Origin of the sequence: Curtobacterium sp. SGAir0471, from assembly GCF_005490985.1 — a bacterium.
Classification (GTDB): domain Bacteria; phylum Actinomycetota; class Actinomycetes; order Actinomycetales; family Microbacteriaceae; genus Curtobacterium.
In genome coordinates, this window is sequence record NZ_CP027869.1 from 56147 (window position 1) to 112231 (window position 56085).

A 56085-nucleotide genomic window follows, 5' to 3' on the forward strand; every position below is an offset into this window, starting at 1 on the left:
TCATGCGTGGTCGTTCGTTCAGGGGCGGCGGAGGGTCTCGCGGGGGTACTCCCCGTGCTGTTCGGCGTAGGCGGCGGCGAAGCGTCCGGCGTGGGCGAAGCCCCAGTGCCGGGCGACCTCGGCGATGTTCGTCGTCGCCGGCTCGCCCTGCAGCAGGGCGTCACGGACCCGGTCCAGGCGGACGCGGCGGAGGTAGGCGTTCGGGCTCATCGCGAAGACACGCTGGAACGCGTGCTGCAGTGCCCGCAGGCTGAGGTTCGCCACCTGGGCCAGGTCGCTCGTCGTGATCGGCAGGTGCGCGTGCTCGTGCACGTACTCGACGGCCAGGCGCACGTGCCCGTTCTTCGGCAGCAGCAGCTCGGGCGGCAGGGACGCGGACACCACCGGGTAGAGCTCGAGCAGTGCGAGCGCCCCGAGCCGTCCCATCTCGGCCTGGAGCAGCGGCGAAGCCCGTCCGTCCATGACGGTGTGCGAGATGAGCTGCACGCTGCTCCGCCACACCTGCAGCGCACGGTCGTCCGGTCGGACGGTGTGGTCGAGCCGCAGGCTCCCCGGCGCGATCCCGCGCTCCCCGGCGACGGTCTCCAGGGCGCTCCGGTTGACCTGCACGATCCGCTGGTCGTAGTCGTCGTACGAGAAGGCGGCGCCCTGCTGCGGCCAGAGCTGCGGCCGGCCCGTCTCCATGACGATCCGGTCCGTCCCGGAGCCGATCCAGGCCGTCCCCCGGTTGGTCCACTGCACGACGAAGTCCTCGGACGGTGTCATCACGCCCTCGAGGTGCCCGTCGAACCGGATCGTCCTGAGGGTCATCGCCTGGTCACCGACCGCGGTGTAGCGGAACGAGAAGGGCTGCCGAGTCTGGTCGGCGCTCCACTGCTGTCCCGCGTACGCCGAGGCCAGGAAGTCGCGGGCCTCGTCGAGGTCGGTGCTCTGCGTCGCTTCCTGGATGCGGGACGGCTGCTGGTCGCTCATGTGATCGACAGCAGTGTGCAGGAGGAGTTACACGTGGACCAGAGTTGTCCAGAACACGTCAGGACCTGACCTTGATTGCGCGTTCCGTGCTGACGGTGCCGTCCTGCGGCGGGGGGCTCGCGGTGCTGGTCCGACGGTCGTCCAGCGACAGGTCGCGGCCCCGGACGTCCGGAAATCGACGGAGGTGCGGTGACCGCTGGCGACACCGACCGGCCCGCTCGTACCGTCGGACCACCGCCCGGTACCTCCGATCGGTACCGAGCAGACGAGGACGACATCATGACCACCATCACCGCCGGCGACCTCCGCGTCGCCCCGAGCACCGCCCACGACGTCGTGGCGCTCCGTCGTCGCCGTCCTTCCCAGCGCAGCCCGTTCAGCGAGGTCGTCGAGGCCCGCCGGCAGCACACGCTGCAGGTCGCCGCGGTCAGCACGGGCATCCTGTCGGTCACCGTCGCCGCCTCGGCCGCGATCGTCCTGTCGCTCTCCGCATGAGCGCCGCACTCCTCGACCAGCTCCGCGGCGACCCGACCGAGTGGCACCGCCGGGGCATGAGCGCCCCCGCGGACATCGACCGGATCGTGGCCGACCGACTCGGTGCCCTGTACACGACCAGCGCCCGGGGGACCGAGCCCTCCTACGCCGACTTCTTCGTCGCTGCCTGACCCGGGCAGCGGTCTCGCAGAGCCGGTCACGACCCCGACCGGTAGCCTCGACACCGGAAAGCACATGACACTCCTCACCCTCACCCCCAGCACCCGGGAGACCACGACGCAGCGCGCCGCGACCGGCGCCGCCGACGCGCTCTTCACCGAGCACGGTGTCATCCCGGTCACGCTGCAGCAGGTCGCGGACCGTGCGGACCTGAGCCTCGAGGAGCTGACGGCGGCGTACCCGACGAAGCACGCACTGGTCGTCGCGGTGCTGCAGCGATGGCACGGCTCCTGGCGTCGCGCCCTGGACCGCATCACCGCGGTCTCCTCCGACCCCCGTGATGAGGTGCTCGGCGTCTTCGGGTACCTCGAGGAGTGCTTCGAGGACGAGGGCTGGCGTGGCTGTGCGTTCATCAACGGACACGCTGAGCTCGGGCGACAGGACCCCGACGTCGCGGCCCTCGCACGCGAGCACTTCCAGGACGTCGAGCGGCACCTCACCCTCGTCTGCGAACGCGGCGGGATGCCCGCGCACGTCGCACAGGGGCTCGCCCTGCTGGTCGAGGGGGCACGCGTCGAGTCGGCCGTCCAGCGGTCGTCGCAGCCGGCTCGCGCCGCGCGCCTGACGGCGGCGATGCTCATGTCCGTCTACGAGGCGCGTCCGGCGTTCTGACCGACGGCGGTCCGGCCGGGAGGCGCGGCACGTCCCCGCCGCGCTCGTCCGGGCACCGTGGGGTGCTGCTCCGTCCGCCGCGTCAGCCCACGCGTCGCGCCGCGAGCGTCCCCGCCACACCGAGCGTCAGCACCGCGACGAGCACGACGAGGAGCGGTGCCGTCCAGTCACCGGTCGCGCCGTGCAGGGACCCGGCGACCAGGGGCCCGGCGGAGCCGATCAGGTACCCGCCGCCCTGCACGAACGCGGACATCCGGCGGGCGTCGTCGTCGCTCGTGACGATCCGAACGACGATGATGAAGACCACCGTGATGCCGCCACCCTGGGCCGCCCCGCCGAGCACCGACCAGAGCAGCCAGAGCTGCGGCGCGAACAGCGGCCCGAGCGGCATCGCGAGCCAGAGGAACGCGACCAGAGCGATGATCGCGCGCGGTCGCCAGCGGGTCGCGAGCACCGGTACACCGAGCGCACCGACGACCGCCAGGATCTGGAACACCGACGAGCTCGCGCCCGAGGACTCCGCCGAGAAGCCGATCTCGTCGTGCAGCAGCGTCGGGATCCAGGCGGTGAGGGCGTAGTACGAGAACGCCTGACCGCCGAACGCCAGCGTCAGCCCCCAGGTGATGAGCCGACGCGCGGGTCGGACGGGCTCCGCCGTCGCCGAGACCGTCCGGACCGACCCGGTCTCGGTGAGGAGCTCGACCGGCCCGGTCGCCACCACGGGCTCCGACCGCACCGGCCGGAGCCATGCCGCCCGGGCCCCGACGGCGTACGTCCACGCGAGTCCGGCGACGACCGCGAACACCGCCCACACGGCGATCGTGACGGGCCACCCCCACGCTGCGGCGATCGGTGCGGTGCCGAGCGAGGTGATCATCGACCCGACGTTGAGCGCCGACGTGTACACGCCGGTGACCAGGCCGACGCGCTCGGGTGAGGTGTCCCGCCGGATGACCACCGGGATCACCACGTTGCCGATCGTGATGCCGATGCCGATCACCGCGGTGCCGACGAGCAGCCCCGCGGTCGAGGGGATCGAGCGGACGACGGTGCCCGCGAGCACGATCACGAGCGCCAGGGACACCGCACGCTCCGGGTCGGCCTTCGCGATCACCCAGCTCGCGAACGGCGTCGCGAGCGAGAAGCAGAGCACCGGGATCGTCGTCAGGAGCCCGGCGACCGTCGCGGTCAGCCCGAGGTCGACGCGTAGGTCACCGATCACCGGCGCGGGCGCCACGATCGGCCCGCGCAGGTTGAGTGCGATGAGGACGATCGCCGCCGGCAGCAGCCAGGCCGCCCCGCGGAGTCCGCGTCGGGCGACGGCGGTCACCGGTCCTCGCTCACGCGGCGTCCGGCAGCAGGATCGGCAGCAGGTCGAGCGGGGTGGCGGCACCGGCGACGGTGCCCTCGGCCTCGGCGGGGGAGCCGTAGCCCCACTCGGCAAAGACGACCGGCACACCGTGGACGCGGGCGCCCTCGACGTCGTGCAGCCGGTCACCGACGAGCACCGGGCGGCTGACGTCGTGGCCGGCGGCCTCGAGGCGGCGCAGGGCCTCGGCGACGACGTCGGCCTTGGCGCTCCGGACCTCGTCGTCGCTCGCGCCGGTGACGAAGTCGAAGTACCCGGTCAGGCCGTAGTGGTCCAGGATCACCGTGGCCGGGGTCTCGGGCTTGCTCGTCGCGGTCGACATCGGCAGTCCGGCCTCGTGCAGGGTGCGCAGCACGACGTCGATGCCGGGGAACATCGCCGAGTCGAGGGCGCCGTGCGACAGGTAGTGCTCGCGGTAGACGGCGAGGGTGCGCTCGGCGCCGGCGTCGTCCATCCCCATGGCGGTCTTGAAGGTGTCCATGATCGGCGGACCGACGAACGACATCAGCGTCGCGTGGTCCGGCACGGGCACGCCGACCGTGCGGAAGGTGTGCGTCATGCTCTCGAGGATCCCCGGAGCGGAGTCGCTGATGGTCCCGTCGAGGTCGAACAGGATGGCGGTGTAGGGGCGCGTCATGTCCTGACCAGCCTAGTCGGGGCGGTGGGACCGGCCACGGGGCGGGCCGGTCGGCGCACGGCGGGGGCGGGCGAGCCTCCAGGCCGGGTCCGGTGCCGCTGCCGGTGTCGGAGCGGGAGCCACGACGTGGCACGTGTCGATCGACGCGTTCGGTGTCGCAGAGCGCGCCGCTACCGCTCAGAACAGGCGGGTGTGCCCGCCCTCGATGCCGCGCATCGCGTCGTAGTCGAGCACGAGGACGCGGATGCCGCGGTCCTCCGCCAGCGTCCGGGCCTGCGGGGCGACCGTCTGCGCGGCGAGCACGCCCTGCACCGGCCGCAGGTGCGGATCGCGGTTCATCAGCTCGAGGTACCGGGTGAGCTGCTCGACCGCGTCGATGTTCGCGTTGCGCTTCATCTCGACGGCGACGCTCGCACCGGCGTCGTCCCGCGCCAGGATGTCCACCGGTCCGATCGCCGTCATGTACTCGCGGCGGACGAGGGTGTGCCCGTCGCCCAGGAGCTCGATCTGCTCGGCCAACAGCTGCTGCAGGTGCGCCTCGACGCCGTCCTTCACCAGGCCCGGGTCGACGCCGAGGTCGTGGACCTCGTCCGCGACCACCTCGTACAGGCTGACGATGAGCTTGTCCTGCGTCTTCTTCTGCGTCACCGTCCACACCTGGGTGATGCCGGCGCTCGCCTGCTCCTCGTCGGGCTCGGTCATCTCGATCGAGCACGGCGGGCTCATCCAGTTCAGCGGCTTGTAGGAGCCGCCGTCCGAGTGGACGAGCAGCGAGCCGTCCGCCTTGAGCATGAGCAGGCGGGTCGCGAGCGGCAGGTGGGCCGACAGGCGTCCGGCGTAGTCGACGGAGCAGCGGGCGATGACGAGACGCACCCGGCGATCCTAACGGTCGGTGCGCGTCCCGCCGGACGCGGCCGGGTCCGCCATCGTGTCGTCCGTCGGCTCGGCCTGGAGGCGCGGCTCGCCTCCGTCGGTCGCGTCGCGTCCCGGAGCGTGGCCGGTCCTCTCCGCATGCCGCCTCCGCAGCGTCTCCGCCGCTGCGCCGGTCTCCCGCGCCGCGCCCGACGCCAGACCGGCGGCGATGATGAACACGAACACCACGAGCAGCGCACCGAGCAGGCCGATGTGCTCGCCGAGGAACCCGATCAGCGGCGGGCCGGCGAGGAACGCGACGTAGCCGATCGTCGCGACCGCGCTGACCTTGAGCGCTGCCGAGCGGGGGTCGTCGGCCGCCGCGGACATGCCCATCGGGAAGCCGAGGCTCGCGCCGAGCCCCCAGAGCACCACACCGACGATCGCGATCGGGATCACGTCCACGAAGATGAGCAGCCCGAGGCCGACCACGGCGACGGCGGCGCTCACGCGGAGCACGGGCACGCGGCCGAACCGGTCGATGAGCGGGCTGCCGGCGATGCGTCCTGCGGTCATCGCGGCGAGGAACACCGTGAGCACGGCGGATCCGGCGGCGTTGTCGAGCCCGTGGCCGTCGATCATGGCGAGGGGCAGCCAGTCGTTCGCCGAGCCCTCGGCCAGCGCCATGCCGAGCACGATGACGCCGATGAGGAGTGTCGACGGCTGCGCCCACACCTGCCAGCGCGTGAGCTGCACCGGCGTCGGGCTGGTCGCGGTGGACTCGTGCTCCTCGTACCGGTGCTCGTCGCCGAAGCGCGATGCCGCGGCGAGCATGACGAGGCACACCACGACGCCGAGCACCGCGAAGTGCAGGACGACCGGGACCTCGAGTGCCTCGGTGAGTGCACCGAGCCCCGCACCGGCGAGGGTGCCGACACTGAACGCGGCGTGGAACAGGGGCATGATCGTGCGGCCGCCGGCCTTCTCGGCGGCGGCGCCGGAGACGTTCATCGACACGTCGACCAGGCCGTTGCCGAACCCGAACGCGATCAGGCCGATCCAGATCGCGACGAAGCCCCACCCGTAGGTGACGGCGAAGCCCGCGAAGACGAGGCCGACCGCCAGGCAGACCGAGGCCACCTGCACACCACGCCGTGCGCCGACCTTCGCGACGATGTGTCCGGCGAAGGTCAGGCCGCCGATCGAGCCGACCGCCATGCCGAGCACGAGCAGGCCCATCTCGAACGTGGTGGCACCGAGGGAGTCGCGCACGCTGGGGATGCGTCCGAGCCACGTGGCGATGGCGAGGCCGGACAGCGTGAAGGCCACGAAGACCGCGGTGATCCAGGTGCGGGTCGTCGTGGCGGATCGGGTGGACGTCGTCGTCATGCGGAGCTTCCGGTCTCGTGCGGGTGTGGCTTCGGCTGTCCGGTCGAATCGATTCGACCGCTTCGTGAGACTACGCTAACGGGCGATGGACCACCCGGCAACAGCACCCGGCGCGTACGGGGCGACGAACCCCCGCGACCACGCCGACGGTCCCGCGCGCCGCGGACCCCGACCGACCCTCGCCGCGGTCGCCCGAGCAGCCGGGGTCGCACCCTCGACCGCCTCCCTCGCCTTCAGCGGTGCCGGGCCGGTGTCCGACGACGCCAAGGCCCGCGTGCTGGCCGCCGCCGCCGAGCTCGGCTACGGGGGCCCGGACCCGCGGGCGCGTTCGCTCCGCCGAGGTCGCTCCGGGGTCATCGGCGTGGTGATGGACGAGCGCTTGAGCGACGCCTTCCGCGACCCGGTGAACGTCCTGACGCTCGACGGCATCGCCGAGGTCGCCGGCGAGGCGGGCGCCTCCCTGCTCCTCGTGCGCAGCCCCCTCGACGACGAGCAGGGCGCCGGGCCGATCGTCGACGCACCGATGGACGCCGTGGTCCTGGTCGGGTGCAACGTCCGGATCGACCCCGCGGTCGCCGTGCTCCGACGCCGGCAGATCCCCGTCGTGGCCATCGAGGCCGACGACATCGAGGGTGCGGTCCCCGTGCAGCTCGACAACCGCGAGGCCTCGGGCCGTGCCGCTGCGTACCTGCGTGACCTCGGCCACACCGCGGTCACGGTCGTCACGCTCCCGCTCGACGCCGAGCGTCGTCGCGGCCCGGTCGATGCCGCGCGCGAGGCCGAGGGTGTCGCGCACACCACGATCCAGCGGCTGCGCGGCGTCCGCGAGGAGTACCCGGATGCCGTCGCGGTCGAGGCCGCCGGCAGCTCGGTGGAGGAGGGCCGCATCGCGGGACAGACCCTCTTCGCCGGCGACGGACCGGTGCCGACCGCCGTCGTGGCGCAGAGCGACCTGCTCGCCGTCGGGGTGATCTCGGCCGCGCTGGACGCCGGACTCCGGGTGCCCGAGGACGTCAGCGTGATCGGGTTCGACGGCATCACCGTGGACGACAGCCTGCTCCACCGGTCGCCGATCCGGCAGCTCACGACCCTGGTGCAGCCGTTCGAGCAGAAGGGTCGGGCCGCCGCACGCGCCGCGCTCGCGATGCTCGAGGGTGCCGAGCCGCAGCCGGCGGCCTTCCGGTCGGAGCTGCGGGTGGGCGACACGACGGGCCCGGTGCGTCGGGCGCTCGGCGGCTGAGCGGCCGAGGTCGGACCCGCGCGACGGGTCCGCGACCGACGGTGGGCTAGGAGCCCGAGGGGCCGCTCGCGGCGCCGCACGGTAGCGGACCGCCCGAGCGCAGCGGGTCCGGACCTCGACGCCGTGGCCGGCTGGTCGACCGCTCCATCCTGGAGGCCGACTGGGGGATTCCTCAGCGCGACGTGCCCCCACGGCACCCTGCCGCGGAGCGGGCGCGCCTACGCTCCGTTGTCGTGCAGCAGGTTCGACGGTCCGGGGTGGTGACGTGGATCGTCGTCGTCCTCGTGGTGGCGGCGGTGTCGGCGGGGTCGACGCTGCTCGTCGAGCGGTCGTCCGGGTCGGCTGCTGCGACCTCGTCGGCCACCACGACCCCGGCCGCCGCACCCTCGGCGTCGGCTCCGGTCGAGCGGCACGCGACGACGAGCACCCTCGGCATCCCGCCGGGCGAGCGACCCAGCGCTCACGAGCCGTCGAGTGTCGACCTCGCGACGACCTGGACGCCACCCGCCGACCTGCCGCAGCAGGGGCGCCTGCTCCACGTCGCCGTCCCCGGTACCACGTCGCACTTCGTCGCACGGGACGCACTGCTCTGGCTCCCGCCGGCGGCACTGGTCGCCGACCCGCCGCCGCTGCCCGTAGCGGTGCTGATGGCGGGCCAGTCCCGCGGAGCAGGGCCGGACGACCTCGAGACCGCCGGGCACATCGCGCAGACGATGGACGCGATCGCGTCACTGCACCGCGGGCTCGCACCGATCGTCGTCGTCCCGGACCAGCTCGGGCCGCAGTCCGGCAACCCGATGTGCATCGACGGTCCGCTCGGGAACAGCAGCACGTACCTCGAGCAGGACGTCCCCGCCTGGATCACGAGCCACCTGCGTGTGCAGACGGGGGCGGCCGCGTGGACGATCGGCGGGTTCTCGCAGGGCGGCACCTGCGCGATCCAACTCGGCTCCGGTGACCCCGCGCGCTACGGCAACATCGTCGACGTCTCGGGGGAGCTCGGCCCCTCCCTCGGGAACGAAGCGCGGACGATCGCGCTCGGGTTCTCGGGGAACGCGGCGGCGTACCGGGCGGCGCAACCGCTGGCGATCTTGGCGCGCCACGGGCACTACCCCTCGACGTGCGCGTTCTTCACCGCGGCGGCGCTCGACCGCAAGTACGGCCCGGCGATGCCCGTCGTGGCCGCGCGGGCGGCTGCGGTCGGCATGCACGTCACGACGTGGGAGATGCCGGGGGCGCGGCACGACTGGACCATGGCGAGCGAAGCGATCGCGGCAGGGATGTCGTGGCTGGAGCCGCACGTGGGACTCGCCGTGTCCGACTGACGAGTAACGGCCTCCGATGATCTGTTGTGAGACACGTCTTTCATGACGGACTATCGCGCCCGGCGCAGCCCCAGCACCACCACCGCGACGAGGTTCACGGCGCTCCCCACCAGGAACCCCGTGCTGCCCCCGGCCACACCCCACGTCGGCGCGAGCACCGCCATGAGCACGACCCCGACGACGAACCCGGCGACCGACGCCAGCGCCACCTGCCGGGATCGCCCCGACGCGAGCAGCAGCGCCGCGGGGACGAGCCCGACCGTGAACACCCAGACGCCGACCATGAGGTACCGCAGGTCCGCCACGGCCTCGGCACCCTCTGCCGGGTAGACGAGCGGCAGGAACCACCCGGCGAGCCACGCCACGAGCCCGAACACCACGGCGGTCCCCGCGGTGAAGCCCCCGACGAGGAGGAGCACCCCGCGCGAGCGCAGCGATCCACCGTCCGACCGGTGCGCGAACGCCGGCACGAGCACCTGGCCGAGCGCCTGCCCCACCATCGAGGCCGGGGTCGCCAGGGTGAACGCGGCCGCGTAGACGCCGGCCTCACGAGCGGACACGGCGACCTGCGCCGCGATCATCGTGAGCTGCAGCAGCCCGTTCGAGGTGACGACCGCCAGGACGTTCCAAGCCGCGAACGCGAGCAGCCCGGCGGTCGGCTCGGCGGGCGTCCCGGGGTCGTCGATCCGGTTCCCCCGCGGCCAGCAGGCGATCGCGAACACGGTGTAGCCGACGGCCAACGGCAGCAGCACGAGCGGCTCGAGCCGGGCGACGCACGCCGCGACGAGCAACCCGAGGGCGAGCAGGCTCGTGACCGTGTCCCACAGCGCGACGCGGGGAGCCCGGTCGTACCCGAGCTGGGCGCCGCGGGCGTAGCAGTACAGGCCGTACCCGACGACGACCCCGACGCCTCCGACGACCATGCCCGGGCTGGCTCCCCAGGCCAGGGCGACGGGCACGGTCGCGGCGGCGAGCACGACGCTCGACACCGCCATCGAGGCCCCGAGCAACCGGTTGACAGCGGTGTCCGACCGGCGGCCGCGCAGTGCGATCGCGAGCACGCGTGACGCGGTGTTGCCGGCGGCGTTCGGCCACAGCAGCGCGGTGAAGACCGACAGCGACAGCAGCGCGGTGGTCTGTCCGAGGGTCTCGGTGCCGAAGACCCGGCCGACCACGACGGTGACGAGCAGCTTCGCGAGCCCCTGCACGCCGATGCCGATCGTGGCGGCCAGTGCCGACGACGCGACGCGCGAGCGCCCGCTCACCGCGCCAGCGCCTGTTCGACCCAGCCCCGCCGGTGCGCCCGCACCCCGAGGGTCACCGCCCGGGCGCCGATGTAGCCGAGGGCGAAGGCTGCCCAGAGCCCCGCGAGCGTCCCGCCGACCCAGAGCAGCAGCGGCAGGTACACGACCAGGTTCACCAGACCGGCCAGGGCCAGGTAGCGCGCGTCCCCGGCACCGATGAGCACGCCGTCGAGCACGAAGACGTACCCGGCGACCGGCATCCCGACGGCGATGAGCACGAGCACGAGCGGCAGGGCGCCACGCACCGCCGCCGAGTCCGAGAACACCGGGCCGAGCACACCGCTGACGAGCACCACGAGCACGCCGAGGACCACACCGCCGACGACGCCGAGCAGCACGAGCCGCCGCGTCACCAGCCGCACCCGGTCGGGGTCACGCGCGCCGAGGCCGTGTCCGACGAGCGCCTGTCCGGCGATCGCCAGGGCGTCGAGGGCGAAGGCGAGCGTGGAGAACACCGTGAGGCCGACCTGGGTCGTCGCCAGGCCGGTCGTCCCGAGGCCCGACGCGGTGGCGACGGTCGCGAGCATCGCGACGCGCAGCGACGCCGTGCGGAGGAACAGCCAGGCGCCCGACCGGAGCGCCCGCGCCACGCCGGAGGCTCCCGGTCGCAGCGGCGCACCCGACGTCCGGGCCGCCCGGACGGCGATGACGACGTAGACGACGGCCATCGCCCACTGCACGATCACGGTGCCGGCCGCGGATCCCTCGACGCCCCAGCCCGCGCCGTAGATGAGGGCGGCGTTGAGCAGCCCGTTCGCCACGAAGCCGATCGTCGCGACGACCAGCGGCGTCCTGGTGTCCTGCAGCCCGCGCAGCAGCCCGGTCGAGGCGGTCACGACGAGGATCCCGGGGAGTCCGACCAGCGACACGGTCAGGTACGCGGTCGCGGCGGCCGAGACCTCCGCCGAGGCGCCGAACAGGTCGACGAGCGGTCCGGCGAGCGGCCATCCGACGAGTGCGAGCACGATCCCGAGCCCGAGTGCGAGCCACATCCCGTCGATGCCGGCGTGCACCGCGCTCCGGCGGTCGCCCCCGCCCAGGGCGCGCGCCACCGCCGGCGTCGTCGAGTACGCCAGGAACACGAGCAGGCCCGTGACCGTCTGCAGGACGACGCTCGCCAGTCCCACGGCCGCCAGCGCCGCCGCGCCGAGGTGCCCGACGAGCGCGGTGTCGGTGAGCAGGAAGAGCGGCTCGACGACGAGCGCGCCGAGGGCCGGCAGTGCGAGCCGGACGATGTCCCGGTCGATCGATCGACGCTCGGTCGTCGCGGCGGGCGAGGTCGGTCGGGGCACCGGACCATCCTGCCGGAGACGGCGCAGTACCGGCTCGCCCGGTCCGGGGTGGAGCAGCACGGGCTCGTCCCGCCGTCGGTACGCTGCGGCCGTGGACCTCCTCGCCCTCGCGCCCGGTGCCGTCGGGATCGCGCTGAGTCCGCTCCCGGTCGCGTCCGTGGTCTTCCTGCTCGGGCACCGCCGCGGGTACGCGCCGGCGATCGCCTGCACCGCGGGCTGGGTGGTGGCCGTCGCCGCGGCCCTCGTCCTGGCGGTCGTGGTGGGGGAGCGCCTCCCCGTGCAGACGGCCGGCGGTTCGTCGGTGCAGGCGATCGTCGCCCTGGCCGCCGGAGCGGTGCTCGCCGCGCTCGCGGTCTGGCAGTGGCGGGTCCGCCGACTGCCGGACGGCTCCCCGTCGAGCACCCGCTGGGCGCACGCGGTCGAGCGGGTCGGTCCGGTGCACGGCTTCGGGCTCGGGGTGCTCCTGTTCTGCAACCCGAAGGCACTCGTCCTCGCCCTGACCGCGGGGCTCGCCTTCGGGGACGCCGGACCCGGCCTCGGCGAGGCACTGGCGGCCGGTACGGCGTTCGTCGTGGTCGCCGCCTCGACGACGGTGCTGCCCGTGGCCCTGGTGCTGGCTGCCGGTCCACGAGCCCGCCGACCCCTCGCCGCGATGCGTGCGGGGATCGCCCGGTGGGGCTCGGTCGGTCTGGTGGCGGTGCTCGCCGTCCTCGCGGTGGTCCAGCTCACCGTGGGCGTCGTCGGCCTCCGCTGACGCACGCCCGCAGACCGGGGCGAGCCCGCGCCGGATCCTGGGCGGGACGGACGGGAGGCCCGTGGCGGCGTCGCCACGGGCCTCCCGTCCGGTGGTCCCGCGTCTCAGTCCGCGCGCGGCTCCGCCGGGATCGCCCCGGTGGCAGCGCGTGCCTCGTCCGACGCCGACGGCGTCGCCGGGTCGGTCCCGCGCGCCCGGCCGACCAGGTCCATCAGGTGGTACACGACGATCGCGGCGACCGTCCCGACGATGATCCCGCCGAACGTCGCGCCCCCGGACGAGAACGTGAAGTCGGCGATGCCCATGATGAGCGCGATGCCGGCGGTGAGCTGGTTCTTCGGCTTGGCGAAGTCGACGCGGTTCTCGACCCAGATGCGGATGCCGATGACACCGATCAGGCCGTAGAGCGCGGTCGTCGCACCGCCGAGCACCCCGGCCGGCACCGAGGAGATGACCATCCCGACCTTCGGGGACAGGCCCAGCAGGATCGCGACGATGGCGGCGACCCAGTACGCGGCCGTCGAGAAGACGCGGGTGGCGGCCATCACGCCGATGTTCTCGCCGTAGGTGGTGGTCGCGGAGCCGCCGCCGGCGCCGGCGAGCACGGTCGAGACGCCGTCGGCGAAGAGCGCGCGGCCGGTCAGCGGGGTGAGGTCGCGGCCGGTGAGCTGTCCGACGCCCTTGACGTGTCCGACGTTCTCGGCGACCAGGGCGAGCACGACCGGCACGAAGCCGAGGTAGATCGCGAGCTGGCCCGGGTCGAAGGCCGGGGCGGTGAAGGTCGGCAGACCGATCCACGGGGCGGACGCGACCTTCGACAGGTCGACCTGACCTGCGATCAGCGCCGCGACGTAGCCGACGAGCACGCCGATGACGATCGACAGGCGACCGAGCAGCCCCTTGAACAGGACCGTGACCAGGATGATCGCCGCCAGTGTGATCAACGCGACGACGGGGGCCTTCGTGAAGTTGTCCCGGGCGGCCGGCGCCAGGTTGAAGCCGATCAGGGCGACGATCGCTCCCGAGACGACCGGGGGCATAAGGCGGTCGATCCACCCGGCGCCCGCGAGGTGCACGATCGCGCCGACGAGGGCGAGCAGGACGCCGACGACGATGATCCCGGACAGCGCGAGCGGGATGCCGCCGATCTTCGTCGCGGCACCGATCGGGGCGAGGAACGCGAACGACGAGCCGAGGTAGCTCGGCAGGCGGTTGCCGGTGATCAGCAGGAAGAGGATCGTGCCGATGCCGCTGAAGAGCAGGGTCGTCGAGGGTGGGAAGCCCGTGATGAGCGGGACGAGGAAGGTGGCGCCGAACATCGCCACGACGTGCTGGACGCCGAGCCCGATGGTGCGGCCCCAGGAGAGGCGCTCGTCCGGCGCCACGATGGTCGAGGATGAGACGGTCGCGCCGTCACCGTGCAGCTTCCAGCCGAGTCCCATGGCAGCACCGTAGCGGCTGCGGCGCTCCTGGTGCGGGCGCTCCGGTGCCCTGCTCGGGCCTAGCGCACGGTCGTGTCGGCGCCTCGGGCCCGTTCCCTGCGTCGTACGACCAGCGTGCCGATGCCCTGCACGACGAAGTACACGGCGCTTGCTGCGAGGACGACCGCCGTGGAGAACGCGCCGCCGGACGGACCCCTCGCGACGAGCTGCGCGACCCCGATCGCGAGGAAGACACCGCCGATCACGATGACGACCACCGGGTTCTGCGCGACGAAGAAGCGTCGTCCGCCGTTCGCGTCGGCGACTGCCTGGGAGCGTGCTCGTGCCACGGCGTCGGGAGCGCGGCCGTCGCGACGGTCCGCAGCCCGGCGGCGTGCACGCACGCCGAACCAGACGACGGCCCCGATCACGACCGCCGCAGCGTACGCGAGCGGTGTCGGGGCCTGCAGCAGACCGGCGACGAACAGCACCACGACGCCCGTGACGATGCCGGCGACCGCCGCGGTCGTCCAGGTGTCCGTGCGGCCGTCGACCCCGGTGACGTACCCGGGGCGCCGCGCGTACGGGTCGTGCGGCTGGTGCTGGCCGTCCTGTGACGGTGCGTCCGGTCCTGGTCGGGTGTCCACGGGGCAGAACCTACGCGCCGCGGCTGGTCAGCTCTGCCCGATGCGGTTCAGGCCTGCCGGATGAGGTTCGGTGCGAAGCGGCACCAGTAGTCGGTGATCGGGCCGTCGGACTCGCGGATGCCGACGCCGAACGACTCGCCGTCCACCACCCACGAGCCGAGCACCGGGTGGTTGTGCCCGTTCGACCCGGGGAAGTCCGGCAGCTCGTGGTACTGCTGCCACACCCGCTCCCCGGCGGTCCCGGCGCGACGGTACTCGGAGCCGTTCGACGTCACCGAGCCGTCCGCCCGGTGCACCGTGATGCCGTCGCCCTCGCGCCCGAACACCGGCTTCACGACGAAGTCCGCCATGCCGTTCGGGCCGTCGGCGTACGACGGCAGCAGGTTCTCGTGCCCGGGGAACAGCCGCCAGAGCGCCACGAGCAGGAGCTTGTTGGACAGGAACATCTTCCAGGCCGGTTCGTACCAGTGCCCGAGCCGACCCCGGTCGCTGACGAGGAACGCGCCGAACTCCTGGTCGCCGGTGGCCCGGTCGTCGCCGGAGACGAGGTCCTCCCACGGGTACAGCTTGAAGAGGTTCCGGATCACCGGCCACTGCGTCCCCGGCTCGTCGCCGGGCAGCGTGAAGACGCTGCGCGCCGAGCCCGCGGGCTCCTGGTTCCCGACGAACTGTCGTGCGACGCCGTGCCAGCCGATGTCCTTCATCTCGATGCCGGTGTGCTCCCACCCGGCCTCGCCCGCGAGGTCGCGCATGTACGCCACGGTGTCCCAGTCCTCGCCGGCGGTGTCGAGGTCCGAGTGCGCGACGAACAGGCGGCCACCGTCCTCGGACCGCAGCGACTCGTGCAGGAGGGTGCGCCACCGGGCGACGAGCGCCTCGTGGATGCCGTTCCACTGGTCGGTCTCGGCGGGCAGCTCGCCGGACTCGACGCGCTCGCGCATCCAGTGCCACTGCGTCACCGACGCCTCGATGAGCCCGGTCGGAGTGTCCCCGTTGTACTCCAGGAGCTTCGCCGGCGACCCGTCACCGGCGTACGCAAGGTCGAACCGGGCGTACACGTCGGGCTCGGCCTGCTCGAGCGACCAGGCGGCGAGCTCGAAGCCGTCACGTGTGAGCCCGAGGGTCCCGAGCGCGCCCGACGCCATGTACCGCGCGGCCTCGAGGCACATGCGGTGCAGCTCCTCGGTCTGCTGCTCGAGCGCCTCGACCTCGGGGAGCGTGAACACGTAGGCGGCGCCCTCGTTCCAGTACTCGACCTCGGTGCCGTCCTCGCGCACGGAGTGCGAGTAGACGAGTCCGGTCTGCTGGATCTTCCGCCGCCAGTCGCTCCGCGGGGTGAACTCGACCCGCTCCATCAGCCGCCGAACCCGCCGTGCTCGCCCGAGCCACCGAACCCGCCCTTCGACACCGAGCTGCCGCGTGACGAGATGCCGGACTCCGCGGTCTTCCCCGACGGCAGCGAGCTCGTGCCGCCCGAGACCTTCTCGCCCACCGCGGGGACCGTCGTGCTGCGGTTGCTGCTGACGGGCAGGTAGTACCAGCCCGCATGGCCGCCGTGGTTGTTGCAGTCGTCGTCCGGCAGGCGCTTCTGCGTCGCGTTGTCGCGGCAGATCTTCGCGTAGTCGGCGTCGACCCCGGACCCCTCACCACACCCGGTCAACGATGCGGCCAGGGCCGCGACCACCCCGATGGAGACCACGCGCGACGCGCGACGACGAACACTCACGGCACGACTGTAGTCATCAGCGCGGTCCTCGCTCGGCCATGTCGTCGATCCCGACCGCGCCGTCGATCTCGACCACACCGGCCGGCACCGTCCGTCCGGCGAAGAAGGACGGGGACCGGACGCGCCAGACGATCATCAGGACGATGCCGACCGCGATGGAGCCCATCCCCACGACGGCGACCGCACCGACCCCGAGGACGGTGACGTCGTGGCCGCCGGCGTCCTGCAGCCAGTCGGGTCGCGCGAACTGCGCGAGCCCGTACCCGAACGTGAGGGCCAGCGAAGCGCCACCGACCAGCGGCAGCACCCCGCGCACGAGGAGGTTCCGCGCACTGTCGAGCAGCGTCCTCCGGAAGACCCAGACGCACGCGAAGCCCGTGAGCGCGTAGTAGAAGGCGATCAGCAGGCCGACCGAGCCGATGAGTGCGCTGAGCAGGTCATCGGACACGATCGTGCAGAGCACGTAGCACCCTGCTGAGGCGATCCCCATCCCCCAGGTGGACCACGTCGGGGTGCGGAAACGGTCGTGCACCCGGGCGAAGCGTGCGGGGAGCGCGCCGTGGGCGGCCATCGAGAGCGCCGTCCGGGCGGTCGGCAGGATCGTCGTCTGTGTGCACGCCGCTGCCGAGGTGAGGATCGCGAACGCGAGCAACGCCGTGGCCGCGTGCCCCAGGACGGAGGGGCCGAAGAGCGTGGGCGCGATCGCCGCGAAGACGTCGTCGGCGTTGCCCGGCGCGCCGAGCCCGATGCCGTCCGTGCCCACCCCGGCGAAGGCGATCGTGGCGGTCGCGACGAGCACGTAGACCACCAGCAGGAGGAGGGTGCTCGAGACCGCTGCCCGACCCGGCGTCCGGCGCGGATCGGTCGTCTCCTCGTTGAGGGAGAGCGCGGTGTCCCACCCCCAGTAGATGAACAGCGCGGTGAGCATCGCCGGGGCCACGACGGACCCGAGGTCCAGTCCGCCCGGCCAGAGCCAGTCGAGCGAGGGCGTCGACGACGTCGGTGCCCCGGTCCCGGTGAGCACCCGGACCTCAGCGACGCCCGCGAGGACGAGCAGCGCCAGGACCTCGACGGCGAGCAGCCCGACCTGCAGCCGCGCCGAGACCTCCACGCCGAGGTGGCAGACGACGGTCATGACGCCGATCCACGCGACACCGGCCACGGTGGACCAGAGCACGTCGTGCCCGAGCGCCGCGATCGCCGGGTCGTCGGTGATCGTGCCGACGAAGGTGAACCCGTACGACCCGGCGACCTGCGCCAGGTTCGCCATCACGATGACGTCCGCGGCGATGATGCCCCAGCCGCCCATCCACCCGGCGACCGGTCCGAACGCGCGGGTCACCCACGTGAAGGTGGTCCCGCAGTCCGGGTCGAGGCGGTTCAGCTCCCTGCACGCGACCGCGATCATCCACATCGGGACGAACGCGAGCAGCAGGACGGCCGGCGCCTTGACCCCGGTGAGCAGCACGCCCCCGCTCGCCACGACCAGGCCGAGGCTCGCCGCCAGGCTGTACGCCGGCGCGGTCGACGACAGCCCGACGACGATGCTGCCGACCAGGCCGACGGCGCCGGGACGCAGGCCCTTCGCCGTGTCGGACGATCCGGTGGTCGTCATCGCGGCGTGCTCACGCCCTCGACGGTGGCGGTGACGGCGGTTCAGGTCTCTGAGACCGGGTCGTGGCACGGGTACCCGAGGTGCTCCGCGGCCGCCCGCATGCCGGCGTCGTGGGTGACGATCGTGGCGTCGAGACCGGCGGCGATGACCGAGCCGAGGTGGACCGCGTCCAGGGTCTTGACGTGGGGTTCGATGGACTCCGCGGCAGCGAGCACGCCGTCCGTGACCGGCAGGACGTCGACGACGTCGAGGAGCTCGTTCCGGAGTGCGACCGGGAGCCGCTCGCGTCGGAGCACACGGGTGAGTTCCGTCTGCAGCAGACGAGACGTCACCAGATCGTGGTCAGGGTCCGCCGAGACGCCGTCGATCCACTCGGCGGCGGACGGTGAGTGCCCGAGCAGTGCCCGGAGCGCGACCGACGTGTCGAGGTAGTAGACCGTCACCGGTCGCGCTCGTCCGCCAGGAGCTCGTCGATGTCCCGTGCGGTCTGCAGCTCGTGTCGGGGGAGCTGCGCGAGGCGCGAGCCCCCCGCACGCTTCCTCGGGACGACCGGGAGGCCGGGAGCCAACGGGACGACCCGCGCCACTTCGTGGTCGTGGCGGGTCACGCGGTAGGTCTCGCCCGCTTCGACCTCGGCGAGCATGCGCGTCGGGTTCTGCCGCAGCTGTCCCACGGTGATGGTCTTCATGACCGAAGGATACGCGGTTGTCTACCGATGTCTACGTGTGAGTACCCGCTGATCCCGCGCCCGCCGGGAGCCGGTGGCTATCGTGGAGCGCATGACCGACGTCGCACGCACCTCAGGGATCCACACCGACGAGCTCGACCCGGACGTCCGCCCGCAGGACGACCTCTACCGGTACGTGAACGGGACGTGGATCGCCGAGACGCCGATCCCCGACGACAAGGCCCGGTACGGCTCCTTCACGGTGCTCGCCGAGGACGCCGAGGTCGCCGTGCGCGAGATCGTCGAGCGCTCGCAGCAGGCCGAGCCCGGCACCGAGGAGCGCAAGGTCGGCGACCTCTACACGTCCTTCACCGACGAGGAACGGCTCGAGGCTCTCGGCACCGGCCCGATCGACCCGCTGCTCGGCGAGATCGACGCCGTCGAGACGACCGACGACGTCATCGCGATGGTCGGACGCTTCGAGCGTCTGGGCCTGCCCGGGTTCATCCAGCTCTTCGTCGACAACGACCCGGGTGACCCGGAGTCGTACGTCGTGTTCCTCGAGCAGTCCGGCCTGGGCCTGCCGGACGAGTCGTACTACCGCGAGGAGCGCTTCGCCGACATCCGGGCGAAGTACCGCGAGTTCGTCGCGTCGATGTTCCCGCTCGCGGGCTTCGCCGACGCAGGGCAGAGCACCGAGGCGGTCATCGCGCTGGAGACGGCGCTCGCCGCGGTGCACTGGGACAACGTGACGACCCGCGACAGCCAGAAGACCTACAACAAGATGACCTGGGACGAGGTCACGGCGCTGGCGAACGGCGCCGACCTGCACCTGTGGTGGCAGGCGATCGGTGCGCCGGCCGGTGCGTTCGAGACCGTCGTCGTGCGCGAGCCGTCCTTCGTCACCGGGCTCGCCGAGCTCCTCCGTTCGCAGCCGCTCGACGCGTGGAAGGACTGGCTGCGCTGGCAGGTCATCCGCGGTTCGGCGGCGTACCTGACGAGCGCGATGTCCGCGACGAACTTCTCGTTCTACGGCACGGCGCTCACCGGCGCCCCGAAGCAGCGCGAGCGCTGGAAGCGCGGCGTCTCGCTGGTCGAGGGTGCCATGGGCGAGGCCGTCGGCCGCATCTACGTGCAGGAGCACTTCGACGAGACGTCCAAGGCCGAGATGGACGACCTCGTCGCCAACCTGGTCGAGGCGTACCGGCAGAGCATCACCGCGCTCGACTGGATGACCGACGAGACCCGCGCCCGCGCCCTCGACAAGCTCGACAAGTTCACGCCGAAGATCGGCTACCCGGTCAAGTGGCGCGACTACTCGGCCCTGTCGGTCAGCCCCGACGACCTGATCGGCAACGTCCGCGCCGTCGCGAGCTTCCAGGTCGACCGCGAGCTCGGCAAGATCGGGAAGCCGATCGATCGCGACGAGTGGTTCATGACCCCGCAGACGATCAACGCCTACTACAACCCGGGCTTCAACGAGATCGTGTTCCCCGCGGCGATCCTGCAGTTCCCCTTCTTCGAGGCCTCGCGCGACGCGGCCGCGAACTACGGCGCGATCGGTGCGGTCATCGGGCACGAGATCGGCCACGGCTTCGACGACCAGGGCTCGCAGTACGACGGCGACGGCCGGCTGCAGAACTGGTGGACCGAGGCCGATCGCCAGGCGTTCGAGGAGCGCACGAAGGCCCTCATCGCGCAGTACGACGCCCTCGTGCCGACCGAGGTGCCGGACGGGCACGTGAACGGCGCCCTGACCATCGGCGAGAACATCGGTGACCTCGGCGGCCTGTCGATCGCGTGGAAGGCGTACCTGCTGTCCCTCGACGGCCAGGAGCCCCCGGTCGTCGACGGCCTGTCCGGCGCCGAGCGCTTCTTCCTCAGCTGGGCACAGGCCTGGCGGATGGCGATCCGCCCGGAGGAAGCGGCGCGCCTGCTGAGCATCGACCCGCACTCGCCGAACGAGTTCCGCTGCAACCAGATCGTGCGGAACATCGACGGCTACTACGAGGCCTTCGGCGTCACCGAGTCGGACGCGATGTACCTCGACCCCGCCGAGCGCGTCGCGATCTGGTGATGACCGAGTCGGACGCGGCTCCGTCGTCCGAGCCGGACGCCGAGCCGGTCGCCGGCCCCTCGGAGCAGGGCGCCACCGCAGGCCCGTCCCGCCGTCCGCGGCGTCGACACCAGGTCGACGCCGCGGACGGCGCCCGTGTGCGTGGCCGCCACCGCGGGGGCACGGACGAGCGGTTCAGCGCCGGCCTGGAGGCACTGGGTGCGCTGGCACGGGACGGCGCGTCCGTCAGCGCCTCGGTCATCGACACGTCGACCGGCAAGGCCCTGCTCGCCGTGGACGACACACTCGTCCAGCCGGTGGCGAGCCTCGGCCGGGTGCTGCTCCTCATCGAGACGGCCGCCCAGCTCGAGGACGGTCGCCTGCACGGCGACCGGTTGCAGCGGATGGCCCGGGACACCGCGACCGGCGCCGGGCTCTGGCAGTTCCTGCAGGAGTCGACCATGCAGGTCCCGGACCTCGCGACGCTCGTCGGGGCCTCGGCGGACGCATGGGCCACGAACGCGCTGCTCTCCGCCGTCGGCATCGACGCCGTGCGCGAACGTGCCGAGGCGCTCGGCATCGAGCGGACCGCCCTGATCGACCGGGTCCGGGACCGCAGGGGCCCTGACGATGCTCCGGACGCCTCGGTCGCCCCCGCCGGCGAGCTCGCCTGGCTCATGCGCGGCCTGGCGCTCGGCGAGGTCGTGGACGAACCCGTGTCGAACCGGGTGCTCGGGTGGCTCTCCCTGGCGAGCGACCTCAGCCTGGTCGCCGGTGCCTTCGGTCTCGACCCGCTCGCGCACCGGGCGCTCGACCACGGGTTGCAGGCGGTCGTCGTCACGGGGTCGTCGACGGGGGTCCGGGCCGAGGCGGGCATCCTGCGCGGACCGGGTTCGTCGGTGAGCTACGCGGTCACGGTGACGTTCGACGACGCGACCCTGCAGCGGCGGCTCGCGGTCGTCGAGGCCCTGCGGACCCTCGGCACCGAGGTGCTCGAGGTCGTGCACGCCCCGTCGTACCGCTGATTCAGTCCGCCGCCTGCCCCTCGGGCACGAGCCCCTGCACGTTCAGCAACCCCGCATCGGTGGACCGGCACGCGGTGACCCCGGAGTCGCGCACGAACAGCGACTCGGTCGACCCAGGCGGGTACACGCGGAACCCGTCGGCGGCCACCGGGTCGCACGTCGCCGTCGGGTAGTTCTCCGCCTGGGTGATCTTCAGTGGTGCGACGGCCGTCGCGCCGGGTGCGAGCGTCACGGTCGGGTGCGCCGATGACTCGTCGCGGGTGGCTGCCGCCCCGATCTGCTCACCCGAGCCGCCGCCGACGAAGGACACCCCCGGCCAGCCCTGCAGCGTGCAGGTCGTGGAGCCGGTGTTGCGGAGCGCGAGGTGCACGATCGTGCTGCCGGCGGCGCCACCGCTGCCTGGCTCGATGCTGCCGGTGAGCGATCCGGTCGCACACCGCTCGCCGGCGGCCCCCGAGCCACCGCTCGCCGACCCACCGCTCGCCGAGCCACCGGACGCCGACGAGGACGTGGACGAGCCCGACGACGGGACGGACGAGGCGACGGACGAGGAGGACGCAGACGGTGTCGCCGTCACGGTCTCGGTGGCGGTCGGCGTCGCTGCGTCGTCCGGACCGCTCGACGAACAGCCGGAGAGCGCGAGGGCGAGCACGACCCCGGTGCTCGCGAGGACGATGGACGAACGTGTGCTGCGGTGCATGCCTCGACGCAACACCCGGCCCGGCGGACGGGACTCGGGCAGCGTCCAGTCGTCACGGGCACACTCGCGTCACAGCCAGGAACACGAGCGACGGAGGTCGGAACATGGCAGGGAAGCACGAGCAGGCACGCGGCGACGAGGGACGGGCGGACGGCGTCGAGCCCCGCGCCGGAGCCTTCACCGACAGCGAGATCCCGGGCGAACACCGCGTCGAGTCGAACGAACCCGCCGGGGAGTTCGTCTCCAGCGACATCCCGGGCGAGACGCGGCCCCAGGGCGCTCCGGGCGCTGACACGGGTGAGTACGTCGAGTCGGACATCCCGGGTGAGGCCGAACCGACCACGGACGGTGAGACCGGTCACTACGTCGACAAGGACGAGTGAGGCACCAGGGGCGATCGGAGGACGCTGTCCGGATCCTCAGTCGACGAGACCGGCGGCGACCAGCCGGCGGAGCGTCTCGACGCCTGCGGGCGGGCACCTGTCCGCGTCCGCCGAGGTGACCCACTCCACCTCGTCCACCTCTGCGGAGGCGACGGGCGAGGCGGCGTCGGTCGCGCCTCCCGGCCGGACCCGGAACAGGGTCATCGCGACCATGGTGCCCTCGCCCTGGCCGTGCGCGGCCTCGGTGACCGTGCCGAACGGTTCGAGGTCCGCCTCGGTCAGGCGCAGGTCGGTCTCCTCGCGTGCCTCGCGGATCGCGGCCTGCACGTCGGTCTCGTCCGGCTCCGCCTTGCCGCCGGGCAGGTAGAGCACGTCGCGCCCGCGGGCACGCACCATCAGGACCCGGCGGTCGCGTACCAGCAGCAGCGCGCTGACACGCAGTGTCCGGGGACCGTCGGAGGGGAGGCTCAGCTCGCGTCCGCCTCGTCGGCGCGGTCCGTCGCGGCCCGCTCGGGCGCGGTGCGCTCCGCGAGCGGCACGATCGGCGACGGCAGCTCCGCCTCGGGTTCCGGGTGCACGCCGAACAGGGCGTCGAGCGCCCCGACGAACTCCTCGCCGCGGCCGGCGCGACCGAGCTCGCGGGCGCGGACCGACGGGCGGTGCAGCAGGACGCCGACCAGGTGCCGGAGCGCCCGCTCGGTCTGCTCGACGGACTCCGGGTCGGCGTCACGGCGCTTCGCGCGGTCGATCTCGTCGTCGAGGATGTCGAAGACGTGCTTGCGGAAGGCGACGAGCGCCGGCGTGGTCGACTGCTCGAGTGCCTGCGCACGGAAGCGCGACACCGCGTCGTCGACCATCTGGCGGGCCTCGGACTCGGCGTTCAGCTCGGCGATCGGCGCGTGGATGCTGATCGTCTCGAGGTCGAGGAGTTCGACGCCCTCGACGTCGGCGGCGTCGGGGTCCACGTTGCGGGGGAGTCCGAGGTCGATGACGATGCGGCGCTGGCCGTCGTCGAGGTCGGCCGGTTCGACGACCGGGACCTCGCTCGAGGTGCAGGTGATGACGACGTCGCTCGTGCCGATCGCCCGGCGCAGGTCGGTCGCGGCGACGAGGTCGTGCTTCGCGGCGAACCACGGTGCGCGGCCGGAGGGCGAGAAGACCTGGATGTTCACGGCACCGCGGTCGCGCAGGGCGGCGATCGTCGTCGCGGCGTAGCTGCCGGTGCCGACGAGCAGGACACGGGTCTGCGCCCAGTCGGTGATGCGCGACGAGGCGAGCTCGAGCCCGAGGCGGACGAGCGACCGACCGGCGGCGCCGATGCGGGTGCGGGTCTTGACGCCGCGGGAGGTGTGCGCCGCCTCCTGGAAGAGGCGTTCGAGGTCGGAGGTGGTGGTGCCGTTCGCGCGGGCGTCCTCGAGCGCACGACGGACCTGCCCGGAGATCTCGGTCTCACCGACGACGACGGACTCGAGGCCGCTCGACACGGCGAACAGGTGCTGCACGACGTCCCCGCCGCCGAGCACGCTGACGGAGTCGAGGACCTCGGCGGGCACGAGGTCGCTGGCGGTGGCGACGGCGTCGACGGTGGCCGACACGGCGGAGTCGCGGTCGTCGCCCGCGATGTCGAGGTAGGCCTCGAAACGGTTGCAGGTGGCGAGGACGACGGCCCCGTCGAGCACGTCGGAGTCCGTCACCAGACGGCTCGCGGCGGTCGGTGCGCCGATGCTCAGTCGCTCCAGGAGGTCGAAGCTGGCGTTGCGGTGCGACGCCGTGAGACAGATGAGCACGTCTTCCATCGTAACTCGCGCTCGGCGGGACGGCTGTTCGCCCTCCGCGTGCACAGCACACTCTGCGGTGACGGCCGGGTCCGGGGCGGTCGGTGCCCGGCGGCGGATGGGAGAATCGGCGGGTGACCACCGCCGTGCCCTCCGCCCTGCCCGACAGCCACCCGCTCGTGACCGGCAGGACGTCGGGCTCGCCGCTCGTCCGGGCGCTGCGCGGGGACCGTCCGGAGACGCTGCCGGTGTGGTTCATGCGCCAGGCCGGTCGGTCGCTGCCGGAGTACCGGGAGCTGCGGGTCGGCACGGCGATGCTCGACGCGTGCCTCGACCCGGCGATGGCGTCGGAGATCACCCTGCAGCCGGTCCGCCGGCACGGGGTGGACGCCGGCATCTTCTTCAGCGACATCGTCGTGCCGATCAAGCTCGCGGGCGTGGACGTCGAGATCGTCCCCGGTCGCGGTCCGGTGCTCGGCTCCCCGATCCGCACCGCGGCGGACGTGGACGCGCTCGCCCCGCTCGACCCCGCGGCCCTCGCGCCGATCACCGAGGCCGTGCAGCGCACCGTCGCCGAGCTCGGCGACACCCCGCTCATCGGGTTCGCGGGGGCGCCGTTCACCCTCGCCGCGTACCTGGTCGAGGGCGGCCCCTCGAAGGACCACATCCGCGCCCGCACGCTGATGCACAGCGACCCGGAGACCTGGGCGCGCCTGCTCGACTGGGCCGCCGGCGTCTCCGGAGCGTTCCTCCGGGCGCAGGTCACTGCCGGGGCCTCGGCCGCGCAGCTCTTCGACTCGTGGGTCGGTTCGCTGTCCCGCACCGACTACGTCGCCTCGGTCGCCCCGCACTCGGCGACGGCCCTGTCGCACGTGGCCGACCTCGGCGTCCCGCGCATCCACTTCGGCGTCGGCAGCGGCGAGGTCCTGCACGAGATGACCACGCTGGGCGACCCGGCCGACACCGTCGCCGTCGATGCCGTGGGCGTCGACTGGCGTGTCCCGCTCGACGAGGCGGTCCGCCGCGTCGGCACCGGGGTCACCGTGCAGGGCAACATCGACCCCGCGATGCTCGCCGCTCCGTGGGAGGTGCTCGAGGCCCACGTGCGCGACGTCGTCCGTCGTGGTGGTGCGGCCCGGGCACACGTGGTAAACCTCGGGCACGGTGTCCCGCCGGAGACCGACCCCACCGTGCTCACGCGCGTGGTCGAGCTGCTCCACGGACTCGGCGACGGCAGCGGCGACGGGACGGGAGCCGCGGCGTGACCGACGTCGTCGTGGTCGGCGGCGGGGTCGCCGGCCTGGTCGCCGCCCGTGACCTGGCGAAGGGCGGTGCGCACGTCGTGCTCGTCGAGGCCGGGGACCGTCTGGGCGGCATGATCCTGCGGCACACCGTCGCCGGGATCGACCTCGACCTGGGGGCGGAGTCCTTCGCGACCCGGACCGACGCCGTCGAGCGGCTCGCGATCGAGCTCGGGCTGGGGAACGACGTCGTGTCGCCCGACCCGCGCGGCGCGTGGCTGATGACCCGCGACGGCCGGACGGCCCCGATCCCGCAGACCGGCTTCCTCGGGATCCCGGGGAGCCCGATGGCCGCCGACGTCCTCGCGGTGGTCGGTCAGGGCGGCGGACTCCGCGCCCAGATGGACTCGCTGCTGCCCTCGCCGGTCGGCGCCCGCGCGCAGTCGCTCGGCGCCCTCGTGCGGAAGCGCATGGGGGAGCGCGTGCTCGACGACCTGGTCGTCCCGGTCGCGGGCGGTGTCTACTCCACCCACCCGGACCAGCTCGACCCCGACCGCGTGGCCCCCGGGCTCCGCGCGGCGCTGCAACGCGAGGGGTCCCTCGCCCGCGCCGTGCTCGCCCTGCGGTCCCGGGCCACCGCGGGGTCGGCGGTGCAGGGCATCCGCGGCGGGATCGTCCGTCTCGTCGACGAGCTCGTGGCCGACATGACGACCTACGGCGTCGACGTCCGCACCGGCACCCGCGCCACCGCGATCGAGCGCTTCGCCGTCGAGACCGTGCGCGCGGACGGCACCCGGGAGCGCCTGCCGGCCCAGCACGTCCTCGCGTCGACCGCCGACCCGACCCGCGCGGCGGCACCCGACCGCACCGGCATCGAGCTCGTGACGCTCGTGGTCGACCAGCCGGAGCTCGACGCCGGACCCCGCGGGACCGGGATGCTCGTGCACCCCGACGCCGAGGGGGTCCGGGCGAAGGCGCTCACCCACGCGACCGTGAAGTGGCCGTGGCTCGCCGAGGCCGCGGCCGGACGGCACGTCCTGCGGCTGAGCTACGCGACGCGACCCGAGGACGACGCGACGGGACCGTCGGGGACGGGGACGAGCCTCCCGGTCGACCCGGACGACGCCGTCGGGACCCGCGCCACCCGCGACGCCACGGCCCTGCTCGGCGTCCCGGTGACCGCGGACCGTGTGCTGGGTGCCGCCCGTGTGCGCTGGTACGGGCCCGACCTGACAGCCGCGGGCCTGGCCGAGGGCGTCGTCGGGATCGGGGAGACGACGTCCGGGCGCGGCCTGGCCGGCATCGTCGCCGCTGCCCGGACGTCCGCTGCACGCATCCTGGGATCCTGAGCGGACCGGGGAGCACCCGAGGGCTACTGTGGACGAACGCCGGACGTATTCCGTTCGGCGCATGACCACCGCACACCCTCAACAACGGAGGATCGCACATGCGAGGCAAGCTCCTGTTCGTCGCCGGCGCCGCACTCGGGTACGTCCTGGGATCGCGAGCCGGACGGGCGCGGTACGAGCAGATCAAGACCGTCAGCGGCAAGATCTGGAACAACGGCAACGTCCAGAAGGGCGTGCACCAGGCCGAGGAGTTCATCCAGGACAAGGGCCCCGACGTGGCCGAGTTCGTCGGTGAGCAGACCAAGAAGGTCGTCCGCAAGGTCAGCCAGAAGAAGGACGCCGCCTCCTCATGACCGACACCCGCGACCGCAAGTCGCGATCGTTGTTCGGTCTGGTCGGGGACATCCCGAAGCTGGTCAAGAACCTCGTCAAGGGCGAGATCGACCTGCTGAAGGCCGAGATGATCGCCAAGGCGAAGGTCTTCGGACTCGCCGCCGGGCTCCTCATCGGCGCGCTCGTCATCGTGCTCTACGCGATCGGCGTGCTGCTGACCGCCGCCGTGATGGGCCTCGCGACCGTGATGCCGGCGTGGCTCGCCGCGCTGCTGCTCGCCGTCGTCATGCTGATCGTCGCCGGCATCCTCGGGTTCGTCGGCTGGAAGCGCTTCAAGAAGGGCCTGCCCCTCACGCCGAAGCGCACGATCGACAGCGTCAAGGACGACATCAACGCCGTGAAGGGCATGGGCAACAAGCCCGGCCAGCACGACCGGATCACCCGCTCCTGAGCGGGACGACCGACACCCCCACCGGAGGACCCCTGTGACCGACCAGCACGACGACCTGGCGAACCGCGTCGCGGCGACCCGCACGCAGCTGTTCGAGACGCTCGACGCGATCGAGGACAAGCTCAACGTGCCGAAGCAGCTCGGCATCGCGGCGTCGAAGGTCAAGCAGGGGATCGACGAGAAGCCGGTGCCCTACCTGGCCGGGCTCGCAGCCGGTGTGGCGGTGGTCGGGAGTATCGTCGTAGCGGTGCTCCGACGGCGGTAGACCGCCTCTGATCGGTGGTCCTCCGGACGCGGCGCGCAGCCACGACCCAGGCAACCGACAAGACGAGGAACCATGAGCTCCGACGTGCACGCAGCCCCGCACGAGAACGTCCCCGACAACGCCGCGGCCGGTGCCGCAGCGCACGGCGCCGGCTCGGCGCACGAGACCGACCCGGCGAGCGGGATCGACCCGAACCTGCTCACCGCGTACGCGCTCTGGGCCGTGTTCCGTCGGCCGCTCGGACCGATCCACCGCGTCGGTGACGACGCCGTCGCCGAGCTCGACGCCGCCGTGGCCCGTGCGGCCGACGCGGGCGTCACCATCCGCGGCTTCTACGACGTCTCCGGCTTCCGCGCCGACGCGGACGTCATGATCTGGCTGCACGGTGACGACGCGCAGGCGATCCAGGCGGCGCTCCGCGACATCCGTCGGACTGCGCTGTTCCAGGACGCCGAGCCGGTGTGGCACGCGATGGCGATGCACCGCGAGGCCGAGTTCAACAAGCGCCACACGCCGGCGTTCCTGCGCGGCAAGGACCCCGAGGCCTGGATCACGGTGTACCCGTTCGTCCGGTCCTTCGAGTGGTACCTGTTGCCGGAAGAAGAACGCTCGAAGATGCTCCGCGACCACGGCATCGCCGGTGCGAAGTACCGCCGCGTGCTGACGAACACCATCGCGACCTTCGCGCTGAGCGACTACGAGTGGATCCTGCCGCTCGAGAGCCCCGAGCTCGTCGACCTCGTCGACCTCATGCGCGACCTGCGCTACACCGAGGCTCGCTTGCACGTGCGCGAGGAGATCCCCTTCTTCACCGGTCGTCGCGTGACGACCGCCGAACTGCCGGAGGTGCTGTCGTGACCGACACCAGCCAGATCACGAACGGACACGGGAAGGTCCTCGCCGCGACCCCCGCAGCCGTCGACGGCCCCGAACACATCGAGGTCCCGACCGCGTACGACGCGATCCTGCTCGCCGGTTTCGGCGGCCCCGAGGGCCAGGACGACGTCATCCCCTTCCTCCGCAACGTCACGCGCGGTCGCGGGATCCCGGACGAGCGCCTCGAAGAAGTGGCGCACCACTACCGCCACTTCGGCGGCGTGAGCCCGATCAACGCGCAGAACCGCGCGCTCAAGGCCGCGCTCGAAGGTGAGCTCGCGAAGCGCGGCATCGACATGCCGGTGCTCTGGGGCAACCGGAACTGGGCGCCCTACCTCGAAGAGGCCTTCACCGAGGCAGCCGACAAGGGCTGGACGAAGCTCATCGCCATCGCGACGAGCGCCTACTCGTCGTTCTCGAGCTGCCGGCAGTACCGCGAGGACTACGCCCGCGTGCTCACCGAGACCGGCCTGATCGACACGATCCAGGTCGACAAGGTCCGGCAGTTCTTCGACCACCCGGGCTTCGTCCGCCCGTTCGTCGACGGTGTCCGTGACGGCATGGCCCGTGCGATCCGCGAGAACGAGGGACTCGACGTCGCGACCGAGCTCCGCATCCTGTTCTCGACGCACTCGATCCCGTCGACCGACGCGGCCCGCTCCGGCCCCGACTACCGCGGGTTCGACGAACACGGTGCGTACGAGGCGCAGCACCTGGCCGTCGGCGAGGTCGTCCTCGAGCAGGCCTGGACCGAGCTGCTCGAGCAGCCCGAGTTCGCGCACCTGCAGGGCACGTCGAAGCCCGCCTGGAAGCTCGTCTACCAGTCGCGGTCGGGCCCCCCGACGCAGCCGTGGCTCGAGCCCGACATCAACGACTACATGAACGAGGAGCTCAAGGGCGGTCCGACCCGCGCGGTGCTCATCGTGCCGCTCGGCTTCGTGAGCGACCACATGGAGGTCATGTGGGACCTCGACGAAGAGGCGACAGAGACCGCGGGTGAGCTCGGCTTCTGGTCGCTCCGCACGCAGACGCCCGGCGTCGACCCGGCGTACGTCGCCGGGCTCGTCGACCTGGTGCTCGAGCGCGTCAACGGCACGCCGACCAGCGAGCGTCCGCACCTGACCGACATCGGCCCCTGGTACGACGTGTGCCGCCCGGGCTGCTGCGAGAACGTGCGCGCCGGGTTCAAGCCGGCCGCAGCCGGGGTCGCTCCGTGACGGACGGCCACAGCGCGACGGCCTCCGACGGTCGGGCCCCGATCCGGCTCGGCACCCGTGCCAGCCGGCTCGCGGTCGCGCAGTCGCAGGACGTCGCCGACCGCCTGGCGAAGGCCGCGGGTCGCCCCGTCGAGCTCGTCACCGTGACGAGCGAGGGTGACACGAACCGTGCGTCGCTCGCGAGCCTCGGTGGAACGGGTGTCTTCGCCAGTGCCCTGCGCGAGGCCCTGGTCGCGGGTGAGGTCGACGTGCTCGTGCACTCGCTGAAGGACCTGCCGACCGCTCCGTACGAGGGACTCACGATCGCGTCGGTGCCGAAGCGTGCCGACGCCCGTGACGTCCTCGTCGCGCGGAACGGCGCGACGGTGGACACCCTGCCCGAGGGCGCGAAGGTCGGCACGGGCTCGCCCCGCCGGGTCGCGCAGCTCAAGGCGAAGCGTCCCGACCTCGACGTGATCGACATCCGCGGCAACATCGACACCCGCCTCGGGCGCGTGGACGACGACCTCGATGCGGTGGTGCTGGCCGCCGCCGGCCTCGGTCGCATCGACCGGCTGAACGCGGCGACCGAGCTCCTCGACCTCGGTTTCTGGCCGAGTGCTCCCGGCCAGGGCGCGCTCGCGGTCGAGATCCGAGCGGACGAGACGGACCGGAACCTGCTCGCCGCGCTCCGCAAGCTCGACCACGCGCCGACTCGCCTGACGGTGACCGCCGAGCGCGAGGTCCTCGCGAAGCTCGAAGCGGGTTGCTCCGCACCGATCGGTGCCACCGCGGTCGTCGACGCCGAGCTCCTGCTCGTGTCCGCGACGGTCTACCGCCCAGACGGCTCCGAGTACCGCACGGCGTCGCACGCGGCGCACCTCGACGGCTCCGCACAGGACCGGCTCGACGAGGCACTCGAGGTCGCCGGACGCGTCGCCGCCGAACTGCTCGAGAACGGTGCCGCCGAGCTGGCGGACCTGGCGTCGTCGGTGTCCGCGGCCCCTGCCGAGGGCGACCACTCCGCCGGGCCCGGTCTCGCCACCCCCGCGGCCGAGCAGCCGGCGGACGACGGCTCCACGACCACCACGGCGTAGGCGGTCACCACGGACGACACCGCTCGCGTCGCGGACGAGGCACGGCCCCCGGTCGTCCTCGTCCCGCGCGGCGGTGCGTGGGGCGACGCCGTCGCCGCGGCGGCCCGGGAGCGCGGGCTCGAGCCCGTCGTCGTCCCGCTGATCACTGACGCCCCGCCCGCCGACGCGGCAGCGCTCGACGCGGCCCTCGCCCGGTTCGCCGACGCAGCGGGCTCGTCCGCCGACGGCGCAGCAGGCCCGTCCGCCGACGACGCGGCGCGCCCGTCCGCCGACGACGCCCCGGTCGGGAGGCACGACGCACATCCCGCGGCCGGCGCGCTTCCCGACGGAACCGGCAACACAGCCCCCTGGCTCGTGGTGACCAGTGCGACGGCCGTGCGCGTGGTCAGCGGGCGCGTGCCGCGCCTCCCGGCCGGGGTCCGTGTGGCCTGCGTCGGCGAGGCGACCGCCCGTGCCGCGCACGAGGCGGGCTGGCCCGTCGACCTCGTACCGGACGACGAGTCCGCAGTCGGACTGGCCGCAGCCCTGCCGGCCGACGGCGGGCCCGTGTTCTTCCCACGCTCCGAGATCGCCGCGACCACCCTCGTCGACGGGCTGCGCGCCCGCGGCATCGCCGTGTCGGAGGTGGTGGCGTACCGTACCGTGGGGACGGGCGACGACCCGATCGTCCTCGACCCCCCACCGGACGCCGTGCTCGTGACGAGCGGGAGCGTCGCCCGACAGGTCGCAGCGCGGATGATCCCGCTCGACCCGCGCACGCACGTCGCGTGCATCGGACCGTCCACCGCCGACGCCGCCCGTGCCGCGGGACTGCCCGTGCACGTCGTGGCCGCCGGTCGGTCCGCCGAAGCCCTGCTCGACGCCGTCGTCGAGGCCCTCCACCCGAACCCCAGAACAGGAAGGTCATCGTGACCGGACGCTTCCCCCAGGTCCGCCCCCGTCGGCTGCGCGCCACCCCAGCCATGCGACGCCTCGTCGCCGAGACGCGGATCCACCCCGCCGAGCTCGTGCTGCCGATGTTCATCCGCGAGGGCGCCACCGACGCGATCGACATCTCGAGCATGCCGGGCGTGCAGCAGCACTCGCTCGACTCCTTCCGCCGTGCCCTGAACGAGGCGGCGGAGCAGGGCGTCGGCGGTGTGAACCTGTTCGGCGTCCCGACGTCGAAGGACGCCGAGGGGTCCGGCGCGACCGACCCGGACGGCATCCTCAACGTCGCGATCCGCGTCGCGAAGGAAGAGGTGGGCGACGCGCTCGTCGTGCAGTCCGACCTGTGCCTGGACGAGTTCACCGACCACGGCCACTGCGGTGTGCTCGCTGCCGACGGTTCCGTGGACAACGACGCCACGCTCCTGCGCTACCGCGACATGGCGGTCGCCCAGGCCGAGGCCGGCGCAGAGCTGGTCTGCATGAGCGGCATGATGGACGGCCAGATCGCCGCTGCCCGCGACGCGCTCGACACCGCCGGGCACGGCGGTACCGCACTGCTGGCGTACTCGGCGAAGTACGCGTCGGCGTTCTACGGCCCCTTCCGCGAGGCCGTCGCCTCGACGCTGCAGGGCGACCGGCGGACGTACCAGATCGACGCCGCGGACGGCCGTCAGGGGCTGCGCGAGGTGCTGCTCGACATCGAGGAGGGCGCCGACATCGTCATGGTGAAGCCAGCGATGAGCTACCTCGACGTCCTCGCCCGCACCGCCGACGTCTCCGAGGTCCCCGTCTGGGCCTACCAGATCTCCGGCGAGTACGCGATGATCACGGCCGCCGCCCAGAACGGCTGGATCGACCGCGACGCCGCCGCGATGGAGGCCCTCGTCGGCATCAAGCGTGCCGGTGCGGACGCGATCCTGACCTACTTCGCGGTCGACATCGCGAGGAAGCTCAACCAGGAGGCCGGCCTGCGCACGTCCGGCAGCACCGCGGCGGTGTCCGGCGTCGCCACGACCGGGAAGGCACCCGAATGACCACCACCACGCTCCCCGTCTCGAACGACGAACTGTTCGGCCGCGCGAAGGACAGCATCCCCGGCGGCGTGAACTCGCCCGTCCGCGCGTACGGCTCCGTCGGCGGCACACCGCGCTTCCTGACGTCCGCCTCCGGGCCCTACGTGACCGACGCCGAGGGCCGGCAGTACGTCGACCTCGTCGCCTCCTGGGGTCCCGCGATCCTCGGGCACGCGCACCCGGGCACGGTCGAGGCCGTGCAGCAGGCAGCGTCGCGCGGCCTGTCGTTCGGGGCCTCCACCCCGGGCGAGACAGAGCTCGCCGAGCTCGTCAAGGAGCGCGTGCAGGTCGGCGGCGACGGCCCGATCGAGAAGCTCCGCATGGTGTCCACCGGCACCGAGGCCACGATGACCGCCATCCGCCTGGCTCGCGGGTACACCGGCCGCGACCTGCTCGTGAAGTTCGCCGGGCACTACCACGGTCACTCCGACTCGCTGCTCGCGGAGGCCGGCTCGGGCGTCGCGACGCTCGCACTGCCGGGCAGCGCGGGCATCACCGCCGAGACCGCCGCGCAGACCCTGGTGCTGCCGTACAACGACCTCGACGCCGTCCGCGCCGCGTTCGACGAGCACTCCGAGCGCATCGCCGCCGTGATCGTCGAGTCCGCCGCCGCGAACATGGGCGTGCTCGCCCCGGAGCCCGGGTTCAACCGTGCGCTCGCCGAGATCACGACGGCCCAGGGCGCGCTGCTCATCGTCGACGAGGTCCTCACCGGCTTCCGCGTCGGCCCGGCCGGGTGGTGGGGCCTCGAAGCAGCCGGAACCGTCCCCGAGGGCACCGGCTGGAAGCCCGACCTCGTCACGTTCGGCAAGGTCATCGGCGGCGGCATGCCCCTCGCCGCACTCGGCGGTCGACGCGAGGTCATGGACTTCCTCGCCCCGCTCGGCCCCGTCTACCAGGCGGGCACGCTGTCCGGGAACCCGCTCGCGGTCGCCGCGGGCACCGCGACGCTCCGAGCCGCGACGCCGGACGTGTACGCGCACCTGGACCGCACCGCTGCGACGATCGCGGACGCCACGAGCGCCGCGCTGTCGGCCGAGGGCGTCGCGCACACCGTGCAGCACGCCGGGAACCTGTTCTCGTTCGCGTTCGTCGAGCAGGCACCGCGGAACTACGACGACGTGCGCGCGCAGGAGGCCTTCCGCTACGCGCCGTTCTTCCACAGCATGCTCGACCAGGGCGTGACCCTGCCGCCGAGCGTGTTCGAGGCGTGGTTCGTCACGGCCGCGCACGACGACGAGGCCGTCGGGCGCGTGCTCGACGCCCTGCCGGCGGCAGCGCGGGCAGCGGCGGCCGCCACGGCGTAGCGCGCCCGCTCCCTCCGCAAGACGCAACGTCGGCGGTTCCTCGCAGCGGCACTGCGCTGCGCGGGGCCGCCGACGTTGCGTTTCGCGAGTGGGTCGGGCATCTGCCGGACGGGAGGGCCGTGGCGGCTACCGCGCGCGGCGTGCGTGCCAGCGGCCCCCGGTCCGCTCGATGGCCAGCGGGAACGTGAAGGCGTGCGACACCGCATCGGACGTGACGACCCGGTCGGCAGGGCCCTGGGCGACCACGGCGCCGTCGCGCAGCAGCATCGCGTGCGAGGTCGACGCCGGCAGGTCCTCGAGGTGGTGCGTCACCATCACGCTGCCGAGGTCCGGGTGACGCTGCCGCAGGGCGTCGACGGTCTCGAGCAGGTGCTCGCGCGCGGCGACGTCGAGCCCGGTCGCCGGTTCGTCGAGCAGCAGCAGGCGCGGTTCGCTCATGAGCGCCCGGGCGATGAGGGTCCGACCCCGCTCGCCCTGGGACAGCACGGGCCAGCGGGCGTCGGCACGTGCCTCGAGGCCGACGTCCGCGACGTGCCGCCTGGCGGTCTCGAGCTGCTCCGACGTCGGCTCCCACCGCATCATGAGGTCGGTCGTCCCGGTGAGCCCGGTCAGCACGGTCTCGGTGACGGTCAGCGGCGACAGCATCCGGTGCCGCGGATCGACGTGCCCGATGTGCTCGCGGAGCTCCCGGACGTCCACCCGCCCGAGTCGTCGGCCGAGCAGCTCGACGGTGCCCGCGGTGGGGTGCCCGTTCGCGCCGAGGACGGCGAGCAGCGTCGACTTGCCGGCACCGTTCGGCCCGAGCAGCGCCCAGTGCTCCCCGCTGCGCACCGTCAGCGACACGTCGTGCAGCAGGTCCCGCCCGGAGCGGGTCACACGGAGGGCTTCGGCGCGGAGCAGGACGTCGGTCACCCGACCAGTCTGCCCGGTCGGGTGACCCGCGCCGTCGGTCTCAGGCGTCCGCGGTCGCGTCGGCGGTCGCGTGCGCGGCGCGCATCTCCGTCAGGTGTTCCGCCATCGCCCGGGACATGCTGCGGATCACGGCACCGGCGGCCTCGCCGTCGCGGCCCTTCGCGGCTGCGCGGAACGAGTCGAGCCCGTGCTTGACGTCCCAGAACACGAACTCCGGCTGCCCGATGCGGACGAACTTCGCGCGGTTGACGATGCCCTCGGCGGTCTTCACCAGCAGCTCGTTGCCCGAGTGCGCGACGAGGAACGCGATGAGCGCGTCGACGTCGTCGTTCAGGGCGCGGTCCTCGGCGTCGGCGTGCTTGCGGGCCTGGTCGAGGAGCTTGCCGAGCTGCTTGAGCGCGGCGTCGTCGAGGTTCGGCACGGCCCAGCGGGCGGCGAGCTCGGCGAAGCCGAAGAGCAGCTGGAACGCGTCGTCGTACTGCTCACGCGTGGGGGAGGCGACGCGGGTGTACCGGTTCGCCTCCATCTCGACGAGGCCGTAGTCGACGAGCTTCGCGATGGCCTCGCGGATCGGCGTGCGACTGACGCCGAGCCACGCGACGAGCTCGTCGTCGTTGAGCCGTTCGCCGGCCTGCAGCGTGCCGTCCTGGATCGCAGCGAGCATCTTCTCGAGCACGACGTCGCGCAGGAGCTTCCGGGGTGACGACTCGACCGACGACTTGGGTACCGGCATGGCTGCTCCTCACAGGTTCGGGTGTTCCGTGTGCCAAACCTAGCGTGTCAGTTGGCAAGCGTTCGGGAAATCACCTGAAAGGGAAATGGCTCAGTGTCGCAGGTCGACCACCGTCCGGCCGTGCACGCGACCGGCCACCACCTCGGCGCCGACCGCGATCGCGTGCTCGAGGTCGACCGTGCGCGTGACGTCGGCGAGCAGCGCCGGGTCGAGGTCGGTGGCGAGCCGCTCCCACGCCCGCTGGCGCAGCGGCAGGGGAGCCTCGACCGAGTTGATGCCGAGCAGCGACACCGCGCGGAGGATGAACGGCATCACCGACGTCGGCAGCGCGGAGTCCTGCGCGAGCCCGCACGCCGTGACCGCGCCGCCCCACTTCGTCGCGGCGAGCACGTTCGCCAGGGTCGCGCCGCCGACGCTGTCGACCGCGCCGGCCCAGGTCGCGCGCTGCAGCGGCTTGCCGAGCTCGGCGATCGTCGCACGGTCGACCACGTCCGACGCGCCGAGGGCCCGGAGCGACGCCTCGTTCGACCGCCGACCGGTCGAGGCGGTCACACGGTACCCGCGGGCGGCGAGCAGGGCGATGGCCACCGTTCCGACGCCGCCGGACGCCCCCGTCACGAGCACGGGACCGTCGTCGGGGGAGACCGAGCGCTCGAGGGCGAGCACGGACAGCATCGCGGTGAACCCGGCGGTGCCGATCGCCGCGGCAAAGGAGTCCTCGACGGTGTCGGGCAGCACGACGAGGGACCCGCTCGGCACCACCGCGTGCTCCGCCCACCCGCCGTGCCGCGTCTCGCCGAGGCCGGCGCCGTTGCACACCACCCGGTCGCCGATCGCGACGTCGTGCACCCCCGGACCGAGCGCCGACACCGTGCCGACGACGTCGATGCCCGGGACGAGCGGGTCGACCCGGGCGACGCCGGGGTTGCCCGCCAGGGCGAGCCCGTCCTTGTAGTTGACGCTCGAGTACGTGACGTCGACGAGGGCCTCGCCCTCGGCGGGGTCGGGGAGGTCGACCTGCGTGATCGCGGGCGGGGCGGAACGGGAGACGAGGACTGCGCGCGTCATGCGTCGGACGCTACCCCGTGCCTCCCGGCCGTCGACCGATGCGAGCGGTCTCAGCCGAACATGATGGCGGCCTCGTCGTACCGCGCCTGCGGCACCGTCTTCAGCTCGCCCAGGGCGTCCTCGAACGACACGTGCACGATCTCCGTGCCCTGCAGCGCGACCATCCGTCCCCAGCGCCCCTCGACGACGGAGTCGATCGCCGCGAGCCCGAGCCGCGTCGACAGCACCCGGTCGTACGCGGTCGGCGTCCCGCCGCGCTGGATGTGCCCGAGGGTCGTGGCGCGCGTCTCGATGCCCGTCATCTCCTCGATCATCGGCGCGAGGCGCTCCCCGATCCCGCCCAGCCGCGGACGCCCGAAGGCGTCGAGCCCGCGCTCGGTGTGCGCGTTGTCCTCGTGGTCCGGGACGAAGCCCTCGGCGACGACCACGAGCGGTGCCCGGCCGCGGTCGTAGGCGGCACGCACCCACGCCGCGATCTGCTCCATGCTCGTCTTCTGCTCGGGGATGAGGATCGCGTGCGCACCGGCGGCCATCCCGGAGTGCAGTGCGATCCAGCCCACGTGCCGGCCCATGACCTCGGCCACCATGCAGCGCGAGTGGGACTCCCCGGTGGTGCGGAGTCGGTCCATGGCCTCGGTCGCGATGGCCACCGCGGTGTCGAAGCCGAACGTGTAGTCGGTGGCGCCCAGGTCGTTGTCGACGGTCTTGGGCACGCCGACGATCTTCAGGCCCGCGTCGGTCAGGCGCTTCGCGGCGGCCAGGGTGCCCTCGCCACCGATCGCGACGATGGCGTCGATGCCGTGCCGCTCCAGCGTCCTCGTGATGTTCTCGACGCCGCCGTTCGGCCCCTCGAAGGGGTTGGTGCGGCTCGTGCCGAGGATCGTGCCGCCCTGCTTGGCGATGCCCTGGATGTCCTTGCGGCCGAGGGGCACGATGTCCCCGTCGACGACGCCCCGCCAGCCGTCGCGGAACCCGACGAACTCGTGTCCGTGGATCGCGATGCCCTTGAGCACGATGCCGCGGATGACCGCGTTGAGGCCGGGGCAGTCGCCTCCGGAGGTGAGGATGCCGATGCGCACGGAGACTCCAACGTCGTCGGGTTGCGGGGACCTCCCCATCATGTCTGACGGTGGTGTGGCATTACCATCCCCGTGTGTCCCTGCCGTCCTCCTCCGCCACCGGTCGGTCCGGTGCGTCCGGTCGGCGACCCGGTGCGTCCGGTGCGTCCGGTGCGTCCGGTGCGTCCGGTCGGAGGCTGGGGGCGTTCGGCGCGACCGCTGGGGTCGGCCGCGTGGACACCGTGTACCGGCCGGGAGGCGCGGTGGACGTCCGCGCGACCCTCCGGCCCCTGCAGCGCGGCTCCGGCGACCCCGCCTTCCAGGTGGTCGGGTCCGACACGTGGCTCGCGCTGCGCACGCCGGCGGGAGCGGCCTCGGTGCTCGTCCGTCGCGCGGGCAGCGACACGATCGCGGTCTCCGCGTGGGGTGACGGCGCCGCGTGGGCGGTGACCCACGCGCCGGACCTGCTGGGGCGCGGCGACGACTGGTCCGAGCTCGACGTCAGCGCCCACGCCTTCCTGGCCGAGGCGCGACACCGCCAGCCGGGGTTGCGCCTGCTCCGGACGAACACCGTCGTCGCGATGCTCGTGCCGGCGATCATGGAGCAGAAGGTGACCTCGCGGCAGGCCTGGCGTGCATGGCGGTACCTGCTCCGGCGCTTCGGCGAACCGGCGCCCGGTCCGGCGCCCGTGGAGATGTTCGTCCCGCCGGCCCCCGAGCAGTGGGCGCGGATCCCGAGCTGGGAGTGGCACAAGGCGGGTATCGAGCCCGGCCGCTCGGCGACGGTGATGCGGGCGGTGAGGGTCGCACCGGCGCTCGAGCGGACGCTGGCGCTCGGTCGCGGTGGCGCGGTCGTGTCGCAGCGGCTGCAGTCCGTCCCGGGCATCGGGCAGTGGACCGCTGCCGAGACGGCGCAGCGTGCCCACGGGGACCCGGATGCGCCGAGCGTCGGGGACTACCACGTGCCGGCACTCGTGGGGTGGGCACTGACCGGCGGCCCGGTGGACGACGACGGCATGCTCGAACTCCTCGAACCCTGGCGCGGGCACCGCGAGCGGGTCGTCCGGCTGATCGGAGGCTCGGGCTTCCGGAAGCCGGCGTTCGGTCCGCGGATGACGATCCAGGACCACCGCTGGCACTGAGCCCGACACATCGTGGGCGCCGCCGGTGTGGTCCGGCCGGGGTGCATGTCATGATCGGGCCGTGGGGAACGTCGTCGTCGTGCAGGCCGGGGATCCGCGGCGGGAGCGCCTCGAACGCGAGGGGTGGTCGGTCACCGCTCGGTCGTTCGGTGCGCAACTCGAAGCCGAGCGTCTTGACGTCGACCGGCTGACCGCGTTCATTTCCGCGATCGATCCGGCACTCGTGTTCCGCCCGCTCGGAGCCCACGACGTCGACGCGGTGCTCGCCCTCGACCGACTGACGGCGGACGACTACCCGGGCAGCGTCGCGACCCGGCACGAACAGATGGACCGCGACGCGGCCACCCCCACCGCGGTCCGCCGCGCCTCCGGAGTGTTCGCTGCCGATGGGTCGCTCGTCGCGATGACCTACGTCGAGGTCGACGGAGCCGACGCCGAGACGGACTTCACCGTGGTCCACCCGATGCACCGCGGTCGGGGGATCGGCACGGCGCTCAAGGCCTGGTCGGTCCTGGCGTTGCAGCGCGAGGGTGTGCGGCGCTTCCGCACGGGAGGGTCCGCCGACAACGTCGCGATCCGGCGTGCGAACGCTGCGCTCGGGTACGTGCAGGACGAGGAGTGGGTCACGCTGACGGCTCCGGACAGCGCCGACACGGGCACGTAGGCTCCAGGTGAGAACCGATCTCACGATGACGGACCATGTCGGAACCGAGCACCACCCACAGATCAGCGGCGCGCTCCGAGCCTTCTTCACATGCCGAACCGGACGCAACAGCGTCTCGAGGATCGGTCTGTCAACGGACGGTGTCAGCCTCGGTAGTCGGACCGCCAGCGGAATCGGCACCACGATCGTCGCCCTGTCCCGCTGCGGCAGAGTGGATGCATGGTCAGTGCCACACCCAACACGATCCACTTCCACCGCAAGCACCACGAAGCGATCATGTCCGGCGAGAAGGTCACCACCGTTCGGTGGAACGAGGACGTACCGGTGGGAGCAGCCGTGTTCGTCTTCGACGAACACCCGACCGCAAGCCCGGTCCCCGGCACTGTGATCGCCGTGCGCCGGTACCGGCTCGACGCCCTCACCGCTGAACAAGCCCACCAGCCGCCCGAGACCGACATGGAGCTCTTCGCCCAGCAGCTCCGCGAGAACTACTACCCCGACATGCCGTCCGACGCAGTTGTCGAGGTTGCTCGACTTGCAATCAAGACGTCCCACTAGCCGATCGGCTACAGGAACAGGTGTCGGCGGTGCGTGCGTGAGAATGACGCCGTGAAGGCTCAGGTGAGGTTCATCTCGACGAATGACGGTGAAGACCTCGAGGGCGTTGTGCTCGAGGATCCAGACGACGTCGACATCTGGATCACCGTCATGGCCGGCCCGGTGGACGGGCCGGGACAAGAGTCTTTCCAACTGCGGGTTCGCAGCCCCCTCTCATTGACGAGGGAGCTGAACCAGTGGGGCCCGCTCCGCGAGCGCCACATGATCGTCGTGGCCAAGTGGGACCCGCAGCAGATCCGATCCTTCATCAACCGGCTCTTCACTGAGGCGGAGGGACGGGACTGGAACGAGGTCGGCGAGAAGCTCAGCCGGTTGGGGTACTGGGAGTTCGAGGACTACAAGCCCTGATCAGTCGGTGCAGGAAGCGACAGCATCAGGAGCACCCGCTCCCGTCCGGTAGCCGATCGGGCCTCGTTTGCACCACTGAACAACAGTGGGCGTTGCTTGCAGAATGTCACGGTGAGGAGGAAGTCGATGCGTGAGAGCGACGAGTGGGTCGTCCGCGTCTTCGTCGATCACGGCGCAACCCCGGTCTGGTACGGCGGTCCCCGCGACTACGACGAGATGCATGTGTCGCCGGATCTCGAGCGCGACCTACAGGTGTTCGACGATTGGTACTACGACGCGGAAGACCCGCTTGAGCAGTACGCGGTCCGTTCGAACGTCCGGCATGACTTCGAGCGCGAGGGAGAACGTCTCGCGCAGGCTCTCGCGAAGGAACTCGGTGCGCCGTTCTCGGTCACCGTGATCCATCCGGGGGATCGCTCGGGATCCCGCACCTACCGGTCCCCGGTAGCTGCGACGAATCCCCGAGCCCACGCTGCCTTCATCGCCATCCACGATGAGGACCTCAGAACTTGACCGGTGGAGGATCCCCAACCGAGACGTTCGCAGCGGCGTGCACCCATCCGAAACCCCACCTTCGTTGAACTGCTTGCGCCAGCGGGCGCCCGAGTTGATGAGCCCGTCGAGGTCACCGACGAACACCGCGCCCGGGTTTTGACCTCGTGCCCAGCGATGGTCCGCCGCGAGCTGGGGCGGGGAGTCATGTTTTGTACGCAATAGAGCCGATAGTCGAGGATTCGCCAGCATGACCACTAGCCTCAACCCAGCTCTCACCCCTGCTGCTTTGGAGAACTGTGACGACGGCCAAGATCACCCGCATCCGCAAGGTCCATGACTATCGCGTCTTCCAGCGATGGAGCGATGATAGGCGCGCGGATGACTTCGCCCGCGTCAACTTGCTCTACGGCACCAACGGCAGCGGGAAGAGCACCCTAGCAAGTCTGCTGCGGTCCTGCGCCGCTTCAAACGCCGAAGCGGCGCGTGCCCAGATCGAGGTCGTAGCGTCCATCGACGGCACCGAGCACGTTGTGACGCACGACAACACGGCCCTTTGGAACCGCGTTCGAGTTTTCAACGCTGAGTACGTCGATGAGAACCTCCGCTTCAATGACCGTCAGGGCCCACGCTCCGACAGCCTCCTGACGCTCGGCAAGGCGAACGTCGAAGCGGAACTCGAGCTGCAAGCGGCAGAGCGTCGCCGGGTAGAGGTGGAACCCCAGGCCACGGACGCCCGCGCGGCAGCCAGAACAGCCGAGACCAACATGGGGCGACGGATGACCGAGGTCGCCGGCCAGGTCGTCGAGGACCTCCGCATGTCCCCTGTTGCCACCTATCGCGCTACGAACACCTACACACGAAGAAACGTACGCGACTTGCTGGTTGGAGACCGATCGCTCTTCGACTCGGCGTCCGTTGACATCGCCGCCGACCGCGCATTGGCTACATCGAGCGCACCCCGCTCCTACACGCGACTGTTTCGAGGGGAATTGCCCCGTGCCGACGAGATTCTTCGCAACTCGGTCGCGCTCTTGGAAGCCGACGTCATCTCGCGACCGCTCGCGCGTCTTGCTGACCATCCCGCTGAGGCCCAGTGGGTGCAGCGAGGCCTGCCGCTCCACGAGCACGAAAGCCGATGCTTGTTCTGCGGCAACGAGATCTCGACCCAGCGCCGGGAGGAGCTGGCCGCACACTTCGACCGGTCCGTGACAGATTTGCAAGCCCGCATCGACGCGCAACTCGATGTTCTGAAACAATGCGAGCATGCTGCGGCTCGTCTCGCTGAGAGTGTGCCCGGCGATGGCGATCTGTATGCCGACCTGGCCGGAGCGTTGCGAACCGCACGCAGCGAGGTGCAAAGCCAGGTAGACAACTACCAGCAGCTGCTCTCAGAGCTTGGGATGCGCCTCGAAGCCAAGCGCTCGAATCCGTTCTCCAAGCCCGAACCCAATGTCGCTGCTCCGGAAACACCGACCGCAGATTCCGTTGCGGAGGTCATCGCTCTACACGAAGCGCGTCGTTCGGCGCACGAGACAGAAGCGTCGTCAGCCGCTCGCAGAGTCGAGCTGGCCAGGGTGAAGGCCTTTGCTGATGAGTATGACCGGCTCGTAACCTCCGCTCGCGATCTCAGTCAGACGGCGACCTCTCTCGAGGACGAACTACGTGAACTCAACCAGAGAATCATCGCACTCAGCAGTGTCGATGCCGACCCAGTCCCTCAAGCGACCGAGCTCACCGAGAGCGTCGCTCGATTGCTCGGGCGTACCGAGCTGGCTTTCGCCCCGAGCGATGACGGGAAACACTACAAGATCGAGCGGTCGGGTCTGCCAGCCACCAACTTGAGCGAAGGAGAGCGGACTGCGATCGCGCTCCTGCACTTTCTCGCAAGCATTCGCGAAGGTGTCTTCACTGTCGACGCACCCATCGTCGTGATCGACGATCCGGTCTCGAGCATGGACGAGGGCATCCTCTTCGGAATCTCGTCTTTCCTCTGGTCCTCCCTCGTAGAGAACGCCTACGCCAACCAGGTCTTCCTATTCACGCACAACTTCGAGTTGTTCCGACAGTGGGTCGTCCAGCTCGAAGCCGCGCGGAGACACGTCAACGGCGGGTATACGGTTCATGAAATCCGTATGCGCCATCGGCGTGGAGGATCCAATGCACCCCGTCGTTCACCCGAATTCGATCCCTGGACCCCTGACCGCCAGCAGTCCAGCCGACTTCGCTCGCTCTACCACTTCCTGTTCGCGCGGGTAGCAGCTGCGGTCATCGACTCGAAACCCGACCTCGGCCTCGCCGAGCGCATGGATCTCCTCGCCCTCGCCCCCAACGCCGCGCGAAAGATGCTGGAGGCGTTCCTAAGCTTCCGCTTCCCGCAATACATCGGACAATTCCACCTCGGCATGAAGGAGGCGATCAAAGAAGTCGATGACCCTGCCCTCCGCACGCACGTCGAACGCTACCTGCACGCCTACTCCCACAACGAGGAAGGGAACGTCTCGGCAATGATCGATCCGAGTGAGGCCACAGCTGTGCTCAGATCGCTCTTCCTGCTGATCCGCGCAAATGATCCGGGGCACCTGTCGGCGATGTGCATGGCGCTCGGCATCAACGAAACCGAGCTCTTCGCACTCGAGTATTGATTTGCCGAAGAGTGTCTGACTGCGGCCCTGACGTGTTCAGGCGCCGCTGACCTTTCTCGTCGGGCGACCTCCGGACGTTCAAATCCTCCCCAGCTTCCACGGGTGTGGAGCTCCATGACGACTTCATCGGTGGGTACCAGTAGCCTGACAACATGGCCACCTTCGCTGAGCGTATGGGCAAGCGAGCCCCCAGGACGATCATCCAGACTGACGCCCTCGATGTCGAAACCCGTACGGAGCTCTGGAACGTGCTGGTGGTCCTGCAGGATATCTTCGATAGAGCTCGAGAACGGGACTACAACGGGACCGTCGAAGCCCAGGTGGTCGACGCCATCTGGACACAGGAATTCAAAAAGCCTCGTGACGAGATGCCAACTCGAGCCTTTGTATGGCAGCGTGTCAAAACGCTTGTCCTGGAGGGAGAGTGGTTCGATGCCCTAGATCTCATCGAAGCTCTAGTTCGATATATCGGCCGCTACGAGGACTGGACAACTGCGGATCTGCAAAGCGCGATGAGAGACGCGTTCAACGAACGATTTGAGCGCTATCTTCTCGGCTACCGCTTCGTCGGCGGAGAGATCACGCCAATAGCCACGTCAGCCGAAGCCGCGGCGGTCGACGAAGCCATCACTGCCGTGACACCCATCGCCGGCGCACGCCATGCTCTCGAGCGGGCGACCGAGCTGCTCGCCGATCGAGAGTATCCGGACTACCCCAATTCGATTAAAGAATCGATATCTGCTGTGGAGTCCGTGGTCACGTACCTCACCGGCAAAGGAGAGCTCGGGAAAGGTCTCGGACTGCTCGAATCCGCGGGAATCAGAATACACCCGGCACTTAAAGGTGCTTGGCTCAAGATGTACGGCTGGGCGTCAGATGACGATGGCATCCGACATGGCAGTATCGAGGCTGCGGATGCGGATCAAGCCCTTGCGAGGTATGTGCTCGTTACATCCTCAGCTTTCGTCTCATATCTGATCGAAGAGCGGTCAAAGGCCGGCGAGCTAGCGGCGGAATGATTGCAGCGATTTCGTCGAGGCACCCTAACTAGCGACAGCTTCTTATCACCGCGACAACGCAAGAGAACGGTGCGCGGGTAGTTGGTATAGTCCGTCGACCCAGTAGCGAGCAGTCGGCGCCCGGCGCCCGGCGCCTGTCCGCCGGCCTCGTGCGCGTTCCGATCCGGCTGGCTCATGTGGCCTTGGTTGAATACGCCGTGACGGTTGGCCTCCCTGGCTGGTCGGCTGGCTCTCTTGAACGCCTGCGCCAGGACGTGCCATCCGCAGCCCACGGTTTGCCAGACGGGCTCAAATGGTTCCAACCTGTCTCGCCAGCCGGTCCACCAGGAGGCACCGGGGTACTTGCGAGGGCTTCGGACTCTGACGGCCCGGCTCTGGAGCGAGCCCCGTCTCACATGGGTGGTCCGCGAACCATCTCAGTTCACGTACGCCATTCGGACGCCTCCTGATGCAGGAGAGGTGAGCTGGGCGCCAGTCGGCAAGGCTGCTCCGCGATGCCGAACAACGTGTCCACATCCGCGTTTCGGGCGCGTTGGATGGCAGAAGGACAAGTCGGCTGGCGGACGACTACCCGGGCAGCGTCGCTACCCGGCACGAACAACTGGACCGCGATGCGGCGACCCCCACCGCGGTCCGTCGCGCCTCCGGGGCGTTCGCTGCCGACGGGCCGCTCGTCGCGATGACCTACGTCGAGGTCGACGGAGCCGACGCCGAGACGGACTTCACCGTGGTCCACCCGACTCAGCGCGGTCGGGGGATCGGCACGGCGCTCGAGGCTTGGTCGGTCCTGGCGTTGCAGCGCGAGGGCGTGCGTCGCTTCCGCACGGGAGGGTCCGCCGACAACGTCGCGATCCAGCGGGCGGACGCTGTGCTCGGGTACGTGCAGGACGAGGAGTGGGTCACGCTGACGGCCCCGGACAGCGTCGACGCGGGGACGTAGGCTCCAGGTGAGAACCGATCTCACGAGGAGGAACCATGTCGGACCCGAACACCACCCCTGCCGCCGAGGCCGAGGAGCACCGCGTCGCCGAGCACGACGTCGCTGACCACGACCACGAGCAGGACGGCGGCGAGCACGAGACCGTCGAGCACGGCGACCACGTCGACTTCGTGCACGACGGCCACCGCCACGCGCGTCACGAGGACCACTATGACGAGCACTGAGCGTCGCTGACGCGACCGATGGCGGCCGGGAGGGACGTGGCGGAGCAGCCACGGGCCTCCCGGCCGGCGTCCCTACGGTCTCGCACCTCCTACGCTGGCCGCATGGCGACGATCATCCGCACCGCGCGGTCGAGCGACGCGGACGCCGTCCAGCGGATCGAGGACGATGCCGACCAGCTGCTGATCGATCGCCTCCACCCCGAGGTCTGGTCTCCGGCTCCACACGGCAGTGCACGGCTTTCGGAGCCCGGCTTCCTGCTCGTGGCCGACGTCGACGGCGAGGTCGCCGGCTTCGTGCACGTCCTCGAGGTGGAGCGCGTCTGCCACCTGGAGCAGCTCTCGGTCCGACCGTCGCGGGCGCGGCGGGGCCTCGGGCGAGCGCTCGTGGAATCGGCGAAGGACCGCGCGCATGTTCGCGGCCACGATCGCATCTCCCTCCGCACCTACGCGGACATTCCCTGGAACGCACCGTTCTACGCCACGGCCGGCTTCGCCGAGGAGGAACCGGTCACGTGCTTCCACCGGTCCCTGCTCGAGGTCGAGGCACAGCACGGCCTGGACCGGTACGGGCGCCGGGTGCAGATGAGCGCACCGCTCGGTGCATCCCGTCCGTAGGAGCGTCCGCGGGGCCGAGGAGGCCTACGGGTGCCGGGTGCCCTCGCCGGCCAGCACGGCGCGGTAGCCCTCGCGGAAGGTCGGGTAGTGCGGCTCCCAGCCGGTCGACCGGATCAGGGCGTTCGACAGCCGCTTGTCCCCGCCGGCCTGCCGACCCTCGGGCTCGGCGGTCGGCGGCCGCTCGACGCCGAGCTCGTCGGCCAGGAACGCCAGGACGTCGTCGAGACGGGCCGGTTCGTCGTCGGTGCCGAGGTACGTCGGTGCGGGATCGTCGATGCCCGCGAGGTGCACGAGTGCTTCCGCGGCGTCGTCCCGGTGGATGCGGTTGGTGTGCGGTGAGGTGCCGGACGACAGCCGGGCCTGCCCGGACCGGACCTGGTCGATCAGACGTTCACGCCCCGGCCCGTAGATGCCGGAGAGCCGGACGAGCACGGCACCGGGCGCCCGGTCGCGCAGCAGCGCCTCGGCCTCGAGCAGGACACCCGCGGTCGGGGTGCCCGCGTTCGCCGGGGTCTCCTCCGTGACCTCGCTGCCGTCCTCGAGGTCGTACACCGCGGTCGACGACACGACGATCACGCGCGGCGACGCACCGGACGCGTCGATGCCCTCGAGCACGTTCCGCAGGCCGTCGACGTAGGTCGCGCGGTACTCGTCGACGTCGCGGGAGCCGGCGGCGAACGCCACCACGACGACCCCCGTGTGCGCGTCGATCGACGGCACCTCGCGCCGGAGGTCGACGCTCCGCCCCGTGATCGGGGACGGGACCAGCTCGGCGCGACGGCGGAGTCCGGTGACCGGGTGGCCGAGCGCCGCGAAGCGCAGGCCGGCCTCGGAGCCGAGGTCGCCGCAACCGGCGATGACGACGGGGGAGCGGTGCTGCATGCTCCGAGCTTGTCAGGTGCCGGTCGGAGTGGCCCGAGCGGGTGCCCGGGCCACGGCGGTCAGACCTGCTCGTTGTCGGGTGACGCGGGCTCGCCGCCGGAGTCGACGTCGCTGTCCTGCTGCGGGTCCTCGGTCGCGTTGCCGGTGGACGAACCGTCGGGCAGGTCCTCGGTGCGCTGGAACTCGCTCTCGGGGGCGTCCGTCGAGCCGTCGGTCAGGGTGTTCTCGTGCTGCTGATCGCTCATGCGCCGGACGCTACGCGGGAGCGCCTCCACCGCGACCCTGGTGGAGCGGGCGCCGCGGCGGGAGCCCGTGGACGGCGGAGGTCAGCGGGGTGGCAGCGGACGGAGCTCGCCCCAGGTGCGGCGGCTGCAGGCGATGAAGTCCTGCAGGTCGCTCTGCACGTCGACGACGAGCTGGTCGACACCACCGTCGATCCGCAGCGAGCTCGAGCCGCCGTCCTCCCTCCGGATCCGCCAGCGCGCCATCGCGCTGCCGTCGATCACGACGTCGTCGTCCTGCAAGGGAGTGAGCTCCATGTCCCCCGCGTCGATGAGGAACAGCTGCAGCGTGGCCGCCTCGTGCGGGTGCAGCATCGCGAGCACGGCCGGTCGGATCACCGCGAGCACGTCGCGGACCTCCATGATCTCGGGCACGGTCGGAGCGTACCGCTGCGGGGTGGCGGAGCAGCCCGTCCCCCGAGTTTGTAACGGAGAGATAACGACTCCGAACTCGTCCAAACCCTTTCGCGGAGGGTCCCGAATCCCTTGCATCAACCGGGAAACACCCGGAGCGCTCACCAGCCGCAGGTAGCTGGTTCTCCACCCCTGTTCGGGGTGTGTTCGGCGCGCACTCAGGGAATCGCGCCGAGCGCGACAACGGAAGGAACCATCATGCGCAAGTCCATGAAGACCTCGATCACCCTCGCCACCACCGGCGCCCTCGTCCTGGGCGGTGCCGCGTTCGGCATCAGCACCGCGAACGCTGCGACCCCGAACGTGCACACGGTCTCGTCCTCGTCGTCGAAGATCCCGGCCCCGGTCGCGTCGGTGCCGGAGGTCAAGGGCGGCAACACCGCCGTCGCGCTCGACTCCGGCTTCACCGACGCGCTGACCTCGCTGGGGCTGACCCCGGGTGTGTCCGGCAACGCCAAGCTCGAGAACGGGTCGGTGTCGTTCCCGATCACCGCCGGTTCGGTCACGTACTGGTCGCCGGACGGCAACTACCGCCCCTACGTGCAGGGTCTGCTGGACCACGACGACTCGGGCCTGACGCTCAAGGCCGGTGACACGACGGTGACGCTGGAGAACTTCGTGGTGAACCCGGGCTCGTCCAAGCTCTACGGTGACGTCCTGGTCAACGGTCAGGTCGCCGCGTCGAACGCGTACCTGTTCTCGCTGCACGGTGGCACGCTGAAGCCGCTGCAGCTCGAGGGTGACAACGCGATCCTGACCGGCACCACCGTGCACGTGTCCTCGGACGCTGCGGGCCTGCTGAACCAGACCTTCAAGACCGACGCCGTCAAGGCCGGCCTCCTCGTCGGCACCGCCACCATCACCGCCCAGATCAAGTAAGCACCGGTCAAGCAACACCTCCGCGGGCACGACCCGCACCAGCACCACCACGAGAAGGCGCCGCCCCCGACCACGGGGACGGCGCCTTCCGCGTACCCGGGTGAACGATCCGGCCCCCTGTCTCGTCGTCAGGGCATGGGACTCCGCACACGTACGAAGGTCATCATCGGCATCGCCACCGGTGTCGTCGTCATCGGCGCCGCAGCAGTCATCGCCGGCCCGGTCATCTACGCGAACACGGTCAACGGCCAGGCCGCCGCAGCCCCCTCGCTGAGCGCCGGGCCGTCGGGCTCCGGCGGCACGCTCGACGCAGCCCAGGCCGACGGCACCTGGACGAGCACGAGCAGCTCGTACGCCGGGTACCGCGTGCACGAGGTCCTGCAGGGCAATGATGTGAACGTGGTCGGACGGACGAAGGACGTGCAGGGCACCGCGACGGTCGACGGTGGGTCCCTCACGAAGGCGACGGTGACGGTGCAGGTCGCGTCGATCAGCACGCCCGAGACCCGCCGCGACGAGTACTTCCGGACCCAGGCCCTGCAGACCGACCGGTACCCGACGGCCACGTTCGCGCTCACCGAGCCCGTCGACGTCTCCAGGGCCCTCGACGGCAGCACGCAGGACGTCTCGCTCACGGGCACGATGGACCTGCACGGCGTCGAGAAGCCCGTCACGGCCGACGCGCAGGTCGCCGTGTCGAAGGACGGTGGCGTCCAGGTCGTCGGCTCGGTCCCGATCACGTTCGCCGACTACGGGGTCGAGGCGCCGTCGCTCGGGTTCGTCACCGTGGACGGGAAGGGCTCCGTCGAGTTCTCCCTCGACCTGGCGAAGTGACCGTGACGAGCCGTTCCGCCGACGAGCTGCTGGCGACGCTGTACCGCGAGCACGGTGACGCGCTCACGCGCTACGTCCGGCACCTGACGCGGGACGGCGCGACCGTCGAGGACGTCGTGCAGGAGACCATGGTGCGCGCGTGGCAGCGTCCGTCCGTGCTCGAGCGCGCACCCGACAGCGCCCGCGCCTGGCTCTTCACCGTCGCCCGCAACCTGGTGGTCGACGACGCCCGGTCGGCACGCAACCGACGGGAGCAGGGCTCCGAGCACCCGGTCGACCGTGCCGAGGCCGACCGCACGGACGCGGTCCTCGACCGCATCGTCGTCGCGGACGCGCTCGCATCGCTCAGCCCGGACCACCGCCGCGTGGTGGTGGACGCCTACTGGCTCGGTCACACCGTGCCGGAGATCGCGCGACGACACGACATCCCCGAGGGCACTGCGAAGTCGCGGTTGCACTACGGGCTGCGAGCCCTCAGGCTCGCACTGCAGGAACGAGGAGTGACCCGATGAGCGTGGACCCGACCGCGCACGACCGCTACGCCGAGTGGGACGCCGCGTACGTCCTCGGCTCGCTGCCGCCCGACGAACGGCTCGAGTACGAGCGGCACCTCGAGACGTGTGCTCGCTGCACGGCGGCCGTCGCCGAGCTCGTCGGTCTGCCCGGCCTGCTCGCGAAGCTCCCGGCCGACCAGGCGGTCGAGATCGCGGAACCGGACGGGAGGCCCGACACCCGTCCCGAGGGCACCCTCGCCGCCGTCGCGCACCGCGTCCGCCACCGTCGGCGCCGTCGCCGGGTCTGGGTCGCCGCGACCGCGGGGCTGGCGGTCGTCGCCGCCGTGCTCGGCGGGCTCGCCGTCGGCACTGCCGCCGACCGCGGCGGTCCGGTGCAGGCCGGCGGTGCGCCGTCGACCTCCGTCCCGACGACCGCTGGCGACCGCTACACGTTGACGGGGTCGCAGGGGCTCGACGTCGACCTGGCGGTGAGCGGCGAGCAGTGGGGCACGCGCTTCGACTGGGGGTGCTCCTACGGCGGGAAGGACTGGTCGTCGGACGGCTCGGTGATGTACGACCTGGTGGTGGTCCGGAAGGACGGCTCCGTGCAGACCGTCGCGTCGTGGTCGGCAGCCGGTGCCGAGGCCCGCGGGCTGTCCGCGTCGACCGACGTCCCGCGCGACGACATCGCCGAGGTCCAGGTCCGGCTGCGGGGAGAACGCGGCTCCCTGGTGAGCACCGACCTCGCCGCGCACACGGGGTGACGGCCCTCGCCGCAACCGCGGGATGATGGCGGGGTGAACCGTGCCGAACCCGTCCTCGACGACGTCGTCCGTCAGGTCGAGCGGACGGGCTTCCGCGCCCACGGCCTGCACGTCCTGGTCGGCGACGACACCGCCGAGCACCACTGGTCCGCCGACGTCCGCCGTGACGTGCACTCGGTCGCCAAGGGCGTGGTCGTCCTGGCCGTCGGCATCGCCGAGCACGACGGGGTGCTCTCGCTCGACGAGCCCGTCGGTGCGCTGCTGCCCGACGTCGTGCTCGGCCAGGGCGTGCAGGACGTCACGCTCCGGCACCTGCTGTTGATGACGAGCGGCATCGACATGCCGTGGTCGACGACCGAGACGACCGACTGGCCGGACCTCGCGCGGGAGTTCCTCGGCCGGCCGACCGCCGGACGGTCCTTCCAGTACGCGAACGCGAGCACCTATACGGCGGCTCGGGCCCTGGCCGCCCGGGTCGGTGACGTCGGCTCCTTCGTGCAGGAACGCCTCCTCACCCCGCTCGGCATCGACGACGTCCGGTGGGACCGCTGCCCGCGCGGCCACGTCGTCGCCGGCGGCGGGCTGTGGCTCCGGACCGCCGAGGTGGCACGGATCGGGCGGCTGCTGCGGGACCGCGGTGTGGCGGACGGCCGACGGCTCGTGCCCGCGGCGATCGTCGACGCGATGCACGCCGACTGGGTGGTGGCGGGATCGTCACCGGCGTACGACCGCTACGCCCTCGCCGGGTGGGGCGGCCCGGGACGGACCTGGCGGCTGCACGGGGCGTACGGGCAGCTCGTGCTCCTCGACCCGGTCGCCGACGCCGTCGTGACCCTCACCGCGGACGACCACGAGCGTGCCGACGCGACGGCCGCGGCCGTCGCGGACGTCCTCGCGGCGGTCCGCTGACCCGACGCGGCTCAGTCCTGCGGTTCGACCGGACCGAGCGCGTCGAGGACGCGGTGCGAGACGGACCGCAGGGTGTCCGCATCGGTCGCCACGGGCCTCCAGAACAGCTCCTCGAGGGCCGCGGTGTGCGCGCGGATGCCGGCGAGCACCGCGCGACGACCCTCGCTCGTCATCGTCACCCAGCTGCCGCGGCCGTCGGTCGGGCAGTCCGCCCGCGCGACCAGTCCGCGGGCGACCATCCTGGTGACCTGGTGGCTCACCCGCGACTTCTCCCACCCGATGCCGGCCGCGACGTCGCGGACCCGTAGCCGGTGGTCCGGGTCCCGCTGCAGACCGATCAGGATCTCGAACTCGGGGATCGAGATGCCCGCGCCCTGCTGCACGGCGTGGTCGAGCGCTCGGTCGAGCCCACGCCAGACGTCGTGGAACGCGTCCCAGGTCGCCCAGTCGTGCCCCTCGCCGCCCTGCTCCGCCATGACGGCCAGCGTATCCAGCGGCGGTGTCACGGGCACGAGGATCATCCGTTCGGCGGACTCCTGGGCGGCACTCGGCGCGCTCAGAGGTCACGTCGGACGCCCGGAATACGATCACTCCATGCCGACCCCGCACCTCCGAGACTGCACCGACGACGTGGTCACGCTGGCACAGGGGTGGATCGAGGCAGCGCGCGGGGTGAAGCCGGAGCCCGCGGCCGCGCGTCTGGCGGAGCTGCTGGCGGACGAGCGCGGCGGGGACTTCGCGCGCACGTTCGTGGACGTCGTCGTCCGGCCGGAGGACCCGAAGGTCGTCGCCCGGAACCTCGAGCGCGCGAGCCGGGCCGTGCCGGACGACCTCGCCTGGTACCTCCGCGGCGCGGTGACGGTCGGCGGTGGCTTCGCGACCATGGCGCCGTGGGCGGTCGTCCCCTCGGCGCGGAAGGTGCTCCGGCGGCTCGCGGGACACCTCGTCGTCGACGCCACGCCGGCGCGGACCCCGGCAGCGCTCGCGAAGGTCGGCGGTCCGGACACCCGGGTCGACGTCGACCTGCTCGGCCCCGCCGTGCTCGGACCGGCCGGGCGCGACCGACGGCTCGCGGCGATCGACGAGCTCCTGCACCAGGACGTCGCCGCCGTCACGATCGACCTCGACGCCGTGCTGCCACCGGTGTCCCCGTGGGACCTCGACGCCGCCGTAACCGACGCGGTCGAGCACCTCGCACCGCTCCTGCGCACCGCGGCGAGCCGACCGGCCCCGCCCGTGGTCACCCTGCAGTCCGGCCGGGCGCAGGACGTCGAGCGCACCGTCGCGGTGCTGCTGGCGCTGCTCGGTCAGGACGGCACCGCCGGGACCACCCTCGGGGTGACCCTGCCCGCCGAGCTGCCCGAGTCGCTCGACCTGCTCGACCGGGTGACGGCGGCGGCCCGCGAGCGCCGAGCGTCCGGCGGTGCACCCGTGCGGGTCCGGTTCACCAAGGGCACGCTCCTCGCCACCGAGCGGGTCGACGCCGTGCTCGGGAGCCGACCGCTCGCCGTGACCGCGGACACCCGCACGACGGACACCGCGTTCCTGCGCCTGCTCGACACGGCGATCGACCCGGAGCGGACGGACGCCGTGCACGTCGGCGTCGCCACCCACGACCCGTTCGCCCTGGCGACCGCGCACGTGCTCGCTGACCGCCGTGGTGTCCTCGACGCCGTCGAACCGGAGGTGCTCCTCGGCACGACGCGGTACGCCGACGTCCTGCGCACGGCGTTCGGCCGCGTCGTCCTCGGTGTCCCGCTCGTGCGGCCCGACGAGTTCGACGCCGCCGTCCCGTTCCTCGCCCGCCGGCTGCGGGACATCGCCGACCCCCGGTCCGTGGCGACCGGCCCGGCCGCGGTGGGCACGGCCGGCCCGGCGGGTGACACCGCCGCCGTCGAGCGGGCCACCGCCGAGCACGTCGACGCCGTGGCCGCCCTCGTCCGACCCGCGCCGCCCACCCGACGCACCCAGGACCGCCGCCGGCCGCCGGCTGACCCGGTGCTGCGTCCGGCCGCCGAGAACACCCCCGACACCGATCCCTCGACACCGGGCAACCGCGCCTGGGCCGCCGAGCTGCTCGGTCGGGTCCCGGAGTCGCAGCGCGGCGTCCGGACGATCCGCGCGGCCCGCATCACCGACCGTGGGCGACTCGAGCGGCTCGTCGCCCGTACCGCCCAGGCGGGCGTCAACTGGGGCCGGCAGGACCCGGAGGACCGCGCCGAGCTGTTCGACCTGATCGGCCATGCGCTCGAGACCAACCGGGGCGCCCTGGTCGAGACGATGATCGCCGAGGTCGGCCTCACCCTGACCGAGGCCGACGGCGAGGTCAGCCGGGCCGTCGACGCCGCCTCGCACGCCGCCGACCGGACGCGGCACCTGGAGGACATCAACGGTGCCGTGCCGGTACCCCCGCGCCTGACGGTCGTCGTGCCGTCGTGGAACGCACCGCTTCTCGACGCCGCCGACGGCGTGCTCACGGCGCTCGCCGCGGGCAGCGGGGTCGTGCTCCAGCCGGCCACCGCCGCCCGACGGACCGGTGCCGTGTTCGCCGACGTGCTCTGGGACGCCGGGGTGCCGCACTCCCTGCTCCAGCTCGTCGACCTCGACGGCAGCGACCTGGCCCGCGACCTCGTCGCGCACCCGGCCGTCGACCGCGTGGTGCTCACCGGCACGCCCGAGACCGCCCGCTCCTACCGCTGGTGGCGCGCGGACCTGCCCCTCGTGGCGGAGACCACCGGGGTCGTCACCGCCGTCGTGACCCCTTCGGCCGATCTCGACCAGGCGGTGCGCGACGTCGTCGCATCGGCGTTCGACCGCGCCGGACAGGCGTCGTCCGCGGTGTCGCTGCTCGTGCTCGTCGGCTCCGTGGGGGAGAGCCAGCGCTTCCGTGAGCAGCTCGCCGACGCCGTCCGCGGACTCCGCACCGCGTGGCCGACGGACGCCGCCGCCCAGGTCGGGCCGCTCGTCACCGAGCCGACCGGCGCCGTGCGCACCGCGCTGACCGAACTGCGCCCGGGGGAGTCCTGGCTCGTTGAACCGGTCGCGCTCGACGACACCGGACGGCTCTGGTCACCCGGTGTCCGCGAGGGCGTCCGCGCCTCCGCGGACCTGTCGCGGTGCGCGGTGCCGGCACCCGTGCTCGACGTCGTCCGCGTGGAGACCCTCGACGAAGCGATCGCGCTGCAGCACTCCGTCGACGGAGGCTCCGTCGCGGCACTCCACACGCTCGACCCCGACGAGGTCGCGACCTGGTCCGACCGGACCCGCGCGGGCGTGCTCGTGGTCGACCGGCCGACGACCGGCGCACGACCGGGACGCCAGCCCGTCGGCGGGTGGCGGGGGACCGCGGTCGGACCGACGGTGCACCGCGGCGGCCCGCTGTCCGTGATCGGCGCGGACCGGTGGGACCCGACCCGGCGTCAGCCGCACCGGAGCATCCAGCTGCAGGGGCTCGGCAACCGGGTCACCGCCGTCATCGAAGCGGCGCGTGCCGGGCTGTCCTTCGAAGAGTTCGACCGCGTGCGCGCCGGAGCCGAGAGCGACGCCGCGGCCCGGGC

The 56085-nt window shown here is 71.9% G+C and carries 62 protein-coding genes (2 of these 62 only partly in view); 36 read left to right on the forward strand and 26 right to left on the reverse strand.

Annotated features, from left to right (window positions below; translation table 11 throughout):
- On the reverse strand, positions 1-4 hold the 5' portion of the coding sequence (locus C1N91_RS00280; protein ID WP_137766103.1) for a helix-turn-helix transcriptional regulator. The gene continues 962 nt to the left of window position 1, outside the view; 4 of the gene's 966 nt are visible here — the first part of the coding sequence; it begins with the start codon at positions 2-4; its stop codon lies beyond the left edge, outside the window.
- A 14-nt stretch (positions 5-18) separates the two neighbouring features.
- Positions 19-972, reverse strand: coding sequence for an AraC family transcriptional regulator (locus tag C1N91_RS00285; RefSeq protein WP_137766104.1), 954 nt, complete (start codon positions 970-972; stop codon positions 19-21).
- Between the two features lie 279 nt (positions 973-1251).
- Here C1N91_RS00285 and C1N91_RS00290 point away from each other — a divergent pair, with 279 nt between their 5' ends.
- The 3 genes from C1N91_RS00290 to C1N91_RS00295 all read left to right on the forward strand — a co-directional run bounded on the left by C1N91_RS00290 (position 1252) and on the right by C1N91_RS00295 (position 2298).
- The gene (locus tag C1N91_RS00290) at positions 1252-1467 is read left to right on the forward strand and encodes a hypothetical protein (RefSeq protein WP_137766105.1); all 216 of its coding nucleotides are present in this window, start codon (positions 1252-1254) and stop codon (positions 1465-1467) included.
- Complete coding sequence (locus C1N91_RS16510; protein ID WP_175415837.1) at positions 1464-1637, forward strand: hypothetical protein; 174 nt, start codon at positions 1464-1466, stop codon at positions 1635-1637. The genes C1N91_RS00290 and C1N91_RS16510 overlap by 4 nt, the downstream gene beginning before the upstream one ends.
- 64 nt (positions 1638-1701) lie before the next feature.
- Positions 1702-2298: a TetR/AcrR family transcriptional regulator gene (locus tag C1N91_RS00295; protein ID WP_137766106.1), complete on the forward strand. Its 597-nt coding sequence runs from the start codon at positions 1702-1704 to the stop codon at positions 2296-2298.
- Between the two features lie 82 nt (positions 2299-2380).
- Here the strand turns inward: C1N91_RS00295 and C1N91_RS00300 are convergent, their stop codons facing one another.
- From C1N91_RS00300 to C1N91_RS00315, 4 genes are all read right to left on the reverse strand, one after another.
- Positions 2381-3628 (reverse strand): MFS transporter, encoded by a 1248-nt coding sequence (locus tag C1N91_RS00300; RefSeq protein WP_137766107.1) that lies wholly within the window; start codon positions 3626-3628, stop codon positions 2381-2383.
- 10 nt (positions 3629-3638) lie between these two features.
- Positions 3639-4304, reverse strand: a complete 666-nt coding sequence (locus C1N91_RS00305) for an HAD hydrolase-like protein (protein ID WP_137766108.1) — start codon at positions 4302-4304, stop codon at positions 3639-3641.
- A 177-nt stretch (positions 4305-4481) separates the two neighbouring features.
- Positions 4482-5177, reverse strand: coding sequence for an endonuclease NucS (gene nucS / locus C1N91_RS00310; protein ID WP_137766109.1), 696 nt, complete (start codon positions 5175-5177; stop codon positions 4482-4484).
- 9 nt (positions 5178-5186) lie between these two features.
- Positions 5187-6545, reverse strand: a complete 1359-nt coding sequence (locus C1N91_RS00315; protein ID WP_137766110.1) for an MFS transporter — start codon at positions 6543-6545, stop codon at positions 5187-5189.
- An 85-nt stretch (positions 6546-6630) separates the two neighbouring features.
- On the opposite strand from C1N91_RS00315, the gene C1N91_RS00320 reads away from it, so the two are divergent.
- Positions 6631-7785, forward strand: a complete 1155-nt coding sequence (locus tag C1N91_RS00320; protein ID WP_137766111.1) for a LacI family DNA-binding transcriptional regulator — start codon at positions 6631-6633, stop codon at positions 7783-7785.
- A gap of 233 nt (positions 7786-8018) precedes the next feature.
- Complete coding sequence (locus tag C1N91_RS00325; protein WP_137766112.1) at positions 8019-9110, forward strand: alpha/beta hydrolase; 1092 nt, start codon at positions 8019-8021, stop codon at positions 9108-9110.
- Positions 9111-9160: 50 nt separating this feature from the next.
- Here C1N91_RS00325 and C1N91_RS00330 read toward each other — a convergent pair whose 3' ends face one another.
- Both C1N91_RS00330 and C1N91_RS00335 read right to left on the reverse strand, forming a co-directional pair.
- Positions 9161-10375, reverse strand: a complete 1215-nt coding sequence (locus C1N91_RS00330) for a lipopolysaccharide biosynthesis protein (RefSeq protein WP_137766113.1) — start codon at positions 10373-10375, stop codon at positions 9161-9163.
- Positions 10372-11706 carry an MATE family efflux transporter gene (locus tag C1N91_RS00335; RefSeq protein WP_254678288.1) on the reverse strand — a complete coding sequence of 445 codons (1335 nt, stop codon included), beginning with the start codon at positions 11704-11706 and terminating at the stop codon, positions 10372-10374. The genes C1N91_RS00330 and C1N91_RS00335 overlap by 4 nt, the downstream gene beginning before the upstream one ends.
- Positions 11707-11797: 91 nt before the next feature.
- On the opposite strand from C1N91_RS00335, the gene C1N91_RS00340 reads away from it, so the two are divergent.
- Positions 11798-12460 carry a GAP family protein gene (locus C1N91_RS00340; RefSeq protein WP_175415838.1) on the forward strand — a complete coding sequence of 221 codons (663 nt, stop codon included), beginning with the start codon at positions 11798-11800 and terminating at the stop codon, positions 12458-12460.
- A 104-nt stretch (positions 12461-12564) separates the two neighbouring features.
- Here the strand turns inward: C1N91_RS00340 and C1N91_RS00345 are convergent, their stop codons facing one another.
- Genes C1N91_RS00345 through C1N91_RS00375 form a run of 7 tightly spaced genes read right to left on the reverse strand, consistent with a single transcriptional unit; the run spans position 12565 to position 18557 of the window.
- The gene (locus C1N91_RS00345) at positions 12565-13902 is read right to left on the reverse strand and encodes a uracil-xanthine permease family protein (protein ID WP_137766115.1); all 1338 of its coding nucleotides are present in this window, start codon (positions 13900-13902) and stop codon (positions 12565-12567) included.
- 59 nt (positions 13903-13961) lie between these two features.
- On the reverse strand, positions 13962-14528 hold the full coding sequence (locus C1N91_RS00350; RefSeq protein ID WP_137766116.1) for a hypothetical protein: 567 nt from the start codon (positions 14526-14528) through the stop codon (positions 13962-13964).
- Positions 14529-14575: 47 nt separating this feature from the next.
- Positions 14576-15883 carry a glutathionylspermidine synthase family protein gene (locus tag C1N91_RS00355; RefSeq protein WP_137766117.1) on the reverse strand — a complete coding sequence of 436 codons (1308 nt, stop codon included), beginning with the start codon at positions 15881-15883 and terminating at the stop codon, positions 14576-14578.
- Positions 15883-16254 (reverse strand): tRNA-dihydrouridine synthase, encoded by a 372-nt coding sequence (locus C1N91_RS00360; protein ID WP_137766118.1) that lies wholly within the window; start codon positions 16252-16254, stop codon positions 15883-15885. Before C1N91_RS00360 ends, C1N91_RS00355 begins: the two co-directional genes overlap by 1 nt.
- A 16-nt stretch (positions 16255-16270) precedes the next feature.
- Positions 16271-17869 (reverse strand): APC family permease, encoded by a 1599-nt coding sequence (locus C1N91_RS00365; protein ID WP_137766119.1) that lies wholly within the window; start codon positions 17867-17869, stop codon positions 16271-16273.
- 41 nt (positions 17870-17910) lie between these two features.
- Positions 17911-18312: a type II toxin-antitoxin system VapC family toxin gene (locus tag C1N91_RS00370; protein WP_137766120.1), complete on the reverse strand. Its 402-nt coding sequence runs from the start codon at positions 18310-18312 to the stop codon at positions 17911-17913.
- Positions 18309-18557 carry a type II toxin-antitoxin system Phd/YefM family antitoxin gene (locus C1N91_RS00375; RefSeq protein ID WP_058749142.1) on the reverse strand — a complete coding sequence of 83 codons (249 nt, stop codon included), beginning with the start codon at positions 18555-18557 and terminating at the stop codon, positions 18309-18311. Before C1N91_RS00375 ends, C1N91_RS00370 begins: the two co-directional genes overlap by 4 nt.
- 91 nt (positions 18558-18648) lie before the next feature.
- Here C1N91_RS00375 and C1N91_RS00380 point away from each other — a divergent pair, with 91 nt between their 5' ends.
- Positions 18649-20613: a M13 family metallopeptidase gene (locus tag C1N91_RS00380; protein WP_137766121.1), complete on the forward strand. Its 1965-nt coding sequence runs from the start codon at positions 18649-18651 to the stop codon at positions 20611-20613.
- A complete protein-coding gene (locus C1N91_RS00385) occupies positions 20613-21617 on the forward strand; it encodes a serine hydrolase (protein ID WP_137766122.1) in 1005 nt (334 codons plus the stop codon). The genes C1N91_RS00380 and C1N91_RS00385 overlap by 1 nt, the downstream gene beginning before the upstream one ends.
- A gap of 1 nt (position 21618) precedes the next feature.
- Here the strand turns inward: C1N91_RS00385 and C1N91_RS00390 are convergent, their stop codons facing one another.
- Complete coding sequence (locus C1N91_RS00390; RefSeq protein ID WP_137766123.1) at positions 21619-22317, reverse strand: DUF4232 domain-containing protein; 699 nt, start codon at positions 22315-22317, stop codon at positions 21619-21621.
- Between the two features lie 104 nt (positions 22318-22421).
- Between C1N91_RS00390 and C1N91_RS00395 the strand changes: the two genes are divergently transcribed.
- Positions 22422-22700, forward strand: a complete 279-nt coding sequence (locus C1N91_RS00395) for a hypothetical protein (protein WP_137766124.1) — start codon at positions 22422-22424, stop codon at positions 22698-22700.
- Between the two features lie 36 nt (positions 22701-22736).
- On the opposite strand, the gene C1N91_RS00400 is transcribed toward C1N91_RS00395, so the two are convergent.
- Together C1N91_RS00400 and C1N91_RS00405 are read right to left on the reverse strand one after the other, a co-directional pair.
- The gene (locus C1N91_RS00400; protein ID WP_368074224.1) at positions 22737-23171 is read right to left on the reverse strand and encodes an NUDIX hydrolase; all 435 of its coding nucleotides are present in this window, start codon (positions 23169-23171) and stop codon (positions 22737-22739) included.
- Entirely contained in the window at positions 23168-24487 is a 1320-nt protein-coding gene (locus tag C1N91_RS00405; protein ID WP_137766126.1) for a glutamyl-tRNA reductase, read from the reverse strand. Before C1N91_RS00405 ends, C1N91_RS00400 begins: the two co-directional genes overlap by 4 nt.
- A gap of 122 nt (positions 24488-24609) precedes the next feature.
- On the opposite strand from C1N91_RS00405, the gene hemE reads away from it, so the two are divergent.
- The 11 genes from hemE (at position 24610) to hemL (ending at position 34593) form a co-directional block, all read left to right on the forward strand.
- Positions 24610-25740, forward strand: a complete 1131-nt coding sequence (gene hemE / locus C1N91_RS00410) for a uroporphyrinogen decarboxylase (protein WP_254678290.1) — start codon at positions 24610-24612, stop codon at positions 25738-25740.
- A complete protein-coding gene (locus tag C1N91_RS00415; protein WP_137766127.1) occupies positions 25737-27065 on the forward strand; it encodes a protoporphyrinogen/coproporphyrinogen oxidase in 1329 nt (442 codons plus the stop codon). The genes hemE and C1N91_RS00415 overlap by 4 nt, the downstream gene beginning before the upstream one ends.
- 98 nt (positions 27066-27163) lie before the next feature.
- Positions 27164-27418, forward strand: coding sequence for a hypothetical protein (locus C1N91_RS00420; RefSeq protein ID WP_058729364.1), 255 nt, complete (start codon positions 27164-27166; stop codon positions 27416-27418).
- Positions 27415-27849, forward strand: coding sequence for a phage holin family protein (locus tag C1N91_RS00425; protein ID WP_066651323.1), 435 nt, complete (start codon positions 27415-27417; stop codon positions 27847-27849). Before C1N91_RS00420 ends, C1N91_RS00425 begins: the two co-directional genes overlap by 4 nt.
- A gap of 34 nt (positions 27850-27883) precedes the next feature.
- On the forward strand, positions 27884-28114 hold the full coding sequence (locus tag C1N91_RS00430) for a DUF3618 domain-containing protein (protein ID WP_058729362.1): 231 nt from the start codon (positions 27884-27886) through the stop codon (positions 28112-28114).
- 72 nt (positions 28115-28186) lie between these two features.
- A complete protein-coding gene (hemQ, locus tag C1N91_RS00435; protein WP_137766128.1) occupies positions 28187-28972 on the forward strand; it encodes a hydrogen peroxide-dependent heme synthase in 786 nt (261 codons plus the stop codon).
- Entirely contained in the window at positions 28969-30207 is a 1239-nt protein-coding gene (locus C1N91_RS00440) for a ferrochelatase (RefSeq protein ID WP_175415839.1), read from the forward strand. Before hemQ ends, C1N91_RS00440 begins: the two co-directional genes overlap by 4 nt.
- Positions 30204-31283: a hydroxymethylbilane synthase gene (hemC, locus tag C1N91_RS00445; protein WP_137766129.1), complete on the forward strand. Its 1080-nt coding sequence runs from the start codon at positions 30204-30206 to the stop codon at positions 31281-31283. Before C1N91_RS00440 ends, hemC begins: the two co-directional genes overlap by 4 nt.
- Before the next feature lie 141 nt (positions 31284-31424).
- Positions 31425-32195: a uroporphyrinogen-III synthase gene (locus C1N91_RS00450; protein ID WP_368074225.1), complete on the forward strand. Its 771-nt coding sequence runs from the start codon at positions 31425-31427 to the stop codon at positions 32193-32195.
- Complete coding sequence (gene hemB, locus C1N91_RS00455; protein WP_302641436.1) at positions 32192-33247, forward strand: porphobilinogen synthase; 1056 nt, start codon at positions 32192-32194, stop codon at positions 33245-33247. Before C1N91_RS00450 ends, hemB begins: the two co-directional genes overlap by 4 nt.
- Positions 33244-34593, forward strand: a complete 1350-nt coding sequence (hemL, locus tag C1N91_RS00460; protein ID WP_137766131.1) for a glutamate-1-semialdehyde 2,1-aminomutase — start codon at positions 33244-33246, stop codon at positions 34591-34593. Before hemB ends, hemL begins: the two co-directional genes overlap by 4 nt.
- Before the next feature lie 126 nt (positions 34594-34719).
- Here hemL and C1N91_RS00465 read toward each other — a convergent pair whose 3' ends face one another.
- From C1N91_RS00465 to C1N91_RS00480, 4 genes are all read right to left on the reverse strand, one after another.
- A complete protein-coding gene (locus tag C1N91_RS00465) occupies positions 34720-35505 on the reverse strand; it encodes an ABC transporter ATP-binding protein (protein ID WP_137766132.1) in 786 nt (261 codons plus the stop codon).
- 40 nt (positions 35506-35545) lie between these two features.
- Positions 35546-36238, reverse strand: coding sequence for a GntR family transcriptional regulator (locus C1N91_RS00470; protein WP_137766133.1), 693 nt, complete (start codon positions 36236-36238; stop codon positions 35546-35548).
- A gap of 90 nt (positions 36239-36328) precedes the next feature.
- On the reverse strand, positions 36329-37306 hold the full coding sequence (locus tag C1N91_RS00475; protein ID WP_137766134.1) for an MDR family oxidoreductase: 978 nt from the start codon (positions 37304-37306) through the stop codon (positions 36329-36331).
- A gap of 50 nt (positions 37307-37356) precedes the next feature.
- Complete coding sequence (locus tag C1N91_RS00480; RefSeq protein ID WP_058729356.1) at positions 37357-38385, reverse strand: 6-phosphofructokinase; 1029 nt, start codon at positions 38383-38385, stop codon at positions 37357-37359.
- A gap of 212 nt (positions 38386-38597) precedes the next feature.
- Here C1N91_RS00480 and C1N91_RS00490 point away from each other — a divergent pair, with 212 nt between their 5' ends.
- The 10 genes from C1N91_RS00490 (at position 38598) to C1N91_RS00535 (ending at position 47071) form a co-directional block, all read left to right on the forward strand.
- The gene (locus C1N91_RS00490) at positions 38598-39506 is read left to right on the forward strand and encodes a DNA-3-methyladenine glycosylase family protein (protein WP_137766135.1); all 909 of its coding nucleotides are present in this window, start codon (positions 38598-38600) and stop codon (positions 39504-39506) included.
- A gap of 61 nt (positions 39507-39567) precedes the next feature.
- On the forward strand, positions 39568-40170 hold the full coding sequence (locus tag C1N91_RS00495; RefSeq protein WP_137766136.1) for a GNAT family N-acetyltransferase: 603 nt from the start codon (positions 39568-39570) through the stop codon (positions 40168-40170).
- A 219-nt stretch (positions 40171-40389) separates the two neighbouring features.
- The gene (locus C1N91_RS00500; protein WP_137766137.1) at positions 40390-40728 is read left to right on the forward strand and encodes an ASCH domain-containing protein; all 339 of its coding nucleotides are present in this window, start codon (positions 40390-40392) and stop codon (positions 40726-40728) included.
- Positions 40729-40779: 51 nt separating this feature from the next.
- The gene (locus tag C1N91_RS00505) at positions 40780-41136 is read left to right on the forward strand and encodes an Imm8 family immunity protein (RefSeq protein ID WP_175415840.1); all 357 of its coding nucleotides are present in this window, start codon (positions 40780-40782) and stop codon (positions 41134-41136) included.
- A 126-nt stretch (positions 41137-41262) separates the two neighbouring features.
- Entirely contained in the window at positions 41263-41649 is a 387-nt protein-coding gene (locus tag C1N91_RS00510; RefSeq protein ID WP_137766139.1) for a hypothetical protein, read from the forward strand.
- 278 nt (positions 41650-41927) lie between these two features.
- Positions 41928-44273, forward strand: a complete 2346-nt coding sequence (locus C1N91_RS00515; RefSeq protein WP_175415841.1) for an AAA family ATPase — start codon at positions 41928-41930, stop codon at positions 44271-44273.
- Between the two features lie 152 nt (positions 44274-44425).
- Entirely contained in the window at positions 44426-45292 is an 867-nt protein-coding gene (locus C1N91_RS00520) for an AbiJ-NTD4 domain-containing protein (RefSeq protein WP_137766141.1), read from the forward strand.
- 679 nt (positions 45293-45971) lie between these two features.
- Positions 45972-46232: a GNAT family N-acetyltransferase gene (locus C1N91_RS00525; RefSeq protein WP_137766142.1), complete on the forward strand. Its 261-nt coding sequence runs from the start codon at positions 45972-45974 to the stop codon at positions 46230-46232.
- A gap of 35 nt (positions 46233-46267) precedes the next feature.
- Positions 46268-46456, forward strand: a complete 189-nt coding sequence (locus C1N91_RS00530; protein WP_058750533.1) for a hypothetical protein — start codon at positions 46268-46270, stop codon at positions 46454-46456.
- 102 nt (positions 46457-46558) lie between these two features.
- On the forward strand, positions 46559-47071 hold the full coding sequence (locus tag C1N91_RS00535) for a GNAT family N-acetyltransferase (RefSeq protein WP_137766143.1): 513 nt from the start codon (positions 46559-46561) through the stop codon (positions 47069-47071).
- 24 nt (positions 47072-47095) lie between these two features.
- Here the strand turns inward: C1N91_RS00535 and C1N91_RS00540 are convergent, their stop codons facing one another.
- The 3 genes from C1N91_RS00540 to C1N91_RS00550 form a co-directional block, all read right to left on the reverse strand.
- On the reverse strand, positions 47096-47953 hold the full coding sequence (locus tag C1N91_RS00540; protein ID WP_137766144.1) for an NAD-dependent epimerase/dehydratase family protein: 858 nt from the start codon (positions 47951-47953) through the stop codon (positions 47096-47098).
- Between the two features lie 59 nt (positions 47954-48012).
- Positions 48013-48198 carry a hypothetical protein gene (locus C1N91_RS00545; RefSeq protein WP_137766145.1) on the reverse strand — a complete coding sequence of 62 codons (186 nt, stop codon included), beginning with the start codon at positions 48196-48198 and terminating at the stop codon, positions 48013-48015.
- Between the two features lie 81 nt (positions 48199-48279).
- Positions 48280-48609 (reverse strand): hypothetical protein, encoded by a 330-nt coding sequence (locus C1N91_RS00550; RefSeq protein ID WP_137766146.1) that lies wholly within the window; start codon positions 48607-48609, stop codon positions 48280-48282.
- 237 nt (positions 48610-48846) lie between these two features.
- On the opposite strand from C1N91_RS00550, the gene C1N91_RS00555 reads away from it, so the two are divergent.
- The 5 genes from C1N91_RS00555 to C1N91_RS00575 all read left to right on the forward strand — a co-directional run bounded on the left by C1N91_RS00555 (position 48847) and on the right by C1N91_RS00575 (position 52528).
- Positions 48847-49527 (forward strand): hypothetical protein, encoded by a 681-nt coding sequence (locus C1N91_RS00555; protein ID WP_137766147.1) that lies wholly within the window; start codon positions 48847-48849, stop codon positions 49525-49527.
- A gap of 135 nt (positions 49528-49662) precedes the next feature.
- Positions 49663-50361, forward strand: a complete 699-nt coding sequence (locus C1N91_RS00560; protein WP_137766148.1) for a YceI family protein — start codon at positions 49663-49665, stop codon at positions 50359-50361.
- Positions 50358-50873: a sigma-70 family RNA polymerase sigma factor gene (locus C1N91_RS00565; RefSeq protein WP_137766149.1), complete on the forward strand. Its 516-nt coding sequence runs from the start codon at positions 50358-50360 to the stop codon at positions 50871-50873. Before C1N91_RS00560 ends, C1N91_RS00565 begins: the two co-directional genes overlap by 4 nt.
- Positions 50870-51619: an anti-sigma factor family protein gene (locus tag C1N91_RS00570; protein WP_137766150.1), complete on the forward strand. Its 750-nt coding sequence runs from the start codon at positions 50870-50872 to the stop codon at positions 51617-51619. Before C1N91_RS00565 ends, C1N91_RS00570 begins: the two co-directional genes overlap by 4 nt.
- A gap of 33 nt (positions 51620-51652) precedes the next feature.
- Positions 51653-52528 carry a serine hydrolase domain-containing protein gene (locus C1N91_RS00575; protein WP_137766151.1) on the forward strand — a complete coding sequence of 292 codons (876 nt, stop codon included), beginning with the start codon at positions 51653-51655 and terminating at the stop codon, positions 52526-52528.
- 11 nt (positions 52529-52539) lie between these two features.
- On the opposite strand, the gene C1N91_RS00580 is transcribed toward C1N91_RS00575, so the two are convergent.
- Positions 52540-53004, reverse strand: a complete 465-nt coding sequence (locus tag C1N91_RS00580) for a MarR family winged helix-turn-helix transcriptional regulator (RefSeq protein ID WP_175415842.1) — start codon at positions 53002-53004, stop codon at positions 52540-52542.
- Positions 53005-53122: 118 nt separating this feature from the next.
- Between C1N91_RS00580 and C1N91_RS00585 the strand changes: the two genes are divergently transcribed.
- Positions 53123-56085, forward strand: partial view of a proline dehydrogenase family protein gene (locus C1N91_RS00585; RefSeq protein WP_137766153.1) — the 5' portion only. The gene runs 604 nt beyond the window's last position; only the first 2963 of its 3567 coding nucleotides appear in the window; its start codon is at positions 53123-53125; its stop codon lies beyond the right edge, outside the window.

Coding starts and splice junctions, on each gene's coding strand:
- C1N91_RS00285 (WP_137766104.1), bottom strand. CDS start 972: ATGAGCGACCAGCAGCCGTCCCGCATCCAGGAAGCGACGCAGAGCACC.
- C1N91_RS00290 (WP_137766105.1), top strand. CDS start 1,252: ATGACCACCATCACCGCCGGCGACCTCCGCGTCGCCCCGAGCACCGCC.
- C1N91_RS16510 (WP_175415837.1), top strand. CDS start 1,464: ATGAGCGCCGCACTCCTCGACCAGCTCCGCGGCGACCCGACCGAGTGG.
- C1N91_RS00295 (WP_137766106.1), top strand. CDS start 1,702: ATGACACTCCTCACCCTCACCCCCAGCACCCGGGAGACCACGACGCAG.
- C1N91_RS00305 (WP_137766108.1), bottom strand. CDS start 4,304: ATGACGCGCCCCTACACCGCCATCCTGTTCGACCTCGACGGGACCATC.
- C1N91_RS00315 (WP_137766110.1), bottom strand. CDS start 6,545: ATGACGACGACGTCCACCCGATCCGCCACGACGACCCGCACCTGGATC.
- C1N91_RS00320 (WP_137766111.1), top strand. CDS start 6,631: ATGGACCACCCGGCAACAGCACCCGGCGCGTACGGGGCGACGAACCCC.
- C1N91_RS00345 (WP_137766115.1), bottom strand. CDS start 13,902: ATGGGACTCGGCTGGAAGCTGCACGGTGACGGCGCGACCGTCTCATCC.
- C1N91_RS00355 (WP_137766117.1), bottom strand. CDS start 15,883: ATGGAGCGGGTCGAGTTCACCCCGCGGAGCGACTGGCGGCGGAAGATC.
- C1N91_RS00365 (WP_137766119.1), bottom strand. CDS start 17,869: ATGACGACCACCGGATCGTCCGACACGGCGAAGGGCCTGCGTCCCGGC.
- C1N91_RS00375 (WP_058749142.1), bottom strand. CDS start 18,557: ATGAAGACCATCACCGTGGGACAGCTGCGGCAGAACCCGACGCGCATG.
- C1N91_RS00380 (WP_137766121.1), top strand. CDS start 18,649: ATGACCGACGTCGCACGCACCTCAGGGATCCACACCGACGAGCTCGAC.
- C1N91_RS00385 (WP_137766122.1), top strand. CDS start 20,613: ATGACCGAGTCGGACGCGGCTCCGTCGTCCGAGCCGGACGCCGAGCCG.
- C1N91_RS00390 (WP_137766123.1), bottom strand. CDS start 22,317: ATGCACCGCAGCACACGTTCGTCCATCGTCCTCGCGAGCACCGGGGTC.
- C1N91_RS00395 (WP_137766124.1), top strand. CDS start 22,422: ATGGCAGGGAAGCACGAGCAGGCACGCGGCGACGAGGGACGGGCGGAC.
- C1N91_RS00420 (WP_058729364.1), top strand. CDS start 27,164: ATGCGAGGCAAGCTCCTGTTCGTCGCCGGCGCCGCACTCGGGTACGTC.
- C1N91_RS00425 (WP_066651323.1), top strand. CDS start 27,415: ATGACCGACACCCGCGACCGCAAGTCGCGATCGTTGTTCGGTCTGGTC.
- hemQ (WP_137766128.1), top strand. CDS start 28,187: ATGAGCTCCGACGTGCACGCAGCCCCGCACGAGAACGTCCCCGACAAC.
- hemL (WP_137766131.1), top strand. CDS start 33,244: ATGACCACCACCACGCTCCCCGTCTCGAACGACGAACTGTTCGGCCGC.
- C1N91_RS00470 (WP_137766133.1), bottom strand. CDS start 36,238: ATGCCGGTACCCAAGTCGTCGGTCGAGTCGTCACCCCGGAAGCTCCTG.
- C1N91_RS00475 (WP_137766134.1), bottom strand. CDS start 37,306: ATGACGCGCGCAGTCCTCGTCTCCCGTTCCGCCCCGCCCGCGATCACG.
- C1N91_RS00500 (WP_137766137.1), top strand. CDS start 40,390: ATGGTCAGTGCCACACCCAACACGATCCACTTCCACCGCAAGCACCAC.
- C1N91_RS00510 (WP_137766139.1), top strand. CDS start 41,263: ATGCGTGAGAGCGACGAGTGGGTCGTCCGCGTCTTCGTCGATCACGGC.
- C1N91_RS00520 (WP_137766141.1), top strand. CDS start 44,426: ATGGCCACCTTCGCTGAGCGTATGGGCAAGCGAGCCCCCAGGACGATC.
- C1N91_RS00525 (WP_137766142.1), top strand. CDS start 45,972: ATGACCTACGTCGAGGTCGACGGAGCCGACGCCGAGACGGACTTCACC.
- C1N91_RS00530 (WP_058750533.1), top strand. CDS start 46,268: ATGTCGGACCCGAACACCACCCCTGCCGCCGAGGCCGAGGAGCACCGC.
- C1N91_RS00535 (WP_137766143.1), top strand. CDS start 46,559: ATGGCGACGATCATCCGCACCGCGCGGTCGAGCGACGCGGACGCCGTC.
- C1N91_RS00540 (WP_137766144.1), bottom strand. CDS start 47,953: ATGCAGCACCGCTCCCCCGTCGTCATCGCCGGTTGCGGCGACCTCGGC.
- C1N91_RS00545 (WP_137766145.1), bottom strand. CDS start 48,198: ATGAGCGATCAGCAGCACGAGAACACCCTGACCGACGGCTCGACGGAC.
- C1N91_RS00555 (WP_137766147.1), top strand. CDS start 48,847: ATGCGCAAGTCCATGAAGACCTCGATCACCCTCGCCACCACCGGCGCC.
- C1N91_RS00560 (WP_137766148.1), top strand. CDS start 49,663: ATGGGACTCCGCACACGTACGAAGGTCATCATCGGCATCGCCACCGGT.
- C1N91_RS00570 (WP_137766150.1), top strand. CDS start 50,870: ATGAGCGTGGACCCGACCGCGCACGACCGCTACGCCGAGTGGGACGCC.
- C1N91_RS00580 (WP_175415842.1), bottom strand. CDS start 53,004: ATGGCGGAGCAGGGCGGCGAGGGGCACGACTGGGCGACCTGGGACGCG.